The sequence below is a fragment of the Oscillatoria sp. CS-180 genome (assembly GCF_028330965.1).
Lineage (GTDB): Bacteria > Cyanobacteriota > Cyanobacteriia > Phormidesmidales > Phormidesmidaceae > Halomicronema.
Map to the genome: position 1 here is coordinate 172303 of NZ_JAQMUB010000032.1, position 54711 is coordinate 227013.

At 48.8% G+C, this 54711-nt stretch carries 55 protein-coding genes (1 of these 55 only partly in view); 22 read left to right on the forward strand and 33 right to left on the reverse strand.

What is annotated here, in order from left to right; genetic code table 11:
* The 20 genes from PN498_RS07720 to rplC all read right to left on the reverse strand — a co-directional run.
* Positions 1-497: the 5' portion of an adenylate kinase gene (locus PN498_RS07720; RefSeq protein ID WP_272062142.1), read on the reverse strand. The gene continues 70 nt to the left of window position 1, outside the view; the window shows 497 of its 567 coding nt (coding positions 1-497); the start codon lies at positions 495-497; its stop codon lies beyond the left edge, outside the window.
* Positions 497-1810, reverse strand: coding sequence for a preprotein translocase subunit SecY (gene secY, locus PN498_RS07725; protein ID WP_272062143.1), 1314 nt, complete (start codon positions 1808-1810; stop codon positions 497-499). Before secY ends, PN498_RS07720 begins: the two co-directional genes overlap by 1 nt.
* Positions 1811-1906: 96 nt before the next feature.
* On the reverse strand, positions 1907-2353 hold the full coding sequence (gene rplO, locus PN498_RS07730; protein WP_272062144.1) for a 50S ribosomal protein L15: 447 nt from the start codon (positions 2351-2353) through the stop codon (positions 1907-1909).
* Between the two features lie 42 nt (positions 2354-2395).
* On the reverse strand, positions 2396-2920 hold the full coding sequence (gene rpsE, locus PN498_RS07735) for a 30S ribosomal protein S5 (RefSeq protein WP_272062145.1): 525 nt from the start codon (positions 2918-2920) through the stop codon (positions 2396-2398).
* Positions 2921-2967: 47 nt separating this feature from the next.
* Positions 2968-3327 (reverse strand): 50S ribosomal protein L18, encoded by a 360-nt coding sequence (rplR, locus tag PN498_RS07740; RefSeq protein ID WP_272062146.1) that lies wholly within the window; start codon positions 3325-3327, stop codon positions 2968-2970.
* Positions 3328-3330: 3 nt separating this feature from the next.
* The gene (gene rplF, locus PN498_RS07745; RefSeq protein ID WP_272062147.1) at positions 3331-3870 is read right to left on the reverse strand and encodes a 50S ribosomal protein L6; all 540 of its coding nucleotides are present in this window, start codon (positions 3868-3870) and stop codon (positions 3331-3333) included.
* A gap of 57 nt (positions 3871-3927) precedes the next feature.
* Positions 3928-4329, reverse strand: a complete 402-nt coding sequence (gene rpsH, locus PN498_RS07750; RefSeq protein WP_272062148.1) for a 30S ribosomal protein S8 — start codon at positions 4327-4329, stop codon at positions 3928-3930.
* A gap of 21 nt (positions 4330-4350) precedes the next feature.
* Positions 4351-4896, reverse strand: a complete 546-nt coding sequence (gene rplE, locus PN498_RS07755; RefSeq protein ID WP_272062149.1) for a 50S ribosomal protein L5 — start codon at positions 4894-4896, stop codon at positions 4351-4353.
* Between the two features lie 98 nt (positions 4897-4994).
* Positions 4995-5342 carry a 50S ribosomal protein L24 gene (gene rplX / locus PN498_RS07760; RefSeq protein ID WP_272062150.1) on the reverse strand — a complete coding sequence of 116 codons (348 nt, stop codon included), beginning with the start codon at positions 5340-5342 and terminating at the stop codon, positions 4995-4997.
* Entirely contained in the window at positions 5342-5707 is a 366-nt protein-coding gene (rplN, locus tag PN498_RS07765; protein WP_272062151.1) for a 50S ribosomal protein L14, read from the reverse strand. The genes rplX and rplN overlap by 1 nt, the downstream gene beginning before the upstream one ends.
* A 12-nt stretch (positions 5708-5719) precedes the next feature.
* Positions 5720-5971, reverse strand: a complete 252-nt coding sequence (gene rpsQ / locus PN498_RS07770) for a 30S ribosomal protein S17 (protein ID WP_272062152.1) — start codon at positions 5969-5971, stop codon at positions 5720-5722.
* Between the two features lie 13 nt (positions 5972-5984).
* Entirely contained in the window at positions 5985-6293 is a 309-nt protein-coding gene (gene rpmC, locus PN498_RS07775; protein ID WP_272062153.1) for a 50S ribosomal protein L29, read from the reverse strand.
* A 2-nt stretch (positions 6294-6295) separates the two neighbouring features.
* Positions 6296-6715 carry a 50S ribosomal protein L16 gene (gene rplP / locus PN498_RS07780; protein WP_272062154.1) on the reverse strand — a complete coding sequence of 140 codons (420 nt, stop codon included), beginning with the start codon at positions 6713-6715 and terminating at the stop codon, positions 6296-6298.
* A gap of 68 nt (positions 6716-6783) precedes the next feature.
* Positions 6784-7518, reverse strand: coding sequence for a 30S ribosomal protein S3 (gene rpsC / locus PN498_RS07785; RefSeq protein WP_272062155.1), 735 nt, complete (start codon positions 7516-7518; stop codon positions 6784-6786).
* Positions 7519-7567: 49 nt separating this feature from the next.
* Positions 7568-7921 (reverse strand): 50S ribosomal protein L22, encoded by a 354-nt coding sequence (rplV, locus tag PN498_RS07790; protein WP_272062156.1) that lies wholly within the window; start codon positions 7919-7921, stop codon positions 7568-7570.
* A 20-nt stretch (positions 7922-7941) separates the two neighbouring features.
* The gene (rpsS, locus tag PN498_RS07795) at positions 7942-8220 is read right to left on the reverse strand and encodes a 30S ribosomal protein S19 (protein WP_272062157.1); all 279 of its coding nucleotides are present in this window, start codon (positions 8218-8220) and stop codon (positions 7942-7944) included.
* Positions 8221-8290: 70 nt separating this feature from the next.
* The gene (rplB, locus tag PN498_RS07800) at positions 8291-9154 is read right to left on the reverse strand and encodes a 50S ribosomal protein L2 (protein WP_272062158.1); all 864 of its coding nucleotides are present in this window, start codon (positions 9152-9154) and stop codon (positions 8291-8293) included.
* Positions 9155-9207: 53 nt separating this feature from the next.
* On the reverse strand, positions 9208-9516 hold the full coding sequence (locus tag PN498_RS07805) for a 50S ribosomal protein L23 (RefSeq protein WP_272062159.1): 309 nt from the start codon (positions 9514-9516) through the stop codon (positions 9208-9210).
* Positions 9506-10138 (reverse strand): 50S ribosomal protein L4, encoded by a 633-nt coding sequence (gene rplD / locus PN498_RS07810; protein ID WP_272062160.1) that lies wholly within the window; start codon positions 10136-10138, stop codon positions 9506-9508. The genes PN498_RS07805 and rplD overlap by 11 nt, the downstream gene beginning before the upstream one ends.
* 63 nt (positions 10139-10201) lie before the next feature.
* Positions 10202-10840 carry a 50S ribosomal protein L3 gene (rplC, locus tag PN498_RS07815; RefSeq protein WP_272062161.1) on the reverse strand — a complete coding sequence of 213 codons (639 nt, stop codon included), beginning with the start codon at positions 10838-10840 and terminating at the stop codon, positions 10202-10204.
* Between the two features lie 592 nt (positions 10841-11432).
* Here rplC and PN498_RS07820 point away from each other — a divergent pair.
* The 4 genes from PN498_RS07820 to PN498_RS07835 all read left to right on the forward strand — a co-directional run bounded on the left by PN498_RS07820 (position 11433) and on the right by PN498_RS07835 (position 14953).
* Positions 11433-12302: a M23 family metallopeptidase gene (locus tag PN498_RS07820; protein ID WP_272062162.1), complete on the forward strand. Its 870-nt coding sequence runs from the start codon at positions 11433-11435 to the stop codon at positions 12300-12302.
* Positions 12303-12385: 83 nt separating this feature from the next.
* A complete protein-coding gene (locus PN498_RS07825; RefSeq protein ID WP_272062163.1) occupies positions 12386-12724 on the forward strand; it encodes a DUF4168 domain-containing protein in 339 nt (112 codons plus the stop codon).
* Between the two features lie 135 nt (positions 12725-12859).
* Positions 12860-13300 (forward strand): preQ(1) synthase, encoded by a 441-nt coding sequence (gene queF, locus PN498_RS07830; protein ID WP_272062164.1) that lies wholly within the window; start codon positions 12860-12862, stop codon positions 13298-13300.
* 6 nt (positions 13301-13306) lie between these two features.
* The gene (locus PN498_RS07835; protein WP_272062165.1) at positions 13307-14953 is read left to right on the forward strand and encodes a pseudouridine synthase; all 1647 of its coding nucleotides are present in this window, start codon (positions 13307-13309) and stop codon (positions 14951-14953) included.
* 26 nt (positions 14954-14979) lie between these two features.
* Here PN498_RS07835 and moaA read toward each other — a convergent pair whose 3' ends face one another.
* A complete protein-coding gene (moaA, locus tag PN498_RS07840; protein ID WP_272062166.1) occupies positions 14980-15966 on the reverse strand; it encodes a GTP 3',8-cyclase MoaA in 987 nt (328 codons plus the stop codon).
* A 94-nt stretch (positions 15967-16060) separates the two neighbouring features.
* Here moaA and cbiD point away from each other — a divergent pair, with 94 nt between their 5' ends.
* From cbiD to PN498_RS07865, 4 genes are all read left to right on the forward strand, one after another.
* Positions 16061-17206: a cobalt-precorrin-5B (C(1))-methyltransferase CbiD gene (cbiD, locus tag PN498_RS07845; RefSeq protein ID WP_272062167.1), complete on the forward strand. Its 1146-nt coding sequence runs from the start codon at positions 16061-16063 to the stop codon at positions 17204-17206.
* 225 nt (positions 17207-17431) lie between these two features.
* The gene (gene guaA / locus PN498_RS07850; RefSeq protein WP_272062168.1) at positions 17432-19045 is read left to right on the forward strand and encodes a glutamine-hydrolyzing GMP synthase; all 1614 of its coding nucleotides are present in this window, start codon (positions 17432-17434) and stop codon (positions 19043-19045) included.
* A gap of 293 nt (positions 19046-19338) precedes the next feature.
* Positions 19339-22629, forward strand: a complete 3291-nt coding sequence (locus tag PN498_RS07855) for a valine--tRNA ligase (protein WP_442951406.1) — start codon at positions 19339-19341, stop codon at positions 22627-22629.
* A gap of 620 nt (positions 22630-23249) precedes the next feature.
* A complete protein-coding gene (locus PN498_RS07865) occupies positions 23250-24182 on the forward strand; it encodes a glycosyltransferase family 2 protein (protein WP_272062169.1) in 933 nt (310 codons plus the stop codon).
* A gap of 74 nt (positions 24183-24256) precedes the next feature.
* Here PN498_RS07865 and PN498_RS07870 read toward each other — a convergent pair whose 3' ends face one another.
* Complete coding sequence (locus tag PN498_RS07870) at positions 24257-25246, reverse strand: GntR family transcriptional regulator (RefSeq protein ID WP_272062170.1); 990 nt, start codon at positions 25244-25246, stop codon at positions 24257-24259.
* A gap of 189 nt (positions 25247-25435) precedes the next feature.
* Positions 25436-25774 (reverse strand): BMC domain-containing protein, encoded by a 339-nt coding sequence (locus PN498_RS07875; protein ID WP_272062171.1) that lies wholly within the window; start codon positions 25772-25774, stop codon positions 25436-25438.
* Positions 25775-25897: 123 nt separating this feature from the next.
* Between PN498_RS07875 and PN498_RS07880 the strand changes: the two genes are divergently transcribed.
* The 3 genes from PN498_RS07880 (at position 25898) to PN498_RS07890 (ending at position 28845) form a co-directional block, all read left to right on the forward strand.
* Positions 25898-26656, forward strand: coding sequence for a dienelactone hydrolase family protein (locus tag PN498_RS07880; RefSeq protein WP_272062172.1), 759 nt, complete (start codon positions 25898-25900; stop codon positions 26654-26656).
* A 295-nt stretch (positions 26657-26951) separates the two neighbouring features.
* Positions 26952-27764 carry an RNA polymerase sigma factor SigF gene (locus PN498_RS07885; protein WP_272062173.1) on the forward strand — a complete coding sequence of 271 codons (813 nt, stop codon included), beginning with the start codon at positions 26952-26954 and terminating at the stop codon, positions 27762-27764.
* A gap of 46 nt (positions 27765-27810) precedes the next feature.
* The gene (locus PN498_RS07890) at positions 27811-28845 is read left to right on the forward strand and encodes a hypothetical protein (RefSeq protein WP_272062174.1); all 1035 of its coding nucleotides are present in this window, start codon (positions 27811-27813) and stop codon (positions 28843-28845) included.
* 88 nt (positions 28846-28933) lie between these two features.
* On the opposite strand, the gene pyrR is transcribed toward PN498_RS07890, so the two are convergent.
* From pyrR to PN498_RS07905, 3 genes are read right to left on the reverse strand one after another with little or no spacing between them, the layout of a single operon-like run.
* Positions 28934-29470: a bifunctional pyr operon transcriptional regulator/uracil phosphoribosyltransferase PyrR gene (gene pyrR, locus PN498_RS07895; RefSeq protein ID WP_272062175.1), complete on the reverse strand. Its 537-nt coding sequence runs from the start codon at positions 29468-29470 to the stop codon at positions 28934-28936.
* 19 nt (positions 29471-29489) lie between these two features.
* Positions 29490-30482 (reverse strand): adenosylcobinamide-phosphate synthase CbiB, encoded by a 993-nt coding sequence (cbiB, locus tag PN498_RS07900; protein ID WP_272062176.1) that lies wholly within the window; start codon positions 30480-30482, stop codon positions 29490-29492.
* Entirely contained in the window at positions 30463-30906 is a 444-nt protein-coding gene (locus PN498_RS07905; RefSeq protein ID WP_272062177.1) for an Rrf2 family transcriptional regulator, read from the reverse strand. Before PN498_RS07905 ends, cbiB begins: the two co-directional genes overlap by 20 nt.
* 537 nt (positions 30907-31443) lie before the next feature.
* Here PN498_RS07905 and PN498_RS07910 point away from each other — a divergent pair.
* The gene (locus PN498_RS07910; protein ID WP_272062200.1) at positions 31444-31839 is read left to right on the forward strand and encodes an AbrB family transcriptional regulator; all 396 of its coding nucleotides are present in this window, start codon (positions 31444-31446) and stop codon (positions 31837-31839) included.
* A gap of 496 nt (positions 31840-32335) precedes the next feature.
* Positions 32336-33898, forward strand: coding sequence for a hypothetical protein (locus PN498_RS07915; RefSeq protein WP_272062178.1), 1563 nt, complete (start codon positions 32336-32338; stop codon positions 33896-33898).
* Positions 33899-33993: 95 nt separating this feature from the next.
* Here the strand turns inward: PN498_RS07915 and PN498_RS07920 are convergent, their stop codons facing one another.
* Positions 33994-35460: a phosphoglucomutase/phosphomannomutase family protein gene (locus PN498_RS07920; protein ID WP_272062201.1), complete on the reverse strand. Its 1467-nt coding sequence runs from the start codon at positions 35458-35460 to the stop codon at positions 33994-33996.
* Positions 35461-36122: 662 nt separating this feature from the next.
* Here PN498_RS07920 and PN498_RS07925 point away from each other — a divergent pair.
* From PN498_RS07925 to PN498_RS07935, 3 genes are all read left to right on the forward strand, one after another.
* Complete coding sequence (locus tag PN498_RS07925) at positions 36123-37724, forward strand: NAD(P)H-quinone oxidoreductase subunit 4 (RefSeq protein ID WP_272062179.1); 1602 nt, start codon at positions 36123-36125, stop codon at positions 37722-37724.
* Positions 37725-38177: 453 nt separating this feature from the next.
* Positions 38178-38561 (forward strand): hypothetical protein, encoded by a 384-nt coding sequence (locus PN498_RS07930; protein ID WP_272062180.1) that lies wholly within the window; start codon positions 38178-38180, stop codon positions 38559-38561.
* Positions 38562-38981: 420 nt separating this feature from the next.
* Positions 38982-40961 (forward strand): PAS domain S-box protein, encoded by a 1980-nt coding sequence (locus PN498_RS07935; protein ID WP_272062181.1) that lies wholly within the window; start codon positions 38982-38984, stop codon positions 40959-40961.
* 536 nt (positions 40962-41497) lie between these two features.
* Here the strand turns inward: PN498_RS07935 and PN498_RS07940 are convergent.
* A complete protein-coding gene (locus PN498_RS07940) occupies positions 41498-42898 on the reverse strand; it encodes an SPOR domain-containing protein (protein ID WP_272062182.1) in 1401 nt (466 codons plus the stop codon).
* A gap of 359 nt (positions 42899-43257) precedes the next feature.
* Here PN498_RS07940 and PN498_RS07945 point away from each other — a divergent pair, with 359 nt between their 5' ends.
* Both PN498_RS07945 and PN498_RS07950 read left to right on the forward strand, forming a co-directional pair.
* On the forward strand, positions 43258-43812 hold the full coding sequence (locus PN498_RS07945; RefSeq protein WP_272062183.1) for a DUF721 domain-containing protein: 555 nt from the start codon (positions 43258-43260) through the stop codon (positions 43810-43812).
* 676 nt (positions 43813-44488) lie between these two features.
* Positions 44489-44767, forward strand: coding sequence for a hypothetical protein (locus PN498_RS07950; protein WP_272062184.1), 279 nt, complete (start codon positions 44489-44491; stop codon positions 44765-44767).
* A 71-nt stretch (positions 44768-44838) separates the two neighbouring features.
* On the opposite strand, the gene menB is transcribed toward PN498_RS07950, so the two are convergent.
* Positions 44839-45672 carry a 1,4-dihydroxy-2-naphthoyl-CoA synthase gene (gene menB, locus PN498_RS07955; RefSeq protein ID WP_272062185.1) on the reverse strand — a complete coding sequence of 278 codons (834 nt, stop codon included), beginning with the start codon at positions 45670-45672 and terminating at the stop codon, positions 44839-44841.
* A 61-nt stretch (positions 45673-45733) separates the two neighbouring features.
* Positions 45734-46024 carry a Precorrin-3B methylase gene (locus tag PN498_RS07960; RefSeq protein ID WP_272062186.1) on the reverse strand — a complete coding sequence of 97 codons (291 nt, stop codon included), beginning with the start codon at positions 46022-46024 and terminating at the stop codon, positions 45734-45736.
* Between the two features lie 190 nt (positions 46025-46214).
* Here PN498_RS07960 and xth point away from each other — a divergent pair, with 190 nt between their 5' ends.
* Positions 46215-47000 carry an exodeoxyribonuclease III gene (gene xth, locus PN498_RS07965; protein ID WP_272062187.1) on the forward strand — a complete coding sequence of 262 codons (786 nt, stop codon included), beginning with the start codon at positions 46215-46217 and terminating at the stop codon, positions 46998-47000.
* A gap of 40 nt (positions 47001-47040) precedes the next feature.
* On the opposite strand, the gene PN498_RS07970 is transcribed toward xth, so the two are convergent.
* Positions 47041-48594 carry a sulfatase family protein gene (locus PN498_RS07970; protein WP_272062188.1) on the reverse strand — a complete coding sequence of 518 codons (1554 nt, stop codon included), beginning with the start codon at positions 48592-48594 and terminating at the stop codon, positions 47041-47043.
* Positions 48595-48775: 181 nt separating this feature from the next.
* Positions 48776-49063 carry a hypothetical protein gene (locus PN498_RS07975; protein ID WP_272062189.1) on the reverse strand — a complete coding sequence of 96 codons (288 nt, stop codon included), beginning with the start codon at positions 49061-49063 and terminating at the stop codon, positions 48776-48778.
* Between the two features lie 163 nt (positions 49064-49226).
* Here PN498_RS07975 and PN498_RS07980 point away from each other — a divergent pair, with 163 nt between their 5' ends.
* The 3 genes from PN498_RS07980 to prfB all read left to right on the forward strand — a co-directional run bounded on the left by PN498_RS07980 (position 49227) and on the right by prfB (position 53192).
* Complete coding sequence (locus PN498_RS07980; protein ID WP_272062190.1) at positions 49227-50267, forward strand: glycosyltransferase; 1041 nt, start codon at positions 49227-49229, stop codon at positions 50265-50267.
* A gap of 205 nt (positions 50268-50472) precedes the next feature.
* Complete coding sequence (locus PN498_RS07985) at positions 50473-51909, forward strand: MFS transporter (RefSeq protein WP_272062191.1); 1437 nt, start codon at positions 50473-50475, stop codon at positions 51907-51909.
* 154 nt (positions 51910-52063) lie between these two features.
* Positions 52064-53192, forward strand: a protein-coding gene (prfB, locus tag PN498_RS07990) for a peptide chain release factor 2 (RefSeq protein WP_272062192.1) whose coding sequence is annotated in 2 segments (ribosomal slippage) — positions 52064-52138 and positions 52140-53192 — 1128 coding nt in all. Because the reading frame shifts where the segments join, the coding sequence is not laid out codon by codon here.
* Between the two features lie 431 nt (positions 53193-53623).
* Here the strand turns inward: prfB and PN498_RS07995 are convergent.
* On the reverse strand, positions 53624-54541 hold the full coding sequence (locus PN498_RS07995; protein WP_272062193.1) for a hypothetical protein: 918 nt from the start codon (positions 54539-54541) through the stop codon (positions 53624-53626).
* Positions 54542-54711 lie beyond the last annotated feature (170 nt).

The following is a 54711-nucleotide window of genomic DNA, read 5'->3' on the forward strand; positions in this document are numbered from 1 at the left end:
AGCTGCTGTCGATTTCGATAAAAGTCGATTAAAGGTTCCGTTTCTTCACGATAAACCTTGAGACGATTTCGAATGGTGGACTCGGTATCATCAGAACGCCCTTCTTCCTTACCTCGCTGTACAAGCCTAGCGATAACAACTTCGTCAGGGACTTCCATATTGACGACACACTCAAAAGGCTGCTCCAGCTCTTGCAGCAGCGTGTCCAAAAAAGATGCCTGGGCAACGTTGCGAGGAAATCCGTCTAAGAGCCAGCCATTGGAGGTATCAGCCGCCGTCAGCCGCTCTCGCACAAGTCCCAGAGTCAGCGCATCAGGTACTAGCTCTCCAGTTTCCAGATAAGCTTTGGCTTTGATGCCTAGATCGGTTTCTTGGGCAACGGCAGTCCTAAAGATGTCTCCTGTAGAAATATGGGGAACTTGACAAGCTCCAGAAAGTTTCTTCGCCTGAGTGCCTTTACCTGCTCCAGGCGGTCCCAAAAAGATTAATCGAGTCACTATTGCTTCACCATTCCTTCGTAGCGTTGAGAGATCACATAAGTCTGAATCTGTTTGGCGGTGTCGATCGCCACCCCGACCAGAATCAGCAAGGAGGTTGCCCCTAATCCTCTGAAGGTTTGAACACGGGTTGCGCTCTCAACAGCACTCGGAATAACAGCAACTAAGCCTAAAAAGATAGCGCCTAAAAAAGTCAGACGATTCAAAACCCGACTTAAATAATCGCTTGTCGCTTTGCCCGGACGAATCCCGGGTATACTAGCCCCCATTTTCTTCAGGTTTCGAGACATGTCTTCAGGGTTGACCACCAAAGAGGCATAAAAGTAGCTGAAGAATAGAATCAGCAGAAGATACAAGGTGACGTAGAGGGCAGATGTTGGATTTAGGTAAACGCTTACAAAATTAACAAAATCTCGGTTGTTGATGTACTGAGTCAGTGACAAAGGCAAAACCAACACAGCCGAGGCAAAGATGATCGGCATGACTCCCCCTTGATTGAGGCGCAAGGGCAAGTAATTACTCTGCTCCAAATAGAGCTTACGACCAACCTGCCGTCGAGCAGAGATGATGGGAATCCGTCGTGTTCCCTCCTGCACAAAGATAATGCCAACGATCATGGCTAGAAACACGAGCAAAAGGATAATGACACCCCCGACGAGGTTGCGGTCCCCACTCTGCGCTAGGGTAATCGTTTGGTTGAGCGATCGCGGCAGCGTCGAGACAATATTCAGAAAAATTAGCAGCGAAGCTCCGTTACCCAATCCCCGCTCAGTAATCAGCTCGCCCACCCACATAACAAACATAGAGCCTGTCGTGAGGGCAATGACTGTTTGCACAATGAAAAAGACGCCAGGTTCCTCTGCAAAAGGCGCTAATAAGAATAGAGAAAGCAATGTACTTTGCAGAACTGCCCAGCCCAAGGCAACATATCGGGTGATTTGAGAAATGCGGCGTCTCCCTGCTTCACCTTCGTTCTTCTGCAAATCTTCCAGCGAAGGAATGGCTGCCGTCAGCAACTGCATGATGATAGAGGCATTGATGAAGGGCAGAATGCCAAGCGCAAATATCCCTAAGGCGGAGAGACCACCACCCACAAAGATATCGATGAAGCCTACAAATCCACCTAGGCCACCTGAGCGAATAGCACTCCCAAATGAAGCTCTATCAATACCCGGAACAGGGATAAAAATGCCCAAGCGAACCAGTACCAGTAAGCCGAGGGTCAGAAGTAGCCGACTCCGTAAGCCAGCAGCTTGTGCCATCTGCATAAAGGTTTCTTGGGCACCGGGATTTTTGCCGCGGCTAACAACCATAATTCAAAACACCTCTTGGGCATCAACGTAATATCGGGGAACAGATTCGGTCTCCAGACCTACGTCCATAACGTGATCATAGCGACTGAAGCGCCTCTAGGAAAGCACCTCGCAAGTTCCGCCCGCAGCTTCGATCTTTTGCCGCGCTGATTGAGTGAATGCAGCAGCCTTGACAGTCAAGGGATTTGAAAGTTCACCGTCGCCTAGTATTTTCAAAGGACCATCATTGGTAGTCACGATGCCAGCTTCCATCAGGGACGCTAAGGTGACCTCGGTGTTCGCGTCTAAGTCAGCTAGATCGCTCACATTCACAATCGTATAGACCTTTTGATTGATAATGGGAAAATGCTTCAGCTTAGGGATACGGCGATAGAGGGGAAGCTGTCCGCCTTCAAAACCAGGGCGGGTACCGCTGCCAGAACGGGACTTTTGTCCGCGCATACCGAATCCGCAGCTTGCACCCTGACCAGCTGAGATGCCTCGACCAACCCGTCGTCGCCGCCGCCTTGAACCCGCTTGAGGGCGAGCATCATTGATTCTCATAGTGACTCCTAAACGGTATCTTGCAACAATAGTTCAAAAAACTCAGGCATACAGCTTTTCGACCGGGATGCCACGCTCTTCGGCAACTTCAGCAAAGGTCCGTAGAGACGCAAGCGCGTCTGCGGCTGCCCGAGCATTGTTTAACGGATTGTTAGAGCCGAGCTGCTTCGCTAATACATTACGAACGCCAGCGAGCTCAAGCACAGTACGAACCGCACCGCCAGCAATCACACCCGTACCCGGAGCTGCAGGTCGCATAAAGACTCTAGCTCCACCACCTGTGCCTGTTGCGGGCTGAGGAATTGAGTAGGAACGGGTAAGAGGGACATCGACTAGATGTTTCTTCCCATCAGCAACGCCTTTTTTCACAGCACCAATAACGTCGCCAGCTTTGCCGACTCCAACGCCGACCTGTCCTCGCTCATTACCAATCACGACAATGGCTCGAAAGCTGAGCTTTTTACCCCCTTTCACCACCTTAGTAACGCGCCGAATTTGAACGACGCGCTCCTGCCATTCAGTTTCTTTCTCTTTGTTTCGAGTGTTTTTTCGACGATTATTTGCCATTTCTCCAAACCCTTCCACCAACTACACAGTTAAACAGCAACGGCTTTCTAGAAGGTCAATCCTGCTTCGCGGGCAGCATCTGCCAAAGCCGCAACGCGACCGTGGTAGAGCTTACCGCCCCGGTCAAAGACCACTTCGTTGATGCCCTTCTCGATCGCGCGCTCTGCAATCAACTTCCCCACCGTCGAAGCACCTGTCTTATTAGAGGTATCGCCAAGGGATTTGATTTCGGACTCCAAAGTTGAAGCCGCCACTAAGGTATGGTGAGCGGTATCGTCAATAATCTGTGCATAAATATGATTATTAGACCGAAAAACTGCTAATCGGGGTCTCTCAGTAGTACCAAAAACACGCCGCCTGATTCGAGCATGACGGCGACGAGTCAGACTCTTTCGACTTGCCTTCATAACCTATTTCTTCCCTGCCTTACCAGCCTTACGTCGAATGTACTCGCCCGCATATCGTACCCCTTTGCCCTTATAGGGTTCAGGAGGACGCGCTGCACGAATCTTAGCGGCCATGTTGCCAACGACCTCTTTATCAATGCCGCTAACAACCACATTAGTGTTGTTTTCTACGGCAAACTGCACGCCTTCAGGTGGCTCAAACACAACCGGGTGACTGTAGCCTAAACTCATGTTCAAGTTTTTGCCCTGAACCTGCGCTCGGTAACCAACCCCTTGAATCTCAAGACGCTTTTGGTAGCCGTTTGATACGCCCTCGATCATATTTGCCACCAAGGTTCGACACAGCCCGTGGCGCTCCCGCGATCGCCGAGACTCATCTTGCCGCTCGACAACAATGGTTTCGCCTTCTTGAGAGAGCACAACACCGTCTGGTAACACTCTAGAAAGCTCACCCTTAGGGCCTTTCACACTAACAGCCTGACCATCAAGATTGACCGTCACCTTCGAGGGTATCGGTATCGGCTTCTTCCCAATTCGAGACATCCTACTTCCTCCTCTTCTTAACAACCGCAAAAATAGGTCGAGGCAGCCCGTACAGACTTACCAGACATAGCACAGCACCTCGCCTCCAATGCCTCGTTGTCGAGCGTCACGGTCAGTCATGATGCCACTAGAGGTCGAAATGATAGCAATCCCAATGCCGCCTAAAACTCTAGGTAACTCTTTACGATTAGAGTAAACTCGCAGACCAGGACGGCTGATACGCTTCAGATTCTTGATAATAGGATCTCGGGTTTTGCCGCGATACTTCAGCTTGATGACAAGTTTGCGCAGCACACCTTCGCCCGCAAGCTCGAAGCTCTCAATAAATCCCTCCTCTTGGAGTACCTGAGCGATGCTTCGCGTCATCCGTGTAGAGGGGATATCCACAGTCTGATGACGGGCAAGATTCGCATTTCGAATCCGCGTCAACATATCTGCGATTGTGTCGTTAGCCGCCATAGTCCTCTCCAGTGATTAAACCTAATTCTCGCGGAAGGGCATGCCCAATTCCTTGAGGAGGGCGCGTCCTTCTTCGTCAGTGTTGGCTGAGGTCACGATTGTGACGTCCATGCCGCGTATCTGGTCGATGCTGTCGTACTCAATCTCAGGAAAAATGAGTTGCTCACGTAGGCCCAACGTGTAATTGCCCCGTCCATCAAAGCTTTTGGGACTGACGCCACGAAAGTCACGAATTCGAGGTAGCGTCAGGTTGATAAGGCGATTGAGAAAGGCATACATGCGAGTAGATCGCAGGGTGACCATTGTGCCAACGGGCATTCCTTGTCGAATTTTGAAGCCTGCGATCGCCTTCTTAGCTCGTGTAACCACTGGGCGCTGACCTGTGATAGTCGCAATCTCCGCCACGGAAGCTTCTAAGGCTTTTGCATTTTGAGAAGCCTCACCAAGCCCTCGGTTGACCGTTACTTTGACCAACTTTGGAGCCTGATGAATGTTGCCGTACTCAAACTGTTCCATCAGTTTGGGGACAACTTTTTCGGTGTAAAACGTCTTAAGCTGTTCAGCCATTGTGAATATCCTCTCGGGCTTTCTGGGCTTGGTCAGAAAGCAATTTGAAACAGTACAGTCGAATCACGATGAAAATGGGATAGTGATTTTCAAGAAAATTAGTCGATAATTTCGCCTGTCTTCTTGAGTACACGTACCTTCCTGCCGTCTTCAGTAAAGGTGTAACCAATACGGCTGGCCACCTTTTGCTTCTCGGAATACAGCATGACGTTGGAGCTATGAATGGGGGCTTCCTCAGTCACGATCTGGCCTGATTGTCCTTCTTGGGAGGGCTTCACGTGACGAGTGCGAATGTTGACGCCCTTGACGAGAATCTGACTCTTCCTAGGAATTGCCTTTAGAACCTCGCCAACTTTGCCTTTGTCTTTGCCAGAGATGACCTGAACGGTATCGCCAGCCTTGACGTGCATTCGAGTTTTCGTTGATCCTTTCTGGGATTGAGGCATCACAACACCTCCGGTGCTAGAGAAACGATTTTGGTGAAGTTCTTATCGCGCAGTTCCCGAGCAACTGGCCCAAACACACGTGTACCCCGAGGGTTATTGTCTTGGTTGATAATGACCGCAGCGTTATCGTCAAAACGAATGCTCATGCCACTACTGCGTCTCAAAGACTTGCGAGTGCGAACGATAACGGCTCTAACCACGTCTGACTTCTTAACCGCCATGTTAGGAATCGCATCTTTGACCACTGCGATGATGACATCCCCAACACCGGCATAGGTCCGGTTACCGCCCAGCACTCGAATACACATCAGTTTGCGAGCACCGCTGTTGTCGGCAACGTTCAAATAAGTTTCTTGCTGAATCATGGGTACCTCCTGCTAGACCTGGGTTGTCCGATTCAAAATGTCGGCAACGGTCCACCGCTTGGTCTTGCTCAAGGGACGAGTTTCTCGAATGAGGACGCGATCGCCCACATTGCACTGATTTTCCTCGTCATGCACCTTATAGCGCTGAGTGCGAACCATAATTTTGCCGTACTTGGGGTGAGGCACCCGATTCTCCACCGCGACCACGACGGTCTTCTGCATTTTGTCGCTAACGACAAGGCCAACTCTCTCTTTTACTGCCACTTGTTCTTTCTCCCTATTCCTCTTCAGCCACGTCAGTAGTATCCACGGTGTCAGTTATGCTAGCTGCACTCGCTGCAATGTCTGCTGATGTATCGTCGCTAGCCTCTTCCTGCGGCTGTGCAGAAAGCTCACGCTCTCGGAGGACGGTCATGAGTTGAGCCAAGCGATGACGCTCGTGCTTAAACTGGTGTAATCCACTTTCTAATTGTCGGGTTGCCTGCTGAAATCGCAGGTCAAAGAGGCGTTTTCGAGTGTCAATGATCGCCGCTTCCAAAGCCTGATCGTCTAGTTCGCGAGCCTCTTGTATTTTAGGTAGCGCCATCTCTAGCTATCCTCCTGCTGACGAGCAATAATCTTAGTCTTGAAAGGCAGCTTGAAGGAGGCCAATCGCATTGCTTCCCGAGCCGTCTCTTCAGGAACACCCGCAATTTCAAAAATAATGCGACCTGGCTTGACAACGGCTACCCAGAATTCAGGATTTCCCTTACCTGAACCCATTCGGGTTTCTGCCGGGCGCATAGTAATTGGCTTATCTGGGAAAACTCGAATCCAGATTTTTCCACCCCGGCGTACGTATCGAGTCATGGCTCGACGAGCAGCCTCAATCTGGCGAGAAGTCAACCAACAGGGTTCTGTTGCCTGAATCGCATACTCCCCAAAGTTGATCTTGTTTCCCCGCTGGGCCATGCCTCTCATACGACCGCGGTGCTGCTTTCGAAATTTAGTTCTTCTAGGACTTAACATGGCTCTATTTCTGCCTACGAATCACGTTGATAAAAGGGGTTGGCCCAAGCATTGAGGATTTTGAAACCCTAAGAGTCGTTTGAGCGGTCTTCAAACTGCTGCCGTCGCCGCTGCTGCCGTCGCCGAGGTTGAGCAGTATCCGTGGTGGGTCGCTGTTCTTCTTGTCCAGGAATAACTTCACCTCGAAACACCCACACCTTGATTCCCAAGACTCCGTAGGTCGTCTGGGCCGTGCGATAGGCATAATCGACATCTGCCCGCAGCGTATGGAGAGGAACGCGGCCTTCACGGGTCCACTCTGTCCGGGCAATTTCTGCACCGTTCAAGCGCCCGCTGACCTGAATCTTGATGCCCTCAACGCCAGCCCGTTGTGCTCGCTGAAGCGCTTGACGAACAACCCGACGAAAAGCAACCCGACGCTCTAGCTGCTGCACGATGTATTCTGCCACCAGAGGGGCATCTGCATCGACACGAGTAACCTCAACAACGTTGATGCGAATTTGACGACTAGAATCACGAAGTGCTTTTTGTAGGCCAACGCGCAGGGCTTCAATACCGCTTCCGCCTCGACCAACTACAACACCAGGGCGAGCTGTCCGGACCTCTAGGTCGATCTGGTCCGCTTTGCGCTCAATGCGAATGTCAGAAATCCCAGCATTGCTCAGGTTTTTCTCAATGTACTCACGAATGATGTAATCCTCTCTGAGGAGTTGAGGATAGCGATCGCTATCGGCATACCATCGCGATCGATGATCTTGCACAATCCCTAGCCGAAAACCTGTTGGATGTATTTTCTGTCCCACTCGTAATCCCTCTGATGAAAGCTGTAATCGTCAACAAATCGACCTGAATCTACTCGCCGGGTGCCACTGCGATAGTGATATGGCAGGTTGGCTTGCGGATCTGATAAGCCCGGCCCTGTGCTCGCGGACGATACCGTCGGAGAGATGGCCCTGCATCCGCAAATGCTTCACTAATCACCAACGAGGCTGGATCAAGCCCATTGTTGTGTTCAGCATTCGCAACTGCTGAACGAAGCACTTTCAATACTGGGTCGCACGCTCTGTAGGGCATGAATTCTAAAATAATGAGTGCCTCTCGATAGGACAGCCCTCGAATCTGATCGAGTACCCGTCGTACCTTATGAGGCGACATGCGGATGTAGCGGGCAACCGCTTTAACCTGTTCAGTAGTATCAACAGCCATTGGACTCTCCGACTCCGAAATTATCGACGCGCTTTCTTATCACTTTTGGCGTGGCCCCGGAAGGTTCGAGTCGGGGCAAACTCACCTAATTTATGGCCCACCATCTGCTCAGTAACGTAAACCGGCACATGCTGACGACCGTTATGGACCGCGATCGTGTGACCAATCATTTGGGGGATAATGGTCGATGCCCGCGACCAAGTTTTGATGACCTGCTTGTCGCCTTTCGCATTCAAAGCTTCCACCTTACGCATTAGATGGTCCGCGACGAAGGGACCTTTCTTTAGGGAACGCGACATAACCGCTACAACCTCGCACTACTCTCAATCAGTAAAACAACCGTACAATCGCACTTAAGAACGCCAGGTCTTAAGTGTTCCGTCCGCCCCGTCCCCGCTTAGAAGTCCGACGACGACGACGGACAATAAGAGAGCTACTCGCTTTTTTCTTCTTCCGCGTCTTCAATCCCAATGCCGGCTTACCCCAAGGCGTCACCGGACCGCTACGACCAATAGGCGCACGGCCCTCACCACCGCCATGAGGGTGGTCAACTGGGTTCATAACGCTACCCCGAACCTCGGGGCGACGTCCTAACCAGCGTTTGCGTCCAGCTTTACCCAAGGTGACGTTACGAGAATCGACGTGCCCTACCTGACCCAGGGTGGCGTAACATTCACGCCGTACCATCCGCACTTCAGTCGAAGGCAACTTCAACGTGACGTAGCCACCTTCTTTAGCGACCACTTGAGCAGACGTCCCTGCTGCTCGGACAATCTGTCCTCCCTTACCCGGCTGAAGCTCAATGTTATGCACTTCAGTTCCTAAAGGAATCTTGTATAGAGGCAGAGCATTGCCGATTTCTAAAGGCGAATCGGGACCCGACATCACCGTTGCACCCACTGCCAAAGAAGCTGGGTGCAAAATATATCGCTTTTCACCATCCTGGTAGTGCAGGAGGGCGATTCGGGCATTACGGTTAGGGTCGTACTCAATGGAGGCAACCTTTGCCGGAATATTGGTCTTGTTACGGTGAAAGTCGATGATTCGGTAGAGGCGCTTGTGTCCCCCTCCCCGGTGACGACAGGTAACAACGCCTCGATTATTTCGCCCTTTCGCACGGTGAACAGAGACAGTCAGTGACTTCTCAGGCTCAGAACGGGTAATTTCAGAGAACTCTGAAACGGTCCGTTCACGAGTTCCAGGGGTGAAGGGTCGATAGGAACGAATGCCCATTGCTCAACTTACTCAATAAACTGCATCAGCGTTTTAAACAAAGGTCAGGTCACTTACAGATCTGGGAACAGTGGGATTGTGTCACCCTCTGCCAGCGTCACGACTGCTCGCTTGTAGCTCGACCGAAACCCTTCAAAGCGACCGACGCGGCGCTTCTTACGGGGAGGATTAGCAGTGCTTACTCCCGTCACCTTGACATCAAAAAGCTCTTCGATCGCAGCCTTGATTTCTGGTTTGGTAGCCCGAGGCGAAACTTCGAAGGTGTACTGATTGTTTTCCAGCAGAAGCGTAGCCTTTTCAGTCACAAGGGGACGGCGAATTAAATCAGCCAGTTGCCCTAAGGAAGAGTTCTCAGTCACCATATACCTCCTGGATTTTTTCCATTGCTGATGCGGTCACCACAAGCCGATTTGCATTCAACAAATCGAAAATGTTGAGGTTAGCTGCTGAAATGATTTCGACGCGGCTGATATTGCGAAGCGAGAGAACAACCATCTCCTGCATCTCAGGCAAGATGAACAAAACCTTATCAGTAGGATCAATACCCCAACGCTTCATTGCTTCAACCATCTCGCTGGTCTTTGGTCGAGGTAGCTGATCCGCAAAATCTTGTACCACAACAGCATCTTCCAAGCGACTCTGAAAGGCCGTTCGAAGTGCTAGTCGGCGCTCCTTACGGTTCATCTTGATACTGAAGTCCCGAGGTTTGGGCCCAAAGATAACGCCGCCGCCTTTCCAAAGAGGAGAACGACTTGATCCAGCCCGAGCTCGGCCTGTTCCCTTCTGTCGCCAAGGTTTCTTGCCGCCACCCCTAACCTCGGAGCGAGTCTTGCTAGACAAGGTTCCTTGCCGAGCGTTGTGCATCTGCCGCAAAAGGGCACGATGCACGATATGGGATGCACTCTCAGGCTTGGCTACCTTCAAGTCAATAGAAGCTTTGCCAGCCTCCTGTCCTTGCCAGTCTTGAACAACGCACTCAACCATAGTTTTCGTCTCTACTCACGTTCCCAGAAAATCTGCCCTTTCTCGCCAAGGTTTCCAAAAAACCTATTGCTTGCCGACAACATTTGTTGGAGCAATGCTGAGTAGCATCCCCGGTTTGCCTGGGACCGCACCTTTGATAACCAGCAGGTTTTTGTCAGCTTCAACTCGAACAACCTGAAGTTTGCGAGTAGTAACCCGCTTACTTCCCATATGACCCGCCATCTTTTTGCCTGGATAGACGCGACCTGGAGTGGTTCCAGGGCCAATTGATCCAGGTAGGCGATGGTTCTTAGAACCGTGGGACATAGGTCCTCTCTGGAAATTGTGGCGTCTTTGGTTACCGGCAAATCCACGACCGATACTTGTCCCAGTCACATCAACGAGCTGTCCTGCTTCGAACTGATCAGCCGTAATGCTTTGACCCAGTTCAAACCCGTCTGCCTGATCGACTCGGTACTCTTTCAGGTGACGCACTGGAGTCGCTTCTGACTTAGCCAGATGCCCTAGCTGAGGTTTATTCAAAGCTTTTTCTGCCACACTGCCATAGCCAATCTGCACAGCCGCGTAGCCATCTGTTTGTGCTGACTTGACCTGTGTGACAACACAGGGGCCTGCCTCAATCACGGTGACAGGAATCGCGTTCCCCTCATCGTCAAAAATCTGGGTCATGCCCAATTTGGTTCCAAGAATCCCAACTGACACCGTTACCCGTCTCCGTTGCTACACGTTATCGACAAAAAACAGCCGATTCAAGAAAAGCTTGAACCAGCTTATTAAGCGAGTTGAGACATTTGTCACCAACCCAGACCAGCAACTCTAAATAGAGTTACCTCTGATGCGCTTCGTAGAAGCCCCTGTCAAATGCATACCTTCAGCGGCTGAACTTTGCGCAGCACCAAAGCTTTTTGATCAGACAAGACATAGGCCGAGGTAATCCAGCCTTTTCGTCACCACAGACTTGGGTCGATCGCCCAGTTTCCGTTTCAGCGACAGTTAATCATGATACATAAACTAATCAGAAATGTCTATCTTTTTCTTTTTGTCTGTCTTGAAAAAATATAGGGAACTTCCACCGATATGCTGGTATCTATAAGTAGATGGATGCAGCCAATACGCCCCCTTCTTCAATTTTGGCTGCAATTTTCACAAGGCTTTAAGTTTTTATCTCAGGAAGCGGCGTTGCTCCAGAAGTCAGCACACCGCAAAAATTGCCTGTTTTCACTGATCCCCGTATAATCCTGAGGTCAATTCTCGTAAAGAATCGAAAATTCTCGTCCGTTCCCTGGAAACTACAATGCGTCTTCGATTGCCAAGACCTTACACCATTCTGATTACTCGAACAGGTGAGACACCCATCGCAATCAGCCTCCGTCCTTTTCCCATCGTATTAGTAGGACTTGCGCTGTCTTCCTTGCCCGTTGTCTGGGTGGCAAAGCTAATTGGAGACAATGAGCAACTCACCCAGCGAAATGAAAATTTGACTGAAACGGCCAGTGAGGTTCTTCTAGAGCTAGAGACGCTAGATTCCGAGGTGGAGGATTTACGAGAAAGAGCTGGCCTACCTGAAGAGGGGACTCCTCCCTCACAGTCTGTCCTTGAGCGATCGCAGGGCGGTATTGAGCAGCCTGCCGATGCAGAGCGTCTTTTTCAGATGGCTCAGACTCGTTTGCCTCAGATCGATCTTGAACTTGAAGCTCAGGTCCGACCCGCTTTAGAAGATACACTGGCAGAAGAATCTGCTCGGGCCGCAGCTCTGCCGAATGCTAAGCCCCTGAAAGGTAATTTGGACGTCTCCTCAGAGTTTGGCATCCGGCGTAACCCGTTTGGCGGATTTAATTATGAGATGCACAGCGGTATTGACTTTCGTGGCCCTGTCGGAACGCCTGTTTATGCCACTGCAGACGGCACGGTGATTCGAGCTGAACATTCTGGTGGATATGGTAAGCATATTGTTATCGATCATGGCTATGACTACGAAACCCTGTATGCTCATCTGTCTAACATCCAAGTTCAAACGGGCGATCGCATCAAACGAGGAGACTTGATCGGTGCCCTGGGCAGTACTGGACGATCCTCCGGCCCTCACCTACACTACGAAGTTCATCGCGATCATAAACCCATTAATCCCAGGTACTACCTGCGTATAGAGGAGTCAGTCGATTGAAGAGTCGGCGGAAGGACGAGTAGATGAGACGCTTTCTGAAAGCTTGTTTGCTAATTATTTTTTGCGGGTTTCTTCTAACCGCGTTGCCTGCGCTGGCGGAGACTGAAGTCGATGATGTGCCTCGCCCTTCCTTGTCTGAGGGGCTGAATGTCACAGATATTCCGGCTGAGAAAGTTGATCAATTTGTCACAGCGTATCTTCATGTTGTGGATCTGATTGACGATCGCAGCGAAGACTTGCAGCGAGCAGAAACCGAAGCAGAATTCTTGCAGCTACAAAGGACAATTGAGGCCGCTGCTTTCAACCTAATGCAGGAGGCTGGGTTGACACGAGAAGAATACTTTCAGTTGCTGGGCCTAGCGAATGCCGATATAGAGTTTCGCGATCGCGTTTTAGCGCAAATTGAGGAACGCGATCGCTGATCTGATTCTGGTGGAGGTTACGTTACTCTGCAAGAAGTCGAAACCTGATGTCCTCTAACCTCGATCCTGTACAGACGGTTTTTGAGTCGCGGTTAGCTTATTGCTTCGTTCCAGAATTCCATGCCCTTCAGTGATATGACACAAGAAACCGTTTTTAGCGAATCCGCTCAGCAATACGGTGATATTGCGATTGCGCGTGCAGCATCTGATCCTTTCGAGAAATGGCCGAACCAGACGGATAACGCCTATCTAATTCATCTCGAACATCCAGAATTTACAGCGTTGTGTCCCCGGTCTGGATATCCAGATTTCGGGACCATGGTGGTGGATTATCAGCCTCGTGACTGGGTCGTAGAGTTAAAAGCATTCAAGCTTTACATCAACGCTTATCGAGATCAGCGTATTAGCCATGAAATGGTCACCAATGAAATCGCGGATCGCCTTTGGCAAGAGCTGAATCCAGTGGGCCTGCGGGTCATTGGCGATTTTACACGGCGGGGCGGAGTTAAAACGGTGATCACCGTTATCAAAGGAGACGATGGTCTCTTTGCTCCTTACTCTCCCAACCTTCTTTGACGGGCAATGGATCTGCTGCATGCTATAGACGATTTTGATATGGACAACGCCTTGGTCGCAGGCGCTGCTCCTGACTATTGGTATACGGGGCGATGTCCTCGTACAAGGGAGCTTTTGCGTTTACCTCGGACTGCTCAAGCTAAAGCGATCGCCCAGAGGTTAATGCAATCCTTAGCGACCCAATCGTCTTACTCAGCAGAAGGGAAAATGTATGGTGTTTTGGTTGTTGAAACACTAAGCGGCAAGCTAGGTGTGCTTCAGGCTTTTTCAGGATTATTGCAGGGAAAAAGTATTCAAGCGGGTTGGGTGCCGCCTATTCCAGGTCGCCTACAGGTCGCTTTTTTAGAAAAGCAAACGTTAGATCAGTTGAATGCTCTAAAACAGCAAATTGTTGACCTCAAGCAACTGCCTGAGCGAACAACATTCGCAACGCTGTCGCAGCAGTATGCTGAGCAGCTGCAAGCCTTATCTGAAAAGCACCACCAGCGTAAGCAAAGCCGTGATCGTCAACGCGAATATGGTGCCAAAACTTTGCAGGGAGACGCATTGGAGAAGGGTCTCAAAAATCTTGTTCGGCAGAGTCAGGAGGACGGGATTGAGCGAAAACGGCTCAAACGAGAACGCGATCAGGCGCTAAACCCCCTTAAAGAGGCGATCGCCCTAGCCGACCAACGGATTACCCAATTGAAGCAGCAGCGCAAATCCCTATCCCGTCAGCTGCAAGCGCATATGCACGCAGCCTACAGCTTGACTAACTTTGCGGGTGAAACGGCCTGCATAGAGACGTTTCGGGCAGCAGGATTACCCACAGGAACCGGGGACTGTGCTGCTCCCAAACTTCTACACTATGCAGCTGCTCATCATCTGAAACCTGTAGCGCTGGCTGAATTTTGGTGGGGACCTTCCCGAGGAGACAAACAGCCAGGACAGTTCTACGGCGCTTGTGTAGAGCGGTGTCAACCGATTATGGGATTTTTGCTATCAGGGCTTCCCCAAGCCTCCACTCCGCCAGGTCGGTCAGACATCACTCTCCCTATTCTGTATGAAGACGATGAGCTGATCGCAGTGGACAAACCCACAGGTTTGCTATCAGTGCCGGGGCGGACGAGCGATCTTCAGGATAGTGTCCTTAGCCGCCTCCGCTGCCAGTTCGCTCAAGCTGATGATTTAGCTGCGCCCCATCGTTTAGATAAAGGGACCTCAGGCGTTTTGATCCTGGCCAAAACGCGAGAAATTCACCGTTTGCTCAACCAGCAATTTGCTCAGCGTCAGGTTAGCAAAGTTTACGAGGCTATTCTCAGTCACCGGGTTGAGTCAGAGCAAGGCACTATTGATTTGCCCTTATGGCGAGATCCCTGCGATCGCCCCAAACAATCTGTCAATTTCCAGCGGGGAAAACCCAGCCTGACTACGTTTCAGATCTTGGAACCGAGCGAGACTCCTCGCGTTTGTTTCAGACCACAGACGGGGCGTACTCATCAACTCCGTGTCCATGCCGCCGACCCTAACGGACTCAACGCTCCTATCTTGGGCGACACCCTGTACGGAGCCAAAGACCAAACCTGCCGCCTTCATCTCCATGCCAAGTCGCTTGAACTAACTCATCCCCTAACCCAACAAAGCCTGAAGTTGGTGTCCAAAGTTCCTTTTTAAGGACTTCAGGTCGACCAGTCGCCTATCTACCCACCAATCTGCGACATGGTACGGCTATACGCTCCAGTTGTCCCCGATTCTCTCATTTTGAAGTTGATTTCCGGTTTAGCGTCAACGAGGTGAGCGACTTGATCGCGAATCTTGGCTAGCGGTACGTCTCCTCGCAAGAGTTCGCGCAGGTTAATCTGTCCTGTTTCGTTCAACAAACAGGGGCGTAACCAGCCATCTGCTGAGAGACGCATTCGGTTACAGCGATCGCAAAAGCACTCCGACATCTGACTGATGAAGCCCAGCGTTCCTTGAGCGCCGGGAATTTGAAAAACGTCAGCTGGGCCATTTCCTTGAACAGTCCCTTCAATCAGCCCCCAGCGATCGCGAATGCGCTGTCTCAGGTCCTCAGACGCAATCCAGCCCCGATGTTGAAACAGGTCGCCGTTACCGATGGGCATGAATTCAATAAAGCGAACATGCCACTCTCGGTCTATCGTCAGGGCAGCCAGATCTAGAATTTCACTATCGTTAACCCCAGGAATGACCACAACGTTCAATTTCAAAGGGGAAAAGCCAATTTGGTGAGCCTTTTGAAGGCCTTCCCATACTTCATGCCAGCGTGATTTGCCTCGACCACCAATGATGGCTTGAAACGTGTCTGGATCAAGGGAATCCAAGCTGATGTTAATGCGACGTAGGCCGGCTTGCCAGAGGGCATCGGCTTTCTTAGCGAGCAGGAAAGCATTGGTCGTCATCGCCAAATCCTGAGTCTGAGGTAGACCTGCGATGTCTGCCACGATTTCAACAACATCAGGCCGCAGCAAGGGTTCCCCGCCGGTCAACCGAAAACGTGTAAAGCCCACCGGAATGAATACGTTCTGCAGCAGCGATCGCAGCTCATCGCGTGTTAACCAATCTTGTTGTAGAACATAGGTCAGGTCTGCTCCCTCCGGCATACAGTACTGACACTGAAAGTTGCAGCGATCAATCAGGCTGATACGAAGGTAGTCGATGGTATTCATAGAAACGGGCAAATCCTGAAAGCCAATACACTGGACGAGGATATCAACCGCATTGCGATCGCCCTCACTTTAACAACAGTTTAATTGCCAAAGTATGTTACCAGATACGACGAATGCGTCTCGCCCCCAATCTGGCTACACCCTGCCGGTTTTTGCTTGTGCTAGTGCGATCGCAGCGCTTCAGCACTTGATGTCTCCCGATAAGCCCGTCAAGTCCGTTGCTGTTGACCTAATCAACCCTACTGCTGTAGTCGATATTCCTATTGAACAGGTCGCTAGCTTGCCCAACGGCTCTACTTTAGCGATTACTCGCTGTGAGCCTGGCGATAACCTTGACATTACCCGTAATACCCCTATTTGGGCGATCGTGGAATGGGGGACAGACGATCAGGCAGAGCGCGTTTGTTTGGCAGGCGGGGAAGGACTGGGGCGTCAAATTAATGCTGGCAATCAAGCCGCCATTTATGCCTATGCCAGAAAGCTGGTGGTCAAAAATTTGGCATCCTGGTTACCCGAGAATCGCACTATACGAGTCACGATTGTTTTGCCAGAAGGGCGATCGCTAGCACTCAGAACCTCTAATGCTGCCTTTGGGGTGGTGGATGGCCTGTCTCTGTTGGGTACCTCAGGCATCTCGGAACCCCTGAGCGCCCCTGGTCAGCTTGATGCCTTTCGCCAGACTGTCAGGGACAAAGCCAGGCAGTTCGACACGCTGGTTTTCTGTGTAGGAGAGAACGGCTTAAACCGCGCACTTACCTTAGGAATTAATGCTCACCAGCGCATTAAAACCGGCAATTGGATCGGACCTCTGCTAGTAGAAGCGGCTGTATGTGATGTCAAAAGAATTCTCTTACTGGGTTACCACGGCAAGTTGATCAAGCTAGCTGGCGGCATTTTCCACACGCATCATTCTGTGGCAGACGGTCGCCAAGAAATTTTAGCGGCGATCGCTGCTGCCAAAGGACTCCCCACTGAAGACGTTCAGTATTTGCTGTCGGCGGCAACTGTCGAGGCTGGGCTGTCCCATTTACGTCATCTGGAGACGACCTCCCAGTCAGCGTGGGTGCAACTCATCTATCAATCTCTGGTTCAGAGAGTAGATGACCGGGCAATGGCCTATGTACAGAATTACGGTGATCGCAACCTTACAGTCGGGACCACAGTATTTGATCGACAGCGGCAGTTCATTGCTTCAAGCGATCGCGCTCAAGCAATCTTGCAGTCTCTTTTGGTAAGCTAGTGGGAATAAAATTTCTCAGGCTTTACTACGCAATTTTTCGTAGCGGTTCAGGCGCGCAAGGACTCGGCGATTTCTCTAGACTTCACCAAAAGTTCTTAGACGATATTAATGACCTTTGCATCCTTACTATTTCGATTCCGTACTATTTCGATAGTGTTGTACTGAACTCTTTATAACAGGAATACTTAGCGTTTCGAGCAATTAAACAATTACAGGATTTCTGCCGTGACTCTTCAAACTCAAACCCCTACACCCTCCGATGAGATCAAAGTAGATTCGTTAGACAGACAAATGTTGGTGATTCTCGATTTTGGCTCTCAATATTCGGAGTTGATTGCTCGACGCATTCGCGAAACGGAAGTTTACTCAGAGGTGTTGTCCTATCGCACTTCTATAGAGCAGCTGAAGCAGCTCAATCCTAAAGGCATCATCCTGTCTGGAGGGCCTAGCTCAGTCTATGACGAGGGTGCACCCCATTGTGATCCGGCGATATGGGAGTTAGGTATTCCTGTGTTGGGCGTTTGCTATGGCATGCAGCTGATGGTGCAGCAGTTGGGCGGACATGTCGAACGGGCTATTCGAGCAGAATATGGCAAAGCCTCTTTATACATCGATGATCCAACGGATTTGTTGACCAATGTTGAGCATTGTTCAACGATGTGGATGAGCCATGGTGATTCTGTGACTCAGATGCCAACGGGTTTTGAAGTCCTTGCTCATACGGACAACACGCCAAGTGCTGCGATCGCCGATCACGAGCGCAAGTTTTACGGTGTTCAATTTCACCCCGAAGTCGTTCATTCCGACGGTGGACAAGCGCTGATCCGTAATTTCGTCTATCACATCTGCGATTGTCAACCTACTTGGACGACTGAAGCCTTCATTGAAGAGGCGGTACGGGAAGTGCGAGCCAGGGTAGGCGATCGCCGGGTGCTGTTGGCCCTTTCCGGGGGAGTGGACTCTTCAACGCTGGCTTTTCTCCTAAATAAGGCCATTGGCGAAAACCTTACCTGCATGTTTATCGATCAGGGCTTTATGCGGAAAGGTGAGCCGGAGCGCTTGGTCAAACTGTTTGAGGAGCAGTTTCACATTCCGGTGAGCTATGTCAATGCTCGCGATCGCTTCCTAGAACAGGTGAAAGACGTGACGGATCCTGAGATTAAGCGTAAACGTATTGGGCATGAATTCATTCGTGTGTTCGAAGAAGAATCTCGTCGTTTGGGTCCCTTTGACTATTTAGCTCAGGGAACGCTTTACCCTGATGTTATTGAGTCCGCAGACACCAATGTCGATCCCAAAACGGGTGAACGAGTAGCCGTCAAAATTAAGAGTCACCACAATGTCGGCGGTCTGCCCAAAGACCTGCAATTTAAGCTGGTCGAACCACTCCGCAAACTATTTAAGGATGAAGTGCGGAAGCTGGGGCGATCGCTGGGGCTGCCTGAAGAAATTGTTCGCCGCCATCCTTTTCCAGGTCCAGGATTAGCAATCCGTATTCTGGGGGAAGTTACTGCCGAAAAGTTAAACATTTTGCGCGACGCCGACTACATCGTTCGTGAAGAAATTCGTAATCGGGGCCTATATCACGACTTTTGGCAGGCCTTCGCCGTGTTGCTGCCAGTTCGTAGCGTGGGTGTCATGGGCGATCAGCGAACCTACGCTTATCCTATTGTGCTCCGCTTCGTCTCCAGCGAGGACGGCATGACAGCGGACTGGTCTCGTGCTCCCTATGATTTGCTAGAAGCCATCTCTAATCGCATTGTCAATGAAGTCAACGGCGTCAACCGTGTGGTGTACGATGTCACTTCCAAGCCCCCCGGAACGATTGAGTGGGAGTAGATTGAACACAAACGGCAGTAAGAAACGGCAGTGAAGGCTTGGTCAAAATTCGATATATTCGCTGGATAACGATTGTTGTAAGGACTTCGCGCCCAGAGAAATTGCCACAAAATCTAATTTCTTTCTCTCTGTCCATAACATCTGCATAACCCTCATGGCAAAATCATTAGGGATAGCAGTCGTAGTCCAATTAGGGCAAGGCTGTACCTTGCTGTTGATGCTGTAATAAGCATTAGCTCCCGCTAATCCTTAGGGTTAGCGCTTATTCACTGCAAAGAACGGAAGTTGACCTCATGACGGCCACTATTCCAACTCTCTCCAGCCAGTACGATCCCTCTATGACTGAGGAGAAATGGCAGCAGCTTTGGGAAGATCAGCATGTCTTCAAGGCTGATCCTGAGCATCCAGGAGAACCGTTCTGTGTGGTCATTCCCCCACCCAATGTGACAGGCAGCCTACACATGGGGCATGCCTTTGAAAATGCGCTGATTGATACTTTGGTCCGCTATCAGCGTATGCAGGGCCGCAATACACTTTGGCTGCCAGGAACAGACCATGCCAGCATTGGCGTACAGACCATTTTGGAGCGAATGCTCAAGGCGGATGGTAAAACACTGGATGACTTGGGGCGCGATCGCTTCCTAGAGCGTGCTTGGCAGTGGAAGGAAGAATCCGGCGGCACGATTGTTGGACAACTTAGAAAGCTGGGTGTTTCTGTTGATTGGAGCCGTGAGCGCTTCACCATGGATGAAGGGCTTTCCAAAGCCGTCGTTTCGGCCTTTACTCGCTTGTACGATGAAGGGTTGATTTATCGCGGCAACTATATGGTGAACTGGTGTCCTGCCAGTCAGTCAGCGATTTCTGATGTGGAAGTTGAACCCACAGAGGTCAATGGCCATCTGTGGCACTTTCGATATCCCTTAACGGATGGCTCTGGCTTTTTGGAAGTTGCCACGACTCGACCAGAGACGATGTTGGGTGATACGGCTGTTGCGGTGAATCCAGAAGACGATCGCTACCGTCATCTCGTTGGCAGAACGCTAACTCTACCTATCATTGGACGAGAAATCCCCGTCATCGCTGATGAATACGTTGATAAGGAATTTGGAACGGGTTGTGTGAAAGTGACGCCAGCCCACGACCCCAATGATTTCGCTATGGGGCAACGCCACGATCTGCCCATGATCACGGTGATGAATAAAGACGGCACCATGAATTCTGAAGCTGGGCCGTTTGCGGGACAAGACCGTTTTGAGGCTCGTAAAGGAGTTGTCAATCGCTTAGAAGAAGAGGGGTTTTTAGTCAAAATCGAAGACTATCAGCACACGGTGCCCTACAGCGATCGCGGCAAGGTTCCTATTGAGCCACTGCTCTCTACTCAATGGTTTGTCAAGGTCAAACCTCTAGCAGATAAAGCACTAGACGCGCTAGACAACCACAACTCTCCACAATTTGTTCCAGAGCGTTGGACTAAGGTTTATCGTGATTGGTTAGTCAATTTGCGCGACTGGTGCATTTCACGTCAGCTTTGGTGGGGACATCAGATTCCCGCTTGGTACATCACGAGCGAAACGGATGGCGAAATTCGCGACAATACCCCATTTGTTGTGGCGGCCAATTTGGATGAGGCCAAGGCTAAAGCGATCGCACAGTTTGGCGAAAACATTACGCTAGAACAAGATCCCGACGTTTTGGATACTTGGTTCTCATCCGGTCTGTGGCCCTTCTCAACAATGGGTTGGCCTGATGAATCAACTAACGACTTTAAAACCTATTACCCCACGACGACTCTGGTAACGGGATTCGACATCATCTTCTTTTGGGTTGCTCGGATGACGATGATGGCGGGCCATTTCACGGATACCATGCCCTTCGAGACGGTTTACATTCACGGTCTTGTCAGGGATGAGAACAACCAGAAAATGTCGAAATCCAAGGGGAACGGTATTGACCCGTTGGTCTTAATTGGCAAATATGGTACGGATGCTCTGCGATATACCCTCATTCGTGAAGTGGCAGGTGCCGGGCAAGATATTCGTCTGGAATACAACCGTGCTACTGATGAATCTGTTTCTGTAGAAGCGTCTCGGAACTTTACCAACAAGCTTTGGAATGCTGCCCGTTTCGCCATGATGAATCTAGGCGGTCAGTCCCCTGCGCAATTGGGTAAACCTGATACTCAACATTTGGAACTTGCAGATCGCTGGATTCTATCGCGGTACAACGGCGTTGTTCAGCGCGTCCATGACTACATGGGTAAATATGGATTGGGTGAAGCGGCGAAGGAGCTATACGACTTCATTTGGGGAGATTTTTGTGATTGGTACATTGAGCTAGTCAAGGCTCGTTTGCAAGGAGAAGGACCTTCCAAGCGAGTCGCTCAGCAGACGTTGGCTTCTGTTCTCGATGGCATTCTGCGACTGCTACATCCCTTTATGCCGCACATCACAGAAGAAATCTGGCACACCCTGAATCAAGCAACGGATAACCAGTTTTTGGCATTACAAGACTATCCAATTGCTGACTTGCAGGCGATCGATGCCGAGCTGGAAAAAGACTTTGACTTGTTGATTGACACCCTGCGAACTATCCGAAACCTGCGAGCTGAGGCTGGAATTAAGCCTAACGCTCAGATTGAAACTATCCTGCAATCCGACAATCCCAAAGAGCGCCGAATTTTACAGTCGACTCAAAGCTACATTCAATCCCTTGGCAAAGTTGAAACGCTCACTGTTCAAGCGAGTCCAAAACTGACTCCCTCAAAAGCTGGTGATGCTACAGTCGTTCGTTCCGAAAACGTTGACTCTGAAAGCGTTCATCTTGAGGGCATGACAGCAGAGATCGTGGATTTCTGGATCACGATGCGTCCCCTTTTGGAAGAACCGCTGACTTATTTAGAGCGCTTCTTCAGTAATTTTCGTCGACCTATGACGTTTTTTCTGCTGCTGTTCGTTCTTGTGATTTTGCTACAGATTCTGCTTGCCGTTGCCAATACCCTCGACAGTATTCCGCTTGTTGCTCCTTTCTTGAAGCTGGTTGGCATAGGATACACTATCTGGTTTGTCGGTCAGAAGCTTCTGTATGCCGATCAGCGACGTCAAACATTGGCTAACTTTGATCGGTCTCGTCGAGAAATCGTCGGTGAAGCTAAGGAATGGTTGGAAAATCGTTCCACTACCGAGCCTTACTCAACGGAGGCGATCGCTCTTCCTGTGGCTCAAGAGGCGGCTGATACTGCCGAGCATGTGCAATCAACCGCACCGTCCGAACTGCCAGCTGAGCAGATAGAATCACCAGAACAAACAGAATCATCAAAATCACCCGTAAAAATGTTTGCGGGTGTAACAGGAACCGTACAGGTCCTCATTCCCTTAACGGGTTTAGTCGATGTTGACGCGCTTAAAGCAAAAATCGAGAAGGACCTCACCAAAGTAGAAGGTGAAATTAAATCTTTATCAGGACGATTAAGCAATCCAGGATTCGTGAACAAAGCGCCTGCAGAAGTGGTGCAAGGTGCTCGTGATGCGCTTGCTGAGGCTGAAACTCAAGCAAAAATTCTAAAATCCCGCTTGGAAATGCTGTAATTTCGTCAGAATTTCTTAGAGAGAAACCCCTTAAACGGTGAACTTTAGAGTGGTAGGTTTCTAGCTCAAGTCCCTCTGATAGGGATGCGGTATTTTCGATCTCATTTTTTTCTTTGCCTTCCAGATTCGCCCATGTAGAAGCGCAAACATTCTGTTCTTTACCAGGCTAGTAGTCCTCAAGGATGCATTGTTCTGGCAGAGAACTTGCTAATGAGATTGCCCTCATAGAGTGCTGAATCTAGAGTGCTAAATTTTCTTCTGATTCAACCGCACACCCTAGAGCTTTACCTACCGTAATTGTCTCAACACCCAAGGAAATCGCACGCCGCCTTATAGCTTTAGCCATCTAGGCTTGTGTACCCAATAGCATCCAAGTGCTTAGCCCATAGCTAGATGGCTCGCCGTCTTGTTCTAGCAAAACTGGCGACGGCTATAGATGAAGTTGGCTTAGCAGTTTCGTTCAGTATTTTTGCCGTCAAAGCTGCTCCACAGCTTCTATATGCTGGGAGAAAGCAGGGCTGCTTTTAGAACTGCTCTACCAACATCAGGTGTGATCCATTGAGTACTGAGACGATTCGTGGTTACTAGCTAACCTCCAGGGTTATTACACCGAAATTTGCATGAAATTCAGTATCGTCATTACGACACATAATCGGCTCGAATTTCTTAAACGAGCGATCGCATCTTCATTAAATCAGACTGTACCCTGCGAGGTTGTCGTGGTCGACGATGCCTCTACCGATGGAACTGAACGCTATGTTCGTGGCCTAGGTGATCAAGTTGTCTACCAGCGAAACTCGCAGAATCTCAACCATGCCGGAAGTGTCAACGCTGGAGTTCAGATTGCGACAGGAGATTGGATCAAATTTCTGGATGACGATGACTACTTAGCCGAAGACTGCATTGAGAAAATGCAGCAGGCGATCGCACGTCATCCGAAGGCGGTCATTTGCTCCTGTGGTTCCATTCAGGTGGATGAGCAAGGGAATGAACTCAAGCGCACAGGACTAATCGGTCCTAGTCAAACTTTCTTCATCCCAAAAGAGGCTATTCACTACGGCATGCTGCTTGAGCAAGCCCCCTTTGGGACTCCGGTTCAAGTGGCATCACTGCGGGATGCTTTTCTAAAAGCGGATGGTTGGGATACCACCATGACAACCAACTATGATGACATCGATGCCTGGATCAGAATTGCGGAACATGGCGATGCTCTCTTTCTCAGTGAACCTCTCGCCTATCGCACCCTTTGGTCAGGTGGCTTTGAACAGAAAAAAGATTTGCACTATCGAGTTGACCTGAATCTCACCATTAAGCAGCGGATCTATGAGCGCGTGAACGAAGAGTACCGGGCTAAATGTCCTTCGATGAAAGCCATTAGCCGCTATGTCCGTCTCCATTGGGGATTGGTTGCTTTACTACAGCGAAAATGGGCGATCGCGCGGACTTTGAGTTTTCCAGCTTGTCTCTATCCAAACGTTTGGAGCTTGTTTTGGCGTATTCGCCTAACCCGCCGTCGTGCATCAGGTGGTTTGGTGCCCAAGTTGAAGGTCTAAGTTTGGTGTCTACTGGGCGTTATTCCTGCTGAGAAGCCTTACTCATTTGAGTAAGGCTTTGTTTTTTAGTCAAGCTAATTCTCTAAGCCTAATTCTCGCTTAAGTAGACTGATTGATTTTTCACCGATGTAGTTATCGCAGACGATGATTTGAGGTGAGCGGATAAGATCTTCACGAGCACTAGAGATGGCTTGCTTTACATAGGGCAAACTCGTTTGGTCGAATACCACAATAGTCTGAGCACTGTGAACCAGAGCATTCAGCTTATAGGCGTCTTCTGTTTGAGCCGTCATCACTAAAATATTGTCTCCTCTTAGGCTGTAGGCGATGACTTCAGCTGCTCTAAGAATACCGGAGCTTAAACTGACCATTCCTAGACAGGTATCTTCTGGTAGGTCTTTCAGAAGCCCTAATTCACGACTGTAATCGTAGATATCGATAGGAATAACTCGAACTGATTTGGGTCCAGCGATCGCTTCAGCTTCGGCTAAGAAATATCGGCTAGTGACAACCGTTCCAGATCGAGCTTGAGCCAGAACGTCATCTAAATCTTCCAAAGCAACTAGCTGCACGGGAATATGAAGAGCCGCCTCTAATTCTCGAACGATCAGTTCGCCGGCTCCCAGATCCTGCTTTTGAACGGTGACCAAAACCCGAGCACTACATCTTAGTCGCCAGTCAACCTCGGCAAAGAAAAGCTCACGGGCTTGATTGAGGGAACACCCCTGCCGCAACAGCTCATCTAAAACATCCTCAACAACTTTGCGGGCTTTCGGAAACTTATCCCATAACCCGAGATGAGGACGTGAACTTTCTACTGAAGAATGTGCTCTAACATAGATGCCCGAACCTGGTTGGGCTTCAACAACTCCGGCTTCCTCTAATTGACGATAAACCTTGCTAATAGTGTTGCGATGCAAGCCCGTTTGCATGGCTAATTGGCGAGTGCTGGGTAACCGATAGCCCGGCGGAAATTGCCGAGATGCGATCGCAAACCACAGCTGGTCATACAACTGAGTCGATGCTGGAATCTCACTATCGGTCTGAATATGAAACTTAAGCACAACTGGCTCTCCCAATAAACGCCGAGGCAAGGGCAACTCTATAGAATAGGAAACTCAACTTTGGAGACTAGGGAAGTTAGCCTCGCTGACTTTAAGGCTGAATCACTTAGTCGAATAATTAATGTAAATTCAATAAAATTTGACACTTTTCTCTCAACAGATACTGAGTTTTTTGCCGGAGGGAGTGATTTAATCGTCCAACCAACCAGCGGTATCATCTGATGAATGTTGTGAACCGTGAAGCCAAGGCCGCCAACTCGGGTCAGCAGAGTTATCAGGGCAAGGCAAAACGTGGTGACCCAACACAATTGCGCCCGACTGTTCATCCAAGGAATTAATGGCTGCTGAAAGAGCTGCTTTCACTGCACCCGTCAGTCCTTTCACAATAACGCTGATACGTCCTGTGCCTGTGTTTTCAATCCCGACCACTTCTACTTCCGCAGCCTTACCCATGATATCGGCGACAACAAGTGCGGTTGGTATTCCGCAGGTTTCAATAATTCCAATTGCGTATTGCGCTCTTTTCAAACGTCTTCTCCGTGCGACTTCGCAATTCACCTACGCAGTTCACCTACAAAGAAATTATAAAAAGCCTTCGAAAGTCTCCTCAAACCTGCTTTTAATAAAATCGTTCGTACATGAAGAGTCGTTATGGCCGCTTCTCTGCCGATTGTTACAGCTACAGTTTATACAAATAGCGAAAATATCAGCGTTCCTGCTTACTTAGCACATCCTGTGAACGCGACTGGATGCCCCATTGTGATCGTTATTCAAGAGGTTTTTGGCGTTAATGCTCATATTAAAGATGTAGCTGACCGCATTGCCCACGAAGGCTATATCGCGATCGCGCCTCACATCTATCATCGTCAAGCGCCGGGGTTTGAGGTTGGCTATGGCGAGGCTGACCTAGCGCTAGGACGACAGTACAAAAATGGGACACGAGCCGATGAGTTGCTGAGTGATATCAGAGCTGCGATCGCCTATGGCCGCTCGAACTTTGATAGTAGGCTCAATAAGGTCGGTTGCATTGGGTTTTGCTTCGGGGGCCACGTTGCGTATTTGGCTGCCACGTTGCCTGATGTAGCGGCAACGGCCTCTTTCTATGGTGCCGGAATTTGTAGCTTTACTCCCGGTGGAACTACGCCAACGGTGTCTCGGACATCTGAGATTCAAGGCAAGGTGTATGGATTTTTTGGACTACAAGATCCGCTGATTCCAACCTCGGATATGGATGAAATTGAGGCAGCGCTACACCACTGCGGAGTCGATCATCAGATTTATCGATACCCCAACGCCGGACACGGCTTTTTCTGCGATCAGCGAGAAAGCTATGACCAATCCTCTGCTGAGGACGCCTGGTTCCACGTTCTGTCCTTATATGAAGATACGTTGAAGCCAACTCGACTCTAGGGAGAAGATACGCTGAAGTGATCTAGCTAGAAGCTCCAATAAAAAATAGAGAAGGTCAATATTCTATATACTGATTCAGGTGCATCTGTTCAGGAATCCGTAGTAACGACATTGTTGTCTCAGAAATTGGTCCATAGATTTGGAAACGAGCGTATGAGGCAACTTTCTTCGCGACTGGGAAATGGGACTGACGTTTGAAATGACTTCGATATCAAGCAAAGTTACAATAGCCCAGTTAAGAAATTTCCTTTAATCGCTGTGTCTATAGGCAAGTTCATTCCAAAAAGGATTCAGGATGCCTCGTCAAACTTATTCAGAACTCAAAGGTGAAACAGCTGAACTGCTTCAGCAATATCATCAATATAAACAGCCGAAACTACGCAACCGTTTAGTTAGTTTGAATTTGGGTTTGGTTCGTCGCGAGGCTCATCGTTGGATCCGTCAGTCTGATGAATCCTTTGATGACTTGATGCAAGTGGGCAGTCTAGGCTTGATTCGGGCCATCGAACGATTTGACCTCTCCAAAGGATATGCGTTCAGTTCATTTGCTATTCCCTACATTCGAGGAGAGATTCAGCACTATCTCCGCGATCGTAGTGCGACTGTCCGCATTCCTCGCAAATGGCAAAGTTTGGCACATCAGTCTCGACAAGCTATTCATACATTACGAACAGAGCTGAATCGTCAGCCTACCGAGCAAGAGATTGCTGGCTTTCTTGACATCTCCCTTGAGGAGTGGAGCGAGGTAAAGCTGGCTGTTCGCAATCGCTCCTTGCTGAGTCTGGATGCGCCTATGCTAGAAGAGGACTCAGATTCAGCTTCTCTGTCGGATGTACTGCCTGATCCTAAATATCGAAGCTTTCAGCTAGCAGAAGAAGATCGTATTCGGCTCCACCAAGCATTACAACAGCTTGAAGACAAAACACGCAGCATTTTAGAATTTGTATTCCTTCAAGATCTGACTCAGAAGGAAACTGCTGAACGACTTGGAATTAGCTCTGTGACGGTTTCCCGCCGAGTTAAGCAAGGTCTAAAGCATCTCAAGAGCCTAATGGTATCTTCGCCAGAAGACGAAACTGCTCAAAACGTTCCATCTGCTGAGAATTGAGCTATCTTTTAGGAACATTGGCGAAGGTGAGCTTGGAGGCAGCGTCATGGGCGCTATGGCATTTTTAATACTTTTAGGGTTAGGGATTTTATTATCCTTTCTGGGATGGCTTATTGGGACTATTGATGCCTTCCGGGTGAGTACCCTTTGGGGTGTCTTAGCCTTGCTAGTTCCTTTTGCAGTCTTGGTTTATGGTGTTAAATTCCAGAACCGAAAATGGGCGCGCAATAGCCTGATCATGAATTTGCTTGGATTAGGCAGTTCTTTGCTATCGCTTCCTCTATTGGGAGGGCGGCTAGCTCAACGAACTGCAGAATTGGAGCAAGAGGCTTTAGATGATCTCATGGTCGAGGAAGCCCCTCTGGATCCTGAAGCTACAGAGGACGGTGTAGCCGGAACTCCTGCCGAGGGAGAAGATGAAGCACTGTTCCAAGAGGCAATGTTGCCGGGTTTGCCTACGGCTGCTGAAATTGCCCGAGCGGAGCTATTGCCGTCAACTGATCCAAATGAGCGGATTAAAGAGATCGACCGCGAACGCACTGATCCCTATGCTTATGTTCCAATTCCTCCGGTAGTCCAATCACCCCCTGCGCCTGAAGATGCACCCAATAATGCTGGCTCTCCCCCTTCTCCTAATCAAGCGGGAGGCCAAGCCCAGCCTACTAGCCCAGGAGGAACGAATGCGACGGCTCCTGGCGGTGTTGCTGGTGAAGATGGGCAATCTCCTCCGGAAACATCACCGACTGAATCACTCCCCGTTCTACCGCCGCCAACCGTTACTGCGGCTCAAGTTGAAATTTCGGGTGTGGCTAACGTTGATGGCGAAAACTACGCTATCGTCAAAGCACCTGGTGAACCCTCAAGCCGATACGTAAAGGTCGGCGATCGCCTTTCAAACGGTACTGTCTTAGTCAAGCGCATCGAGAACCGACCGGGTGGACCCCTTCCGGTTGTTGTGCTTGAGGAAAGGGGCGAGGAAATTGCTTTACCCGTCGGTTCCAATGTGGGAAGTTCTGAGGAAACTGCCGCTGCGATGCCGATCTCTCCAGCGAACATAGCGGCTTTACCGGTCTTGCCCTAGTGGTCTGTCGAGCTTGAAAACATAGGTGTCGTAAATAATCTTCCTGTATTTGCCAGGTCGTTCTTGGGCTCAGCGTTTGATGAGTTCTCTACAGTCGCCGGATAAGGTGAACGCCATCATAGCCATCAATAGTCTTCAAAGACACTTTCACAGCTTCTTCACGAGCTGTGGGTATTGCTTTACCCACAAAGTCGGGATGAATTGGTAATTGGCGATGGCCTCGGTCGATTAGAACGGCTAATCGAATGGTATCGGGGCGGCCATAATCGCTGATAGCATTCATGGCCGCTCGAATCGTTCGCCCACTATAGATGACATCATCTACGAGTATTAGAGTTTTACTCGACAAATCGAAAGGGATATCTGTGCGTTCAGGGGTTCGAATGCCAATGCTGTCGAGATCATCTCGATAAAAAGTGATATCAAGCGTCCCTAGCGAAACAGCATGATTTTCTAGGTGCTGAATTTGATCAGCTAGGAGTTGAGCTAATGGGACGCCCCGGGTATGAATCCCAATCAAGACTAGATTTTCTAAGGAGCTGGTTCGCTCTACGATTTCTGACGCGAGACGATTAACGGTACGTCGAAGTTCATCGTTCGAGAGAATCTCAACAAAGCTAGCCATGTGATTTGCCCCCTGCAGATCATAGGTGTAAGCGATCGCGAATAGTTAGCCCGATTATGCCGAACAGCACCCAAATCAAAAATGTCCATTGAGTAAGATTTAGGCCTTGCCGAATAACTAAAGGGGAAATTGGACGCTTGGGATCGGCCAACAGTGGCTTTTCTTTTGGCTTGCCTTGATAGGTATTAACTCCCCCTAGTCGAACTCCCAAGGCGCTGGCATAGGCGCACTCACTCCATCCAGCGTTTGGGCTGGGATCTGCTGGCGCGTCTCGACAACAAATGCGCCATACGTAACTGGGATGACGGGAGAGCAAAGCCACAGTGAGCACAGTTAGACGGCAGGGAAGCCAAGTAGCAACGTCCTCACTTCGGGCACTAAACCACCCTAGGTACGTATAGGGTGCAGAGTGATATCCAATCATAGAATCCAGCGTGCTCAAGGCTTTGTATGCCATTGCTAAACCAACACCTGCTGCAGGCCCAATGGCTAAACCCACCACTGCATAAAACAGAGGAGCTACGACGCCGTCTGTGGTATTTTCGCTTATTGTTTCTAATACCGCTCTGAGAATTGCAGCCTCAGAAAGTCCCTCAGTGTCGCGCCCAACGTAAAGGCTGAGTCTAGCCTGAGCCTGTTGGATATCACCATTCTCTAAAGGGTGAAGAACATCTTCTGCGGCTTTGCGAAGGCTTCGTTCGGCAAAGCAGCTTGCCAAAATGACAATGGCAGTGCCGTGGCCTAAGACGGGATTCAGGTGGTTAGCTAGCGTGACTATGCTAATTGCGATCGCTCCACTGAGCAGTGGTAGTCCTAGCCCTAGGCCAATCCCAAACACCTTCTGAAGCAGCGGTAATTGAATGAACCGAAAAATAACTCGCTGATACCCTTGAATCGTCCATCCTATGATTTGCACAGGATGAATCCATTCCCAAGGATCGCCAACTACAAAATCAACAGCAGCAGCTCCTATCAAGACTAAAACGGCTTCGCTACACCACAAAACTTGCATTTTCTCCTTGAGAGGCCTGCCAACTGCGAGCGTCGTAATACAAATCTTCGAGGGAAATGCTATAGAGCGCTAGCTTTGTTTTTTCGTGAAGCCGCTTCCAAATGCTGACTGTGACCCAGTCTTCTGCTTGCTGTAAAGCTGAGTCATATTGGGGTAAAAGCATGGCCGTTTCACCTACCGCAGTTAATATCTCTCCCAACGAAATATCTGCTGCTGCTTTTGCCAATCGATAACCTCCTTGGGATCCACGAACAGACATTACTAAATTGGCCCGACGTAACTCTATTAATAGTTTCTCTAAGTAGGGTGCAGGCAAATTTTGTCGCTGAGCGATCGCGCTTACCGAAGATAAATTTTTCTCGGGTTGCAAACTCAAATCTAGTAAAGCCTTCACGCTGTAATGCCCCCGTTTTGTAAGTTTCATTGTGACCGCGAACTCCTCCATTGCAAAGGTTTTAATCGTCTCTCAACGTTTAGGAACTGTTCATACACAGCAAAATTGCATTTTGTCTACAGCATTAATTAGTGAAGTGAGTTCTGTTTTCAGTATTGACCAACAGCTTGTTCAATCTCAGTGATGGGGTGAAGTGATTCTTAGGAACTTTAGGCGAGTGACAAACCTTTGATTAGACCAGTTGGCATGAAATTCCGTATGACATCTCATTAACATTATTTATTGATTGGTAGTTGACGATTCTCTGATACCCCAGGAAACGTTTGTGATTCTACTGTTCATCTTTTAGATTCTGCGGTATTATTCTTGCTCAAACTGATTTGTTTGATTGGACAACCAGTCAAAAAATATTTTTTTCATAGTTGACGATAATGCTAAGAAACACAATTTGGAGGATCTGTTTTCTAGTTTTAGGATTAGAGTTAACGTCGATGGGACTTAGCTTGCTTGTTTGGGTGAATCCTTCGTCACACACGCTGAACTGTTGTAGATTGCGGGACGTCAATGATGGCTGAAAAGCAAAAGGTTGAAATGTTGACTGGACAGGCTCTTGTGCAAAAGGTGAAAGAGCTAGAAAACTATACCAAAGAAGAAAAAGCCAAGGCCTGTGGTTACTACACCATTACTAAAAATGGCACAAAGCGTGTCAACATGATGAAATTCATGAACGCGCTGATTGCAGCTGAAGGCATTGAACTGGATAGTGAACAAAGTGCAAACGGTCGAGGAGGCCGTAGTGCTAGCTATCGAATTACAGTTCAATCCAACGGCAATTTGTTAATAGGGGCAACTTATACTAAGCAGATGGGGTTGCAACCGGGTGATGAATTTGAGATTTCACTAGGTCGCAAACATATTCATCTCAAGCAGCTAACTGATGACGAAGAAGGTTTAGACGATTAAGACGACGATAATACCGCCTCACCTTATTGCCAATGAGTGACTCCTGAAATTGATTTGCGTCTAAACCGTATCTTGAATACAAAAGCGAGAAAAATATCTGGATCCTAATTCAAGCTTTCTTGGGATTCTTTTTCAGAGAACAGGGACAAATTTTCAATCCTTAAAGGTACGGCATATTTTTCAATGTCATTGTCCGTAATCTTTGAAGTTGGTATTGCTTAGATCGATGTTCATAACATTTATTCTTAAAGCTTACGCAAAACTTTCATATTCATAGTGAGTACTACTCACCTGTGCTGAACTGAGATTGTTTCAAGTGTCGTCATTACAGGTGATCTTAACGATTTGGTGCATATGAACTGCTGACAGGTAAGTTCTGATCAGTAGTAAAGACGGTATTTTAGGAGGACGAAATACTATGCAATAGATTTCGTCGTTTTTCGGCAGTTCTCGATATAATCCTTTATCTCTCTAATGTGTCTGCTTCAGAATTAATATGGCCATACCGTTCATCCTGGAGATTGCAATTGGGCTTGTCTTCATTTATCTGACTCTGAGCCTTCTTGCGAGTGAGATTCAAGAGATTATTGGAACGCTCCTCCAATGGCGAGCAGAGCACTTAAAGCGCTCAATCGAAGTTCTGATTGCAGCCAACGATAAAGAAAGTCGGGCGGCTGCCCAAACATTTGCTGACCGCCTATATGACACTCCCATTCTCCGTAGCCTCAATCAAGAAGCAACGGGACCGATCGCCCATTTCTTTAGAGTCATTAACCAGATCGTTGGAAAGCTATATCGAACCGTTACCCAGACTCGTAATGTATTCGGCAATAAAACGAGCGGACCTTCCTACATTCCAGGAAAAACTTTTGCCCAAGCGCTGCTTGACAGTATCCAAGTTGAAGATCTGAGAAAGGTTTTATTAGAAAGTCGTCTCGTACAGTTTCTTGAAGAGAAGCTCTTACTGCCGCTCAATCATATGGTGAACGATTTAAGGGCGAGCACAGCCAACGAATTTCTGTTGAACATAGAATTTAGGGAACTAGAACAGTCAATTACCCAACTGGTTGAGGACTTTAAAGAGAAAAGAGCAACATTATCTGAAACCATTGATCGCCTACTTGATCGATTTGATACCTTCGCTGATTCAGCCCAGGACGTTTTACCAGATAATCATCCTCTCACTGAAACCTTCATGCGGCGGCTAAAGTACTTACGAAATCGTCTAGCTAGCACGACCTTAGACAAGGCAGCTCTATTGAAAACGATTCAGCCTAGCTTGGATGAACTGGTGTCTGTTTTAGATGAAAACAGTATTGTTTACAGAGAGCTAAAGGGACTGGCCGGCAAAGATAATAAGACAGCTAGAAGGATCTTCGAGAGAATGAAGACACAACCGTTGCCTGAAAGCCTGAAACAAAGCTTGGCTTCATTGGCAGAAAAGGCGGGCAGTTCGCTGGCAGCTAAAGCCAGCGACACTGTGCTGAATGCAGTACAGAACTTGTCAGAGGAGCCAGTGGCGAACCTGAAAATTTATTTGTCCGATGTGGAAAGTGACGTCAAGTCTTTGGGACTAGAGATTGAGAATTGGTTTGATCGGGGTATGGATCGGGCTACGGGCGTATACCGCAGAAATGCTAAAGCCGTCAGCATATTGATTGGCATTGCGATCGCGATTTCCCTCAACGCTGACTCGCTTCATATCCTAGATCGTCTTTCCCGAGACCCTGCCGTGCGTAGTGCCATTAGCCTGGCTGCGGAAGAGGTTGCTGCATCTAATCCTGATGCAGCCTCTCTGGAGCAATTGGAAGAGCAAGTCGATCAGGCTCTGAGTGGTTTGCCAATTCCTTTAGGCTATGGTGACGCCGTCGTTGCAAAGCAACAGGAATCTCAGCAATCTTGGTTTATTCCTTTTATTCCCAGAAGAGTCCTCGGGTGGATTATCACGGGTTTTGCGCTTTCAATGGGAGCAAACTTTTGGTTTAGTTTGCTGAAACGGGTTGTCAATGTTAGAAATACCGGCAGAGAAGAGGGCACGGATCGGGCCGTGCAGCGTTAACCGTATTGCAGTCAAGACAGAGCATTGAGACAGGCGAACTTGATGGGTCGTCTAGCAGCAATACGCTATTCATTCTTCAAGCAAAGTTCGGCAAATTAGCTGATTGCCGTTGCCCAATCCTTAGCCCAATTCAAATTTTGGCGAGCCTCTTCTAACGTTTTGGCTTCGCTGTAGAGTCGGAGTATGGCCTCGGTGCCGCTGAAGCGAATCAAGAGCCAGCTGCCATCCTCCAGCGAAAATTTATAGCCGTCAATGGATAAACAGTTTTCAACAGCTTTTCCGGCAATAGTTTGAGGGCAATTCGCCTCTAATTCATGAAGCAATTTACTCCGAACTTCCATATTGGCAAGAGGTAAATCAATCCGGTCATATTCAGAGTGATATCCAGTTGTTTTTTGTAGTCTGCTGTAGCGATCGCTCAAATCCAACCCTGATTTCACGACCGATTCCAAGACATAGAGCGCTGATAGTAGGGCGTCTCGCTCAGGAATGTGATGTCCGTATCCAACGCCACCAGACTCCTCACCTCCAATAAGTGCCTTAGATTCCAGCATGCGGTCAGCAATGTATTTGTAGCCAATAGGTGTCTCATACAGCGACAGATTGTGTAGCGCAGCCACCTTGGGAATTAAGTTCGAGCCGCTGATGGTTTTGATCACCTCACCGGAATAACCGTGAACTTGAGTCAAGTGGTCGATCAGAATTGGAATGAGGACCTGAGAACTTAGGAAGTTACCTTTGCCATCTACGGCAGCAATGCGATCGCTATCACCGTCAAAGACAAGTCCAGCAATCAGTCCATCGGATGCGGGTGGTTCATACTCAGCTACTGTCTTCAGCATTCGCTGAAGATATTTTGGCAATGGCTCAGGTGCTCCCCCTTCAAAGAGAGGATCGGCAGAACCATTCAGTTCATTGATTGAGCGTCCTAGCAGCCGCTCAAGCCCCGTTGCCGCAGCTCCATGCATGACATCGGCAAACACCGTCAACTTACCGCTCTCAATAGCAGATTGAATGGCGGCCAAATCCACCTTGGATTGGAGTTCCGCACAATAGCTAGGCCAAGGATCAAAGCTTTGTAAACTACCAGGTGTACTTGCTATCTCAACCGTTTTGTCTAACTGCGCCTCAACCTGTTGAGTCACATCGGGTGGAACAGACCCTCCAAATGCACTCTTTATCTTTAATCCGTTGTAGGCAGCCGGGTTGTGGCTAGCCGTAATGACAATGGCTCCCAACGCTCCCGTGTCTTTGGCGGCCCAACTAAAGGCTGGTGTTGGCGCAAAAGCGTCGGTTAGCAGCACATCGAAGCCTACTTGAGTAATGGCTTCCGCCGCCGTGCGGGCAAATTCGGGAGAAAGGAAGCGGCGATCATGACCCACAATCACAGTGTTACTGCCAGTCTCCTCGCCATAGCATTGTTTCAAGACTTGAGCCGCTACTTGTGCGACATGAAATACCCGGCCAAAGGTAAAATCAGCGCCAATCATGCCGCGCCAACCATCTGTACCAAATTTAATAGGCTTATCTATAAAGGCGGAAGGGGATAATGCGATCGCCATAAGAATTTCCAGAAGAAAGAGCAAATAGATCTGCACTCAAGAGTTTACCCAAGCTATCCGGGAATTCACTAGGGTTTGTCACCAATTGAACTCGGAATTCAAGCTGCGCTAACGCTATAGCAAGAAAGTCGGACTGGGTAGGCGTTATCTGCCTGATGCGAACTGTGGAAATAGTCGCCTGAGGAAAGTTTTAACAGCAAAAAGCAGGCAAGTTTCCTATTACCAATGCTGCGAGAGCGATATTTCTATCAGAAGGATTAATATTTGCTTACATAATCCGAAGTATTTAATCACATTGCCTTTTTTCATGAATCAATCCTGAAAAGCCTGTAACGCTTTGCAGAAGCTTAATAGAGTCAAGTTGTACATTTAATTTATGGAAAGGTAACTTCGCAAAAGTTAACTAAGTTGCCTATACTAAGGCCATGCATGACGGTGAGTAGAAATGCTCACTCTGGATTTTCCGGTTGGTTCGCCTAGTCATTGGTGCATTCGACTCCCTGTTGAATCACGTGCTGACTTCCTCCGACCTTAGCTGTTTGGATAAGGCCGCTGCGAAACGAGGCGGTGTGTTTACAGGCACACCCCATCAGCCTCAAGCTAGACAACTTCCTATAACCGGCGTTCTATGTGCAACTTTCATCGGAACTCACGTGAATGTCATGATTAGCGAACAATTTCCGTGGTTAACCACACTTGTCCTATTTCCCTTTTTGGCAAGCTTGCCAATCCCATTACTACCAGGTAGCAACAAGACTATCCGTACCTATGCCCTTGCGGCTGGCCTCGCAGAATTTGCACTCATCCTATATACATTTGGCCGATATTTTTCTCTTCAAGAGTCAGGACTTCAGCTCGTTGAGTCCTATCAATGGGTTCCTCAGATAGGGCTTAACTGGACGCTTGCAGCGGATGGTCTATCGATGCCACTAGTCATTCTGAGTGGCTTGGTAACTACTTTGGCAATTCTTGCCTCTTGGAATATTTCTCTCAAACCTCGACTTTATTATTTCTTGCTATTGCTGATGTATAGCGCTCAGGTCGGGGTTTTCCTCTGTCAGGATATGCTTCTATTCTTCCTGATGTGGGAGGTTGAGTTAGTTCCTGTTTACTTGCTTATCTCCATCTGGGGCGGCAAGATGCGCCGCTACGCCGCTACAAAATTCATTCTTTACACTGCGATCGGCTCCATCTTTATTTTGGTTGCAGCTCTAGCGATGGCCTTTTATGGTGACACCGTTAGCTTCAACTTCACTGATCTGGCGCTTAAAGACTATTCTCTTCCCTTTCAGCTGCTAGCCTATGCAGGCTTTTTAGTAGCCTTTGGAGTCAAATTGCCCATCTTCCCTCTGCATACTTGGCTACCAGATGCTCACAGTGAAGCGCCAGCTGCTGTCTCAATGATCCTCGCTGGTGTCCTCTTAAAGATGGCTGGCTACGGCATCATCCGCATGAATATCGAGATGCTACCGGACGCCCATGTTTACGTTGCTCCGTTCCTGGCGATTATTGGTGTTGTCAATATTGTCTATGCCTCGCTGAACGCTTTTGGACAGGACAATCTCAAACGCCGGATGGCTTATTCCTCAATTGCTCACATGGGTTTCGTTTTGATTGGCTTTGCTGCTTTCACGACCATTGGCATTAGTGGCGCGGTTCTGCAAATGCTCTCTCACGGATTGATTGCAGCAGTCATGTTCTTCCTGTCTGGGGTCACTTATGAGCGCACTCATACGCTGAACATGAAAGAGCTTGGAGGAATGGCGCGGAAAATGCCCACGGCATTTGCATTCTTCACTGCGGCAGCGATGGCTTCCTTGGCATTACCTGGCATGAGCGGTTTTGTGAGTGAGATAGCTGTCTTCCTTGGCATGGCGACTAGCGATGCCTATACCATTCCCTTTAAGGCAACTGTCATTGTTCTAGCGGCCATCGGGGTTGTCCTATCTCCCATCTATTTGCTCTCCATGTTGCGCCGCATCTTCTACGGCAATACCGGAGAGGTGGTTGAGAAGACGCCACTGATGTTAGACATCCGTCCGCGTGAGGCCTTCATTGCAGCCTGTTTGCTAGTACCTGTAATCGGAATCGGTCTATATCCGAAGCTAGCAACGCAAACTTATGACGCCAAAACGGTCGCTGTGCTCAATCGGGTTCAAGATACGGCGATGCTAGTTGCAGATAGGCCAAACCAGCCTTTGTTTAGCGCGCTTGCCTCGCCTGAGCGGACAGCCTCTGCTGCTGCTCCCGTCATCATCGAGTAGCGCCTTTATCAATCTCTTCCAACACAGCAAAATCGGTGGCGGCGCAACATGTTGCGCCGCTTTTTGTTTTTTCAGTCTTGCCAATGCCATTAGGGCAAGATAGCAGGCTATCTGGCTAGGCGCTAAGCACTCTGGATGCTGGGTGCATTAGTACTTTGGCAATATTCAAAATAGGAATATCGGTGTAGAACGCAGTATAGGCTTTGGCCGATCGCAGAGTAACCCAACGTTGAAGAGGGATACGTGGGTTTACTGACGGCCTCCAACCGACAATTCTAGCTTGACAGACCGCTACCCTAAAGTTAAAGCGCTATTGGGTTTATAACAAACCTCTTCTCATTTTCTGACCTCTATTGCTGCATCCATTGTTGAAGAAAAACAGCATTACTGGCGGAATTAGTACATGTAAACTAAAATAGATCTAGTACGCTAGTATTTACTATTCAAAACATTATGAAGGGTCTTGCTACAGCAGCTGCAGAGATTTCGTTTGCTTCTCCAGTTTGGCAGACAGTACGATTTCGACGAGCTAAGGAGAAAAAAGGTTGGGCCTTATTAGGAATCCCTAGCCAAGTTTATCCCTTAGTGGCTTTGCGATTGTTTGAGCTACAGGCCAAACTTATCAGTCGTCATGAAGCGGAAGGGTTTACCAACTTGTTATTTGAAGCGCCCCCTAAAGTAGCAGCGAAGCTAGCCTCTGCTTTTCCTGCGCCTCCAGGCTGTGATGCGCTGAAGATTTCTGAGTCGGGCGATCGCATCCTATCCGGTAAAGCGGCTAAGTCTGCAAAAGCGATCGCTCAACGTCCTGATCCTTCAGAATTCGTAGAAGCTATTTAAGAGATTGTCAACGTATTGGGATTTTAATCTGCCCAAAGTAAATATTAGAATCTCAGAGCTTTATATTATCTTCGTATATTTTGCAACGGTCTTACGACCTCTTGACGTCAGCTGGATTCCTCTTAAACTAAACTAGCCCAACAAGGCATTCTTGGCTCAGCTACGGGATTTACCTACATACATGCAAGAATATGTCTGATATCAGGAACTTTTGAGAGCCTTTTAGCATCTATGTAAATCAGTGTGCAGAAACATTTGTATGAGGTTTTCCGTATAATCTCCGGGAAAATCCCTGATATCTCTTTTTCAGCCTTGAAAAGTTCATTGAGGCAGTCAGGGTCAAGCCCAATAAGCGAGTCTTTACAGTTCTATCAGGGGGCTCCTAGCTGCTGGTTCGCAACCTGGACACAAGCTAACGCTATGACAAGCGCCAATCTTCCAATTGCTTCTGTTTCTAAGCCAATTTCGACTTTTGATCCTGGCTCGGACAGTCTGTTTCGTGCTTATGTAGAAGCCGCTTCAGATATTGTCTATACCCTGGATCTGACAGGGCAATTTACTTTTGTAAACCCTTACGGCCTAAAGCTTATTGGTACTGACCGCTACGATGAAGTCGTCGGGCATTCCTACTTAGATATTGTCGCTCCTGAGTACCACAAACCTACTCTAGAAGCCTTTTCCAATCTGTTAAAGACAGGTGAATTGCGAGACTACGAGTTTGTGGTTCTGACTAAGACGGGCAATCGTGTTTTCATTGAGGTGAATGGCCGGCTCCTCTATCAATCCGGACAACTCGTTGGTGCGCTGGGCATTGGTCGAGACATCACCGAACGCAAGCGGTTTGAAGCCCAGCTGAAAATGTTTTCGATGGCACTAGATTCTGCACATGATAGTGCCTTGATTACTGATTTAGATGGCAACATTCTGTATGCAAACCTAGCGACACAGCGCATCTTTGGCTGGCCTCAAGCTAGACTCACTGGCACTAATTTGGAAGTCTTCTTTCAAAATCAAGATCAGGTCCGCTATGTCCTAGAAAGAGCGACAGGTGAAGGATGGAGTGATCAGATCGTTTGCCAGCGGTATAACGGTCAAACGTTCACTGCGTTTGTTTCGGTCAGTCCTGTTTACGGAGAAGGCGAGGATGTGCCTAATGCCGTTTCAATTATTCTGCGAGACATCACGCAGCAAGAAACGATTAAAGCCGAACTCGCGTCTAAAAACCTAGAACTGGCTCGTGCCAATCGTCTTAAGACGGAGTTTTTGGCCAATATGTCCCATGAACTTCGCACTCCGATGACCTCTATCCTGGGTTTCTCCTCACTTTTGGAACAGCAAGTTTATGGAGATTTGAACGATCGCCAGAGACTGTACGTTAACCAAATTCATCAGAGTGGAGAACATTTGCTGAGCCTCATCAACGAAGTACTTGACCTCTCCAAGGTTGAGGCAGGTCAAATGGATCTACACGTCACTTCCATTTGTGTCGATTCCATTTGTGATGACATCCTTAAGATGGTAGAGACTCAGACTGAGATGAAAAATCTAGTTGTCCATCGGCAAGTTGCACCTGATCTGCCTGTGCTGATGGCAGATGAGATGCGTGTTCGGCAGATGCTGCTTAACTTACTCTCAAATGCCATCAAGTTTACTCACAAAGGGCTGTCTATTGGCTTACAGGTAGAACAGCAGGGAGACTATCTGAACTTGACGGTTTGGGACGAGGGCATCGGTATTCCAGAAGACCAGTTATCTTCACTGTTTCAACCTTTTCAGCAGCTGGACAGTTCCTTGTCTAAACAATATGAGGGGACGGGCCTGGGTTTAGCGTTAACGCAAAAACTTACTCGTTTGCATGGGGGAGACATCACAGTTAAGTCTGAACCCAACAAAGGAACCCGATTCACAATTCATTTACCGTTAGACTGCCGGACCGTTAGTCGTCACGATAAGCAATATTCCTTACCCGATGAGGCATCCTCAGAGCATTCTGAATGGAAAATGCCAACGTTACCGAATAGCGCTATCACAGGGCGAGTCCTTGTCGTTGAAGACAATCCCATCAATGCACTCCTGCTAGAGCATATGCTCAATCACTGGGGCTACGAGGCAACTCATTGTCCTGATGGCCCAACCGCATTAACCTGGCTGGAATCAAATCGTCCCATCCTTATTCTGATGGATGTTCATCTGCCTGGCATGGATGGACTAGACGTCACTCAGCGGATTCGCCAAAACTCAGAATGGGCTGACATTCCTATCGTGGCGACAACGGCATTGGCAAGGCCCCGCGATCGCGATCGCTGTTTTGAGGCAGGGATGCAGGACTATATCAGCAAGCCAATTAATTCGGCTAAGTTAGTCTCCATCCTGGCTAAATATACCTGGGGCGAAGACTAGAAAACTTACAATAGCTAAGCAAAAGGCTTTGGGGCAATCAGCTAACCTGTGAACTGGGAAGAGATCGCGGGTTAGCTGTTTAAGGATGAATGCTTCGGTGTCACAGTTTATTGTCACAGGCCATTCACCTAGGCGTCCTTCTGTCCTCAGCTGTGACTCAATTATTGCTTTGGAGTAGCGTAAAGTTTGGGATTGGGGACTGGAGCTTCAGCGATCGGACCCTGAGGTTCTGGATTTTCTAGATATTCAAACTCGCCCTTTCCGTCAGGTGTCGGTCCTTGTGCCCATTGCCCTTGCTGGCTCTCAGTTCCCTCAGATAAGTTCCAGAACGTATAGGATGCATCCTATTGATTCTCTTGCATTTAAATAGGGTATGAGAGCCGTGTAGGATACTTGTAAACATGACATATTTCCCAATAGGACTCGCGTAAACGGATTATCTGCCTAGCAGCTCCTAATAAGGATCAGGCGACTTCCTCTACAGAGGTCTGTTAAGTTTCACTGGGAGGCTGGAGAACATTTTTATTTTGAGATGTCTACGGTTCATAAACTTGAGCGTCGATGCCTTGTGACTCAAGCTCCTCAACAAGCGCGGCTGCACCTGCTTCGCTATTAAATGCGCCTAGCTGAATACGGGCACCGGTATCGAAATTGCGAACGTAGGCATCGTCTACAACTTCGCGAACTGTGCTTAAAGACGGATCTCCTGTATAGTCCGAAACCACGTAGTATGAACTTGCTGGTTCAACGCTGACAGGCTCATCTTCTACTCTAGGTGAAGCAGGCTGGGTTGCTTCGCTTGGTGTTGGTTGGGAGGTATTTGGTGTTGGCTGAGGTGCGATCGCTTGTGGTTGAGGTGCAGGAGCGGCGGTTTCCTGAGGTGCAGGTGTCATCGCAGCAGGCATAGGTGCTGGGGTCGTTGTTCTGGGGATCTCATTGACTTGTGGCGTATTCGTTGCTGTATCAGCTGTAGCTGTCTCTTGAGAGACGCTGCGATTTGTAGTTGAAGACGGCTCAGTCGCTGGAGGCTTATTCTCTCGATTATTGTTGGAGTTAGCAACAAGAGGTTGCCCTGCTGAGGTGGAGTTGGACGGTAAGTTACTGAGGGTGCTCAAGTCCAGATTAGAGAACTCTCTCTGAGATAAATCAGGACTTAAGGAACTCAAAGAAGATGCCCTCGCGTCTGTCTCTTCTGATGCCTCAAGCTCCTCTGAAGAACCATCGGCAGTGGCCTCCTCATCTTCAGATGCATCGGGCCATAGACGGGCTAAAGGCGTATTGCTGATGAGATTGCCAGCTACGTAGGGATTAACAAGCACGAAGCCAAAGCCAGCACTAGTCACTAACAGCAATAGCAATGCACCTAAGCCGAGGGGCGTGCTGAGCCATTCCGACCAATTTCTGGATGTAGGTTTGGCAGGATAGCCTTCTGCTAGCTCAGGGTCAGGCGCATGGTTGAGATTCTCAATCAAAGCTTCAGTTGAAGCCAGGTAAGTTTCTTCTTCGGGCTGTGTTTGCCTGACGAGAGCGCCGTCCAAAGCTATAGTCTCTAAAGCCTCACTTTGTGCCGCTTCGTTTCTAAGGGGGTTTGCACCCTGTTCAAAAATACTGTCAGCAGGCGATGCTGCTGCGTGTGAAAGGCGAGGATTAGGCGGCATAGGGGGTGGAGACGCTTGCTCCTGAGCTACCTGTGCGTTTCCTTGACCTACCGCCGACGAAATGCCGAGTAGATTCAGCGATCGCCGTTGACGAGGCTGAAAAGACGGCGGCATTGCATTAGGTTTGCCATTCCCCTGCTTAGCGTGACGATATCGCGCTAGTTCATAATTAAGATTGATATTAAGACTGCTCAACGCATTTCTGAGGGACGGCTGCAAATCCTCAGAAGTCTTTTCAGAAGTAGGTTGAGACTGTTGGGACGTAGATGAGGGGGACATTTGGCTCTCCTCAGAACAGGCTGACTTGGAATAGCAGAACAAAGGCAATGTCTATTTAACAGGCAGCCCTAATTCTAAATTTAGGCTGTAACCCCATGACAGACGGATTTTATGCTCATTCTGACGAACTCGCATTTAGTTATAGCAACGTCTGTTCAAAAATGAACATGGTTTTTGAGCGATATTATGAAAATGTGGGGGAAGTTCCCTACATCTGGGGTGATTATTCCAGCGTTTACTCTAGTAGTGGCGCTGAAGTCCTATGACTAGGCAGTAACCTCAGATTCGAAGGCGATTTAATTGACGCTTGTAAACAAGGTTTATATGAACCCAATGTCAGGTTTAGGATGACTAACGAGATGCAACCCCTTCAGGCTCTAATGAAGAATTTGGAGCGATCGCCGCAGTGGCGAGCATCATCGGGTTTGCGCCAAATACTTGCGGTTTGGCCTCAGCTTGTGGGAGAGGCTGTAGCCCAACATAGTCAGCCTATAAAAATTTATCGGAGTGCTCTACAAGTTTCTGTTTCTAGTGCAGCTTGGTCACAAACGTTGACGTTCGAGCGCTTGAGAATTTTGCAAAAGCTTCATCAGAGATTGCCCAACCTCAAAACCGAAATTCGGGATATGCGGTTTTCCACGGCAAAATGGCAGCAGGTGACTCAGCGATCGCAACCCATTTCTCAACAAATGCTAACGGAACATCCCAGTTGGGGTGGTGCTTGCAAGAAGTCACTGCGGCAACCATCACCCCAAACTGCTAAAGCCGCATTCCAGCAGTGGGCCATCCAGAAACGAAATCAGCTTGCTAGCCAGAGTCGGTGTCCCCGATGTCACTGTCCCTGTCCAACTCAGGAATTACAGCGGTGGTCAGTGTGCGCCATTTGTGTAAGCCATCAATGGCACAACCGTTAAAACCCGTATCCACCCAAGCATGGGGCGAACTGCGGTGAGCAACTGTGTGGATTTTGGACGTCTAAATCAATATGAATTTGATTGACCTAAAGTGACTGCAGCGGCATTTTGACCAAAATCAACAAGACCCTTTGAGAGTAGCAACAAACAAAACTGCTTTTGTTTGTTGGCATACTTTTAAGGTTCTCTTTATGAACTATTCTCAAGCACATCTGGACTCTTGGGAAAAATAAAAATTGATTAGGCTTGTCTTTGCTATCTAGATGAAGCGAGAGTGATAGCAAAAACTTGAGAGAGACGAGTGAGTTACGCTTGATCCCAGCATCGAAAAGCATTTTCGCCACGAATGATTTTAGGTCTTAATTTATTTGCCAAAAGTGGATTTGGGTATGGATTCTTACATCAACCTCAGACTTATTTGAACTTAAATACGACTGTTTTCTACTCGGTTTGAAGTGATCCCCGTGGCTATGGCGAAAAAAGCGGACAAGTTTACCTGGAATAGAATGCAGATATATATTCTTAAAGAAATCATGAAGAGAATATAAAAAGCCGGATGAGACGATAAGGGGTTGAAAGCATTGTCAGGATTGAGACTGCTACGTTTTTTCTTCTCAAAAGAGAAGGGTGTCTATAGCGACAATAATGATTACCATGTTTCTGGATGGATTCTCTAATGGACATAACTCAGTTCGATGTCTCTTGCTGTCAACGTTGTCGTCATTTCACTTTGGAAGGGCGACGTGGCGGTCATTGTGGCCAGCTTAACGTACCTGTGCAGGGACGATGGACTGCGTGTTCTTTAGCAAATCCTGTTTTTTCGGAACCAATAAGCACTGTGACTCAACCTCATGTCGCTCAACCGTCGGTGGCGACTGCATGGCCTGAGGGATTAAAGTTGGCTCGCCGCGACCTTAGCGTTGTTGAGAGTCCTGATTTTGTTGAATCAGCCTGATGATGGAACTGGTCATTTTGAGAAATTAATAAATGCCGAACAGCTGCCTCAGTCTGTTCGGCATTTCTCTTTTAGGGTAGCCACGGGTACTGATGAAAATCGGGAGATCGCTTTTCTAAAAACGCCTGTTTACCCTCGGCACCTTCCTCGGTCATGTAATAGAGCAATGTGGCATTGCCTGCTAATTCTTGTAATCCAGCTTGTCCATCACAGTCAGCGTTGAAGGCGGCTTTCAAACACCGAATGGCAATTGGACTTTTTGCCAAGATTTCCCTAGCCCACTGTACGCCCTCTGCTTCTAGTTTCTCGACGGGCACAACGGTATTTACCAAATCCATTTCTAGGGCTTCCTGAGCAGAGTATTGACGACACAAAAACCAGATTTCTCGGGCTTTTTTCTGCCCAACGATTCTTGCCAGATAGCTCGCTCCAAATCCACCATCAAAGCTGCCAACTTTAGGCCCAGTTTGTCCGAAAACTGCGTTATCTGCTGCAATCGTCAGGTCACACAAAACATGAAGTACGTGACCGCCTCCGATCGCATATCCCGCGACGAGAGCGATCACAACTTTAGGCAGCGATCGAATCAACCGCTGGAGATCAAGGACGTTGAGTCGAGGCATGCCCGTCTCATCTATATAGCCGCCTTTGCCGCGCACGCTTTGATCGCCGCCGGCGCAAAAAGCATATTTCCCGTCAGTATGAGGTCCAGCTCCAGTCAATAGAACTACGCCGATGTTGGTGTCCTCCCGCGCATCAGCAAAAGCGTTATACATTTCGACGACTGTTTTAGGGCGAAAGGCATTGCGCTTTTGGGGACGATTAATAGTGATTTTTGCAATGCCTTCAGCTTTGTGATAGAGGATGTCTTCGTATTCTTGGGCTGTTTGCCACTGTATGTCCATCTTCTTGATGTGAATAGGTCATGGACTAGCTTAGAAGGGAAAAGGGCAGGACAGCGGATTATTAGCGCGATCGCTTCTTTTTGCCTTTGCTGCTGCGACGGTTGCCGCCTGGCGGAGTTCGGTGAGCACCGAAGTATTTTTCACTGCGGTACCGGAGCCATACTCTGAGCACTTGGGGGATCTTTTCTTTCTCAGCTTTGGTGAGGGTATTGTAAAGTGCCAGTGCTTTTTCTCGCTCTCGGCGGCAAGCCGCATTGTTGTGAGCGTCCCAGTAGCTGCGGGCTACTCGAATGCGACGGCAGACTTCTTTAACTAAAGCATCCCCTTGCAAGGGCTCTTCAAAGGCGGGCATTGTGAAAAGTTTGAATTGCTAATGCATTCTGACAAGATTCTCTCAGTTCCCGCTATAGCCATCTCAGATAATTTCTGAGGGTGAGAAGGCTTTTTGAATGAAGTTTTTCCAAGGAAAACCCTCTTCAAAATTCAAATAGGATCGCTATATATGACACCATGCGAAGTATTCCGTTTAATTTCATGGCTGTATGCAAATTGCTACCTGGAACGTTAACTCTATCCGTACCCGCCTCGCTCATGTCACTGATTGGCTCAGCGAAAATCCAGTTGATGTCCTCTGTTTGCAGGAGACCAAAGTCGTTGACCAGGACTTCCCACTAGAGTCAATCAAAGAAGCTGGATATGTTGCCAACGTAAGCGGTCAGAAATCATACAACGGAGTTGCTATTCTCAGTCGTGCCCCTTTAGAAGACGTGAGGGCTGGATTTACACCGGTGGTCGGAGGTGATAATGTGGGCGACTTAGATGATCAGAAGCGGGTACTGACTGGTGTTTTAGATGGTGTCCGTATTGTGAACCTATACGTTCCTAATGGTTCATCAATAGGCAGCGATAAGTATGACTACAAGCTGCGTTGGTTGGGCGTTCTCAAGACCTATCTAGAAACGCTTTTGGCAGAGAACGAATCTTTGCTAGTTTGTGGTGATTTCAACGTTGCCCTAGAAGACCGTGATATTCACGATCCGAAGGGCAAGGAAACCCATATTATGGCATCCCCACAGGAACGAGAAGCGCTACAAGCGGTGCTCGCGATTGGCCTGAAAGATGCCTTTCGCAAGTTTCATGAGGATGGCGGTCACTTCAGCTGGTGGGACTATCGGGCTGCATCTTTCCGCCGTAATCGAGGCTGGCGCATCGATCACCACTACCTGTCTCCTCTGCTATACAGTCGCGCCACTAACTGCACTATTGACGTTGCCCCCCGCGAACGGGAAAAACCCAGCGATCACGCCCCTGTTATTGTCGAAATCTGATGTCGAAAACTGCGGCATTACGATCAGAGCTAGTCTTCGGCTAGTCTTCCAGATATCCCAAATCCTGTAAACGCTGCTGCACTTCAGGATCGTCGTAGCCTGGAGCGCGGCGAGTACTCACAAGGGTTCCATAGCCGTTAATTTCTCCAGCGAAAGATTGCAGGCACTCCTGTAAGACCTCAACGTTCTCTGGCAAGATGGCGCTGATGTTGAGGGTTTCTTGGGGATCTTCGTGAACGTCATAGAGTTCGATGGACTGATTGCCAGTTTCAATCAGTTTATGAGTTCCCATCCAAACTGCTCGACGCGGTTGATCGCAGGCGCGATCGCGCACCAAATCAGGTTGTCGTCTCTGCATGAGGTTGACCACATTTTGCGGTGGAATCGCTTCGGCAAAAACGTGATCCGTTTTATAAGTACCTTGCTTTTGTGGCAGTAGGGTTAAGGATTTCTCTGCATCAGTGGCAAGTCCTGTCACATCAAGGACGGTTTGGAAGAGACGGCGCGTAGAAACCACAGGCTCAATCACAGCTGCATCGGCAGCAGTTTGTCCGGGTTGCCGAATGATGAGTGGCACCCGAACTAACTCGTTATAGATAGAGAGGCTGTGACCCATAAGCTGCTTTTCACCCAAATGTTCACCGTGGTCGGCACAGATGATAACTAGGGTGTTATCAAGACAGCCAGCTGTTTCTAAGGTTTTGAAAAAGTTGCCAAGCTGGGCATCCTGGTATGCGACTTCAGCATCATACATACCATCTAAGGTTTTCTTCTGGTCGTCGTTGAGGTCCCCAGTCAGGGGTGCTAGCCAACCATAGACGTCATTGTTAAAGCGCTGGAGAAAACTGCGAGCGTCGCGATCTCGCAATACGTGGGGCGCATACTTTTCAACGTACTCCCGAGGCGGATGGTAGGGCATGTGAGTGCCCATCAGGTTGACAAAGGCAAAGATAGGCTGGTCGGGAGCAGTGTTGGAGCGATCGCGCAGCAGTCTTGCTGTATCTTCCAAGGATTTGGCAGTGTTGCCCTTGAAACTAAGCGCGGTTTGCCAAAGTGGGACCATCAGTGGCGTAAAAGACAGGGCCAGTAACCAGTCAGAGCGAGCAAAGGCATCTTGAATTTTGGTCATCACGCCGGAAACTTGTCGCTTAAACCATTGGCGATAGCGTCCAATAAGGCCTGAAGATACGCCTGCCTGGTTGGGACGAGAGGTCAGTAGACCACTGTAATTAAGAAAGCTTTGAAAACCGCGCCGCAAGCCGTTGTTGACGACACCGACGAGGGGATTATTGCAGAAACCAGCAGTAAAATAGCCGCTATCTTGCAGCCGTTCCGCCAGCGTTTGCACATCATCTGGCATGACCGAGTAAGACTGAGTCATGGTGTGCTCAGAGGGATACACCCCGGTGAACATGGAGGCGTGGGAAGGTACCGTCCACTGAGCCGGAGCGATCGCCATATTGAAGCGGGTGGCGTTGGCTGCGAAAGCGTCAATGTTAGGAGTGGTGTCATGGGGATAGCCATAGCAAGAAAGGCGATCAACTCGCTGCGTGTCCAGGACTATAAAGAGAACATCGGGACGCTGGCTAGACATGATAGTTATTCGCAATAAGGACTGAAGCCGAGTGGCACGGGGAAACCGCAGAACGGCATAAAGGACTTATTACACAATAACGGTCAGCGCCAAAATCGTTGTAGCTAAATGGGGATATTCCTGGTTTGAAGAAAACTTTGGTATCTGGACTCTGATTCTCTTACTGTGGTGATGACAGCCATCAGGACGCTGACGTATTGCTGAGAAAAGCCGCGATCGCAGGAGCCAGTTCGCGAATCAGCGGTGCGAAGATGACAGCGGCTCCAGCCGTGATAATAATCGTACGAGTCAAGCTCAACTCATTGCGAGTAGATTCAAAAAAGCGGTTGTCCCAGCGCTTAACTTCATCCTTCAAATCCTGCTCAAGCTGATCAAGACGTCCGTTAGTTGCTTGAACTTCTTGCGTGAGCGTATCGAGCTGCTCTAAAACACGCTGTTGAAAATTGCGATTATCGTCAGATACTGTCATGAACTTCAGCTGTAGCAGCTACCGCTCTTCAAAAGTAACACCCTATTTTTTCTGAGGAACACCGTGTCTTTTGGTATGCCTTATTAGCGAATAGGGAACTCTCGCATTAGAGAAGATATTTCTTCCAGACTGTTTTACTGTGCTTGGTATCTTCACCATTGATATGGCTTCATCTGCACCAACGTTCAATCTGACGGACGATGTGATGACCCCACCACAGGTTTCTGTCATCATTCCGATTTACAACGGTGTAGGCGATTTACCGGGGTTGGAGGCTTGTTTGCTGCACCAAACATTTGCCTCTAGTCAGGTTGAATATCTGCTAATCGATAACAACAGCACAGATGCGACTGCTAAACAGTTACAAGCGTTGTCAGCAAGAGCACAGCGTCAAGGCATCACTCTAATTCCTCTCTCAGAACCTCACATTCAAAGCTCCTACGCAGCTAGAAACCGAGGCATTGTGTCGGCTCAAGGCGAAATTCTTGTCTTTACAGATGCTGACTGTCGGCCTGAGCCGAGCTGGTTGGCTGCGATGGTGCAGCCGTTTGAGGATTTGAAGATCGGGTTAGTTGCTGGTGAAATCAAGGCACTGCCGGGAGATAGCCTGCTGGAGCGCTACGCTGATCGCAAAGAGATTCTCTCGCAAAAATTTACGATCGCCCATCCCTTTCATCCCTATGGGCAGACGGCAAATCTAGCGGTACGACGGACTGCACTTGAGAAGTCCGGCCTCTTTCGACCTTATCTGACAACCGGGGGAGACGCCGATCTCTGCTGGCGTATTCAGATGAGTGGCAATTGGCAATTTTACTTTGCTGAGGCAGCGGTTGTGCGTCATCGCCACCGGTCTACTTTGCGGGAATTGAAGGGTCAGTGGCAGCGTTACGGACGATCTAATGCCTATCTACATGAGCTGCATGGTGTTTCGCTACAGCCCTATTTGAGCCGTCAGCAATGGTCTCGACGGATAGCTCGATGGCTAGTGAAAGAGGTGCCGAGTGTGCTCGTGCGATCGCTGACCAGGCAAGCGACGTTTCTTGATGCTGCAATGACTCCGCTAGATTTATTTTGTGGGCGATCGCGAGAAGTTGGACAGCGTCATGCCAAGCTGGAACTCGACGCTTATCAGGTAGAATGGTTTGATACCCCGTGCTCTGATGAAGTTTCGGAAGCTCTGAATATCAAAACCGACTCTGCTTGAGAATTTAGAGAGTTGCGCTCCCCGGCCAAACAGGTAAAACTATAAAACCATTAGCGCTGAGGTTATACCTCAAGCGATGTTTGGGTGTTGCTGAAGCAGTTTGCCTCGAATTTGAGGTTGTTTTCGAATGGCATTCTCAGATGCAAAACAGGATGACAGTCGAGTCATAGGACTTTCAATCTTAATTTTCTAGGAGAGCAAACCCTTGCGGAAACTGCCGCCTCTACCTTTTTCGGTCAAACTGGCCTATGGCACAGGAGAACTTGCAGCGGCTGTTCCCTCTAGCTTGTCAGCGTTTTTCGTACTGTACTTTTTTACAACTGTAGCGGGATTAAATCCTATCCTGGCAGGCGGAGTGTTAATGTTTGGCCGTCTTTGGGACGCCATCAACGATCCGCTAGTGGGCTGGCTGAGCGATCATACCCGGTCACCCCTTGGTCGTCGCTTTCCTTGGATGTTAGGTGGAGCAATTCCCCTATCGATTTGCTTTGTCCTCTTGTGGACAGTGCCTCCGGTAGAGACCCAGTGGGGTCTCTTCATGTACTACGCAACGCTGTCTCTGTTTGCCTTTGCATCACTGACCGCAGTACAGCTTCCTTACACCACCCTCGCGGCTGAACTGTCTGACAATTACGACGAACGAACTGCGCTGATTGCTATGAAGTCGGCTTTCAGTATCGGTGGCAGTATTTTAGGGCTAGTCATGGCCCAAATTGTGTTTGAACGGGTGTCTGATCCTAAAGCACAATTTCACCTGCTAGGTCGATTGTCGGCTAGCTTGGCCGTCTTCATGATCGTGATTTGCGTTGTAGGGACCTACCGCCGCTATTGGCAAGTTAAGGCTAATCGTCCTCAACTCAACACTCAGACTAACTCTAATTCCCTGATCAAAGAAATTCGCAGTGTTTTTCGAAACTCGGCTTTTCGGAAAATCTTGGGGCTATATCTCTGTGGCTGGATTGGTATTCAATTAACAGCAGCGATGTTGCCCTATTTTGTGAATACCTGGATGGGTTTACCCGAGAGCCATTTTGCCCGAATGGCGCTGACGGTTCAGGGGACGGCGATCGCGATGGTCATTGTCTGGGAACGAGTTGCCAAGTTCAGCGACAAGCGGACGGTGTTTCTGCTAGGTGCACCGCTGGCGATCTGTGCTCTAACGGCCTTAATTACCATTCAGCCTGGAGAGGTCACCATGATGTACCTTCTAGGGGTCTTGGCTGGGGTTGGTGTCGCCACTATGTACATGGTGCCTTTTTCCATGCTGCCTGATGTTGTTGATTTGGATGAACTGCAAACTGGTTTAAGACGAGAAGGTCTGTATTTCAGCGCAGTTGTCTTTCTGCAAAAACTAGGAGTTGCGATCGCTCTATTTGCTTCCGGTACGATGCTGCACTTCACCGGATTCACTGCCGACGCTGCCTCGCAACCTACTCAGACCCTCTGGGCGATTCGTCTACTCATTGGTCCACTGCCCGCTGTGCTGCTGGCGCTTAGCGTCTGGTTCGCCTATCGATATCCCATCAATCGGCAACGTCATCAGAGGATTCTAATTGCTTTACAGGATAAGCGAGACCATAAGTTAGCAGCCAATGCAGCTGAGTCTTCCCAATCAGGCTTCTCTTCGTTGCGCGACTCTTAATGCAAGACAGGCAACTCAAGCATTGCGTTCTAAAATTTGTAGAATATATTGCCGACCAAACAAAACAAGCAGAATCACTTTGGCGTTGAACTGAAGCCACGCCGAGTTCACTGGAGAAATTGGTTAGCCGTCTTTTTGATTGAGTATATTTACCATGCTTGAGACTACAGACTTAAAGCGAGATCTTGAAAAGTTGACGCAGCGCCTGAGCAACGCTCAGGAGTATCTTTGACGTTGATGCAACGCAGGCAAAAATCAAAGATCTGGAGCAGCTGGCTGCTCAGCCCGAACTCTGGGATGACCCAGAAAAAGCGCAGCAGATCCTGCAAGAGCTGAATGATCATAAAGCGCAGCTTGAACAACTGAAAACCTGGCAGTCTAATTTAGACGATGCAGAAGCCATTTTGGAACTGTTAGAAGAGGATTCTGATGAGGCACTGTTGGTCGAAGCCCAGAGTACGCTTGCTGATATGGAGCAGGCTTTAGACCAATGGGAGTTGCAGCAGATGTTGTCTGGTCCTTATGACAAAACAGGGGCCGTGCTAACCATCAATGCTGGGGCAGGCGGCACCGATGCTCAGGATTGGGCTGAGATGTTGCTGCGGATGTATACCCGATGGGCGGAACGGCAGGGCTATAAAGTAGCGCTGGTCGAACTATCGGAAGGGGATGAGGCTGGCCTAAAGTCAGCGGCGCTGGAGATTCAGGGACGATATGCGTTTGGCTATCTGAAAGCCGAGAAGGGAACCCATCGCCTAGTGAGAATTTCCCCTTTTAATGCGAATGGCAAACGGCAGACCAGTTTTGCCGGGGTCGAAGTGATGCCCATTCTTGACCAGTCCATTGAGATAGATATTCCCGACAAGGATCTAGAGATCAAAACCTCCCGATCAGGGGGAGCTGGGGGGCAGAACGTCAACAAGGTTGAGACGGCTGTGCGGGTGACGCACCTGCCGACAGGAATATCTGTGCGCTGTACGCAGGAGCGATCGCAGCTGCAAAACCGAGAAAAAGCAATGGCGCTGCTGAAGGCAAAGCTGCTAATTATTGCTCAAGAGCAACAGGCTCAGGAAATTGCCGAAATTCGTGGTGATATGGTGGAAGCGGCTTGGGGAAACCAAATTCGTAACTACGTCTTTCACCCTTACCAGATGGTGAAAGATTTGAGGACCAGTGAAGAAACCACTGCGGTCAATGACGTGATGGACGGAGACCTCGACCCGTTTATTCAGGCATACTTGCGGAAGGATACACAGACGGCGGTAACCGCCGATGCTATCTAGGATTTAGCTAACTATCTGACTGGGCTGTGTTGTTGGTGCAGCCCAGGTTAACGATATGATCAAGTGAAAATTTTTAAGTTGGAGGTTAGCCCGATCTCCATTAACCTTACCTATTCCACTAATTGAGAAGAAATTTCAGAAAGCTTGCCAGCAAAAATCATCGCGCAGGATTCTTTGGGCTGCCAAATGCCAAAAGTCTTGACGACGATAACTTCTGTGCAAACGAAATAGATTCTTAACAAGCTGCGACTTTATTGACAAACACTTGCAACAAGGTAGAATGGAATCAACTTGGAGGCTTACAAAGTTAAGTGTCCGTGTTCTCCTCTCAACGAATGCTAAGGTGCTCCCCCCCCGGGGGGCATCTTTTTTGTTGGTTGTCGTAGTAGAAAAGAAGCTATTGTTCTAAAAATTGGCCACTTTTCTACGGGTTAAGCTTTTGTCGTCAGGGACATTCGGTGTCCGTTGGCAAAACCTGCGATCGCAGTAACAAGCGCGATCGCGCCTCCCAACAGTCCCAAAAATGCAAACAGGTATAGCCGGCCATAGGCATATCCGACTGCCAAATGACAACTGTCTAACAAAGACTCAGACGCATAAACCCCCAATCCAGTAATCATCCAAAACAGCGGCACGCCGAGGGGAATCAGTAATAAGAAGGCAAGTACCAGCCAACCCTGGGACCACTGTTTCTGCTTAGAAAGGCGACCTACCCAACGATAGCTACGCCAAACGATCAAGATTGATATGCCAAAGCTGCCTAAAACCAAAATCCACCGCAAGAATTTCACGTAAGCAGGCAGGGTTAGGTAGGACGAAAGCATGATGCTGTCACTGGGTAATCCGTTGAAAGTTTGACGCCAGTGATTCTTGCCTACTTTGGGAATGTCGGGCACAAAATTTGCTTTCCACCCCGGAGGCGTAAAGATGTCCACTGTAAGGGTGCCAAAAGAATGCCATTGCCGCGCCGGAGCCAACCAGTAGTTCAACGTGTGGATGCGATAGATGTTTTGATCATCGCTATCCGGCAGTGTGGCGTATTGAACCGAGATTGAATGCTCTCCCTGACTGAGTGGCAGCGTAAACTTCAGGCCGTTTGTTTCTGAGGGTGAGAATGCAGGTGTTGCCCAGTCCTCTGGGATGGGAACCGCATCTATGGCAACTGCTGTAATCGCGGATTCACCGTTCAGTTGGACCTGACCGGCTTCCAGGTTAGGGGCTACAAAGAGTAGATCGACAGTCGTATCTGGACCAGGGTTACTAACTTGGTAGGTTGCCTGAACGTCAGCCAGCTCGTTGTCAGCAAGTGGACGTAAGTCAAACACCAAATCTTCATGCAGAATGTCCAACGTCGAAACGTCTGTCCAAGGTTCGCTGGCTTAGTGGTGCAGAAAACTTTTAGGTGTCTCACGCTGAGAATCTGAGCACTTTGGAGAACTCAATCCGCGTGTCTAAAGTCTCTCGTTTGCGCTTCGAGGCACAGGCGGGAGGCGGATGGGCTTGAGGCAACCGTTTGAGC

Excerpts from the sequence above, each read along its gene's own strand:
- secY (WP_272062143.1), bottom strand. The coding sequence starts at position 1,810 with ATGGTTGTTAGCCGCGGCAAAAATCCCGGTGCCCAAGAAACCTTTATG.
- rplO (WP_272062144.1), bottom strand. The coding sequence starts at position 2,353 with ATGAGAATCAATGATGCTCGCCCTCAAGCGGGTTCAAGGCGGCGGCGA.
- rpsE (WP_272062145.1), bottom strand. The coding sequence starts at position 2,920 with ATGGCAAATAATCGTCGAAAAAACACTCGAAACAAAGAGAAAGAAACT.
- rplR (WP_272062146.1), bottom strand. The coding sequence starts at position 3,327 with ATGAAGGCAAGTCGAAAGAGTCTGACTCGTCGCCGTCATGCTCGAATC.
- rplF (WP_272062147.1), bottom strand. The coding sequence starts at position 3,870 with ATGTCTCGAATTGGGAAGAAGCCGATACCGATACCCTCGAAGGTGACG.
- rpsH (WP_272062148.1), bottom strand. The coding sequence starts at position 4,329 with ATGGCGGCTAACGACACAATCGCAGATATGTTGACGCGGATTCGAAAT.
- rplE (WP_272062149.1), bottom strand. The coding sequence starts at position 4,896 with ATGGCTGAACAGCTTAAGACGTTTTACACCGAAAAAGTTGTCCCCAAA.
- rplX (WP_272062150.1), bottom strand. The coding sequence starts at position 5,342 with ATGCCTCAATCCCAGAAAGGATCAACGAAAACTCGAATGCACGTCAAG.
- rplN (WP_272062151.1), bottom strand. The coding sequence starts at position 5,707 with ATGATTCAGCAAGAAACTTATTTGAACGTTGCCGACAACAGCGGTGCT.
- rpmC (WP_272062153.1), bottom strand. The coding sequence starts at position 6,293 with ATGGCGCTACCTAAAATACAAGAGGCTCGCGAACTAGACGATCAGGCT.
- rplP (WP_272062154.1), bottom strand. The coding sequence starts at position 6,715 with ATGTTAAGTCCTAGAAGAACTAAATTTCGAAAGCAGCACCGCGGTCGT.
- rplV (WP_272062156.1), bottom strand. The coding sequence starts at position 7,921 with ATGGCTGTTGATACTACTGAACAGGTTAAAGCGGTTGCCCGCTACATC.
- rpsS (WP_272062157.1), bottom strand. The coding sequence starts at position 8,220 with ATGTCGCGTTCCCTAAAGAAAGGTCCCTTCGTCGCGGACCATCTAATG.
- rplB (WP_272062158.1), bottom strand. The coding sequence starts at position 9,154 with ATGGGCATTCGTTCCTATCGACCCTTCACCCCTGGAACTCGTGAACGG.
- PN498_RS07805 (WP_272062159.1), bottom strand. The coding sequence starts at position 9,516 with ATGGTGACTGAGAACTCTTCCTTAGGGCAACTGGCTGATTTAATTCGC.
- rplD (WP_272062160.1), bottom strand. The coding sequence starts at position 10,138 with ATGGTTGAGTGCGTTGTTCAAGACTGGCAAGGACAGGAGGCTGGCAAA.
- PN498_RS07820 (WP_272062162.1), top strand. The coding sequence starts at position 11,433 with ATGCGTCTTCGATTGCCAAGACCTTACACCATTCTGATTACTCGAACA.
- queF (WP_272062164.1), top strand. The coding sequence starts at position 12,860 with ATGACACAAGAAACCGTTTTTAGCGAATCCGCTCAGCAATACGGTGAT.
- PN498_RS07835 (WP_272062165.1), top strand. The coding sequence starts at position 13,307 with ATGGATCTGCTGCATGCTATAGACGATTTTGATATGGACAACGCCTTG.
- moaA (WP_272062166.1), bottom strand. The coding sequence starts at position 15,966 with ATGAATACCATCGACTACCTTCGTATCAGCCTGATTGATCGCTGCAAC.
- cbiD (WP_272062167.1), top strand. The coding sequence starts at position 16,061 with ATGTTACCAGATACGACGAATGCGTCTCGCCCCCAATCTGGCTACACC.
- PN498_RS07855 (WP_442951406.1), top strand. The coding sequence starts at position 19,339 with ATGACGGCCACTATTCCAACTCTCTCCAGCCAGTACGATCCCTCTATG.
- PN498_RS07865 (WP_272062169.1), top strand. The coding sequence starts at position 23,250 with ATGAAATTCAGTATCGTCATTACGACACATAATCGGCTCGAATTTCTT.
- PN498_RS07880 (WP_272062172.1), top strand. The coding sequence starts at position 25,898 with ATGGCCGCTTCTCTGCCGATTGTTACAGCTACAGTTTATACAAATAGC.
- PN498_RS07885 (WP_272062173.1), top strand. The coding sequence starts at position 26,952 with ATGCCTCGTCAAACTTATTCAGAACTCAAAGGTGAAACAGCTGAACTG.
- PN498_RS07890 (WP_272062174.1), top strand. The coding sequence starts at position 27,811 with ATGGGCGCTATGGCATTTTTAATACTTTTAGGGTTAGGGATTTTATTA.
- pyrR (WP_272062175.1), bottom strand. The coding sequence starts at position 29,470 with ATGGCTAGCTTTGTTGAGATTCTCTCGAACGATGAACTTCGACGTACC.
- cbiB (WP_272062176.1), bottom strand. The coding sequence starts at position 30,482 with ATGCAAGTTTTGTGGTGTAGCGAAGCCGTTTTAGTCTTGATAGGAGCT.
- PN498_RS07905 (WP_272062177.1), bottom strand. The coding sequence starts at position 30,906 with ATGAAACTTACAAAACGGGGGCATTACAGCGTGAAGGCTTTACTAGAT.
- PN498_RS07910 (WP_272062200.1), top strand. The coding sequence starts at position 31,444 with ATGGCTGAAAAGCAAAAGGTTGAAATGTTGACTGGACAGGCTCTTGTG.
- PN498_RS07915 (WP_272062178.1), top strand. The coding sequence starts at position 32,336 with ATGGCCATACCGTTCATCCTGGAGATTGCAATTGGGCTTGTCTTCATT.
- PN498_RS07920 (WP_272062201.1), bottom strand. The coding sequence starts at position 35,460 with ATGGCGATCGCATTATCCCCTTCCGCCTTTATAGATAAGCCTATTAAA.
- PN498_RS07925 (WP_272062179.1), top strand. The coding sequence starts at position 36,123 with ATGATTAGCGAACAATTTCCGTGGTTAACCACACTTGTCCTATTTCCC.
- PN498_RS07930 (WP_272062180.1), top strand. The coding sequence starts at position 38,178 with ATGAAGGGTCTTGCTACAGCAGCTGCAGAGATTTCGTTTGCTTCTCCA.
- PN498_RS07935 (WP_272062181.1), top strand. The coding sequence starts at position 38,982 with ATGACAAGCGCCAATCTTCCAATTGCTTCTGTTTCTAAGCCAATTTCG.
- PN498_RS07940 (WP_272062182.1), bottom strand. The coding sequence starts at position 42,898 with ATGTCCCCCTCATCTACGTCCCAACAGTCTCAACCTACTTCTGAAAAG.
- PN498_RS07945 (WP_272062183.1), top strand. The coding sequence starts at position 43,258 with ATGCAACCCCTTCAGGCTCTAATGAAGAATTTGGAGCGATCGCCGCAG.
- PN498_RS07950 (WP_272062184.1), top strand. The coding sequence starts at position 44,489 with ATGGACATAACTCAGTTCGATGTCTCTTGCTGTCAACGTTGTCGTCAT.
- menB (WP_272062185.1), bottom strand. The coding sequence starts at position 45,672 with ATGGACATACAGTGGCAAACAGCCCAAGAATACGAAGACATCCTCTAT.
- PN498_RS07960 (WP_272062186.1), bottom strand. The coding sequence starts at position 46,024 with ATGCCCGCCTTTGAAGAGCCCTTGCAAGGGGATGCTTTAGTTAAAGAA.
- xth (WP_272062187.1), top strand. The coding sequence starts at position 46,215 with ATGCAAATTGCTACCTGGAACGTTAACTCTATCCGTACCCGCCTCGCT.
- PN498_RS07970 (WP_272062188.1), bottom strand. The coding sequence starts at position 48,594 with ATGTCTAGCCAGCGTCCCGATGTTCTCTTTATAGTCCTGGACACGCAG.
- PN498_RS07975 (WP_272062189.1), bottom strand. The coding sequence starts at position 49,063 with ATGACAGTATCTGACGATAATCGCAATTTTCAACAGCGTGTTTTAGAG.
- PN498_RS07980 (WP_272062190.1), top strand. The coding sequence starts at position 49,227 with ATGGCTTCATCTGCACCAACGTTCAATCTGACGGACGATGTGATGACC.